The sequence below is a fragment of the Variovorax boronicumulans genome (assembly GCF_009811375.1).
In the GTDB taxonomy this organism is placed as follows: domain Bacteria; phylum Pseudomonadota; class Gammaproteobacteria; order Burkholderiales; family Burkholderiaceae_C; genus Variovorax; species Variovorax boronicumulans.
On record NZ_BKDH01000004.1, the window covers coordinates 110,774 to 165,268 of the forward strand.

Here is a 54,495-nt window from a genome sequence, read left to right on the forward strand (position 1 = left end):
TGCCCTCGGCCCCCGCGCCCCGCCCGCCGGCCCCGCCCGCCGAGGCGCCCGCACCGTCGGAAGCCCCGCAGATCGTGCGCGAGCTGCCGGTGCCGGCCAACGGCACGCTGCTGATCGACAAGCCGCTGCGCTCGGGCCAGCAGATCTACGCACGTGGCGGCGACGTGGTGGTGACGGCCATCGTGAGCTTCGGCGCCGAAGTCATCGCCGACGGCAACGTGCATGTGTACGCGCCGCTGCGCGGCAAGGCCATTGCCGGCGCGCGCGGGAACACCGAGGCGCGGATTTTCTCGACCTGCATGGAAGCGCAGCTGGTGGCCATTGCGGGCATCTACCGCACGAACGAAGTGCCGCTGCCCGAGCCCGTGCTGGGCAAGCCCGCCCAGGTGCGCCTGGACGGCAAAAAAATAGCGATCGACGCGATTCCCTGATGAAAAACCAGGAACGCGGCAGCGCTGAGCATCAATCGACAACTGAATCGAAACAAGAAGGAATGGCGATGGCCAAAATTGTGGTGGTGACCTCGGGCAAGGGCGGCGTCGGCAAGACGACCACGAGCGCCAGCTTCGCGTCGGGCCTTGCGCTCGCCGGCAAGAAGACGGCCGTGATCGACTTCGACGTGGGCCTGCGCAATCTCGACCTGATCATGGGCTGCGAACGCCGTGTGGTGTACGACCTGATCAACGTGATCCAGGGCGAGGCCAACCTGAGCCAGGCGCTCATCAAGGACAAGCAGTGCGACAACCTGTTCGTGCTGGCCGCCTCGCAGACGCGCGACAAGGAAGCCCTGTCGCAGGACGGCGTGGAGAAGGTGCTGACCGACCTGGCCGCCATGGACTTCGACTACATCGTCTGCGACTCCCCCGCGGGCATCGAGACCGGCGCCATGATGGCGATGCACTTCGCCGACGAGGCACTGATCGTAACCAACCCCGAGGTCTCTTCGGTGCGCGACTCGGACCGCATCCTGGGCATGCTCAGCAGCAAGACCAAGCGCGCCAAGGACGGCGGCGAGCCGATCAAGGAGCACCTGCTGATCACCCGCTACAACCCGAACCGGGTGGCCGGCGGCCAGATGCTCTCGCTGGAAGACATCCAGGACATCCTGCGCATCAAGCTGATCGGCGTGATCCCCGAGTCGGAAAGCGTGCTGCACGCCTCCAACCAGGGCGTGCCTGCCATCCACGACAAGGACACCGACGTGGCCCAGGCGTACAGCGACGTGGTCGCGCGCTTCCTTGGCGAAGACAAGCCGATGCGCTTCGTCGAAGCCGAGAAGCCGGGCTTCTTCAAACGGATTTTCGGGAGCAAGTAGGCATGTCGTTTCTTTCGTTCCTGCTTGGTGAGAAGAAGAAGACTGCGAGCGTCGCCAAGGAGCGCCTGCAGATCATCCTCGCTCACGAGCGCTCCAGCCTCAGCGGCAAGAAGCGCCCCGATTACCTGCCCGAGCTCCAGCGCGAGCTGGTGGCGGTGATTTCCAAGTACGTGTCGATCAACGCCGACGACATCAAGGTGCACCTGGAAACCCAGGACAACCTCGAAGTGCTGGACATCAAGATCGAACTGCCCGATCCGGTTCCGGCGCGCTGAGCGCCAGAACCTCGATCAACCGGCTCACGCCGGTTGATCCGGGGGCGCAGCGGGCAGCGCCTCCAGCCGCTGCGTCCACGCGCGGGCCTTGTCCTCGTCGCAGAGCGGACTTTCGCGGTCGCCGTAGAACTGCGCCGCCAGAGATTCCACGCAGGCGCGCTGGCTCTCCAGGTTCTCTTCGCAGTCATCGAGCGCGGCACCGGTGAGCAGCCAGCGCTCGGCGGCTGCGGCGTCTTCCGGCGCGCCCTGGCCCTGCATGCGCATCCAGCCCAGCTCGTAGCAGGCCCAGCCCTGCTGGCGCTGGGTGCCGTCTTCCGCCACCTTCTGCAGCGCGTAGAGGGCTTCGGCATACAAGGCCTTCACTTGCGCTTCCCCCTGGCCCTGTTCGGCCAGCGCCCCTGCGTGCAGGCACAGCGTGCGACCGAGCTGCATCGTGGCGCTGACGTCGCCGGCTTCGTGGCCACGGCGGAAGTAGCCGATCGCGCGGGCCAGGTCGGGCTCTCCCGGTTCGCCGAGCTTGTACGCCAGGCCGAGGTTGTAGAGCGCCATCGTGTTGTTCTGCTCGGCGGCCCGTTCGTAGTGCCGCATGCCGCCTTCCAGGTCGCGCTCGCCCCCCTCGCCTTCCGTCAGCATGTAGCCGAGATGGGCGTGCGTGGCGGCGTCGTCCTCGACGCCGTGGGCGATGGCGTGCAGCAGCCACGCGCGCGCCAGGGCGGGTTCGGCGCCGAGGCCCGCCGTGTCCCAGCGCAGCATCTTCGAGAGCTCGCACATCGCCACGGGCAGACCGTCGGGTGACGCGGTGGCGGGGGCATCGCCCGGCTCGCGCACGCCGGCGGCGCGCGCCATCCAGCGCAGGGCTTCGCGCGGGTCGGCCTCGATGCCCTCGCCGTCGCGCAGATGGCAGGCCAGCTCGTAGGCGGCCCGCAGGTCGCCGGCGGCATGGCGCGCGGCCATGTGCTCGGCGTGCGCCTGCTCGCGGCCATCGGCATGCAGCCAGACGTACAGGCCGGAGTCGTTGCGCACGGCCTTCACCGGCTCGCCCGCGCCCCAGCGCTTGCGCAGCTCGGAGCGGACTGCCCCGGCCAACCAACCATCGCTGACCGACAACGCGGCGGTGATCCACGGATAGGCCTGCGGGTGCAGCACGGCGCCATCGGCGCGCAGCACGCCCACGGCGAGTTGCCCCTTCTCGACCTTCGCGCTGCGCGGCACCGGATCGGCGACCAGCCAGCCGATGTCCTGCGTGCCCCAGGCCAGCGGCTGGAGCGTGCGGTGCCGGCACGGCACCAGCTCGCGGCCTGCGGCCACGTCGTAGATGCCGCGCAGCCACGGCGCATTCTTCGCCGTGCGCCCGCCCTTGGACGCCACGCGCACCAGGTCGCGCCGGACCATGGCGTGCCCGCGCTCCTCGCCGGTCAGCGGCTCCAGGGTCTCGAAGCGGCCGTAGTCGAAGGGCACGAGCACGCGGCCCTGCCCGTCGAGCAAGCCGCACAGGCCGTCGGCGCGTTCCACGGCGAAGCGCTTCGGCCGGGCTGGAGTGCCGCGCTCGTTCGCCGGATCGGTGTCCTCGGTCGTCAGGATCTCGATGGGGTATTCCTCGAGCAGGTCGACCTGTTCGTAGACTGGCTCGATCGCGACGCGGCCTTGCGCATCCAGCAGCCCGCTCTTGCCGTCGCGCTTGGCGTCGAAACCCTCCCAGTCGTGGCGCCACTGAAGGCTTTCGAAATGCGGCGGCACCGCCCATTCGCCGTCCGCGCCCACCAGCCCCCAGCCGCCCTCGTCGCCGCGCGCGGGCGCGAGACCAAAGGGCGTGAAGTCTTCGGCTTCTTCGAACCGGGGCGAAATCGTCCATTGGCCCTGCAGGTCGATGTACCCGATGCGCTCGCCCACGCGGGCGCGCACCCGGCCTTCGACAAAGCTCCAGACCTCGTCGACCGAGGGCTGGAGCAACCAGCTGCCGTCGGTACGCAGCAGGCCGACGTGGTCGCCGACCAGCGCTGTCGCAACGTCGCCCTCGAAGGCCCAGACCTCGTCGAGCTGCGGTTCGAGCAGCACGCGCGGCGCCTCGGCGTCGGCGAGCAGCAGGCCGGAGCGCTCGCCCTGCGAGATCCAGAGCAGGCGCGGATCGTCGGCGCCGGCGTAGCGGATGTCGTCCCACGCAGGCTCGACCACGGTCGTGCGCTGGCTGCGCCCGTCGTCGTACACCACGCGCATCACGCCCCAGCGGCCGTCGACCTCGAAGCGCCAGAGGTCCTCGCCCAGGTGGTTGTCGTAGTCGGGGCGTTCGCCGTCGTCTTCATCTTCTTCGGGTTCGAAATCGGCAAATCGCTCGTCGCGCGGCGCCTCGTAGCCGTCGAAATACGGATGCGACAGGCTGCCGAAGCCGAACTGCCAGGCCCAGGCCTCCCAGTCTGCGAAGCGCTTGATGCCCAGCGCCGCGTCGACACCCGGGTGGTTGCCGCTGTCGATGCAGCGGCGCACCTCGGCCCACAGTTCATTGCACTCGCGGCGGTTGCGTTCGATGAAGCCCTCGCCTTCCGTGTCTCCGCCCAGCCAGGACAGTTCGTCGAGGTTGGCGGAAAAGCGCGGCGCGCTGTCGTCCGGCGTCTCGTCGATCAGTTCGGCCAGGTGCAGCGCCACGGCCTCGAACTGCAGCGCTATCTGCGGCAGCGTGTGCAGCATCGGGTGCCGCTCGACAAAGGCGTGCAGCTGCCGGATGCGCGCGAGCGCGGCATGCGCGTCGCTGGCGAGGTTGTCAGTGCCGGCATCGCCGAAGACGCGCTGGTGGTCGATGGCGTCGCCGGCCGCGCCATCGGCCAGCAGGAGCTGCCAGAGCACGGGGAAGTTGTTGTTGGCTTCGGCGATTTCATCAGCCGATGCTTCTTCGGTGTCGGGAAGACTGTGTTCGAGATAGAGCCAGGAACGATTGCCCATGTGTGGTCGGTGCGTGTGTCGTCCATGGCGAAGGCCATGGGTGGCGCCCAGTTTAGGGGCGCCGTTTCACGCGCACGTGACCACCGGCCGCTACGCCAGGAACTGCGTGACCTGCGCGAGCACGGCCTGTTCCTTGAGGATGCGGCGATGGCCCCAGCCCTGCGTGGGAAAGAGCCGCGCGCCGGCGATCGCATCGCGAAACGCCTCGGCGTCGGCGAAGCGGTTCACGCGGTCGTCGCGGTCATGCACGATGAGCGTCGGCTGCGCGATGCGCGGGCCCACGGCGGCGGGCTCCAGCTGCTGCATCAGGATGCCTTCGCGCGCCTCGATCAGGCGCTGCATGCCGGCGCGCGTGCGCTCGCTGAGGCCGAACACCTGCGCGAAGTAGCGCGTGTACTCGCGCGGCGACGCGGGCGGTGCCAGCAGCACCAGCCGCTGCGCCGGCAGCCCGCGCCCCGCGGCATAGGCCAGCGCATTGGCCCCCAGCGAATGCGCGACCGCCGCGCGCAGCACGTGCCCGTCGGCGCCGAGCCGCGCCGCCACGTAGTCGATGGCGCGAGCGAACTGCGGCAGGTTGCTGGCCGTGCCCGCGCTGCGGCCGTGGGCCGGCATCTCCAGCAGCACGGGCCGCAGGCCTTGCTCTGCCACGGCCTGTGCCAGCGGCAGCATCTGGCCCGCGTGGCCGCCCCAGCCGTGCACCAGCAGCACGACCGGCGCCGACTCGGCGCCCGAGTCCTGCGCGGCGAGGTGGTAGATGCCCAGGTTGGCGTCTTCGAAAGACCAGGCCTCGCGGCGCCAGTCGGCACCGGGCTGCTGGCCGCGATACAGCCATTTGGGCGGCAGCGGCGTGCCGAACACGCGGTACGCCGCGCGCACGCCGAGCGCGGGCCACAGGCGCTGCGAGGCGCCGAGGCCGAAGCGCATCGCGCGCATCAGCGGGCTGGCGCTGTAGTAGCCCACGGGGGCGGTGGTGTGGGTAGTGGTGGTCATGGGGAAGGCTTTCTTTCAGAGGCTCAGTACCAGACCCAGTCCTGGTTGCTGCGCGGCAGGCTGCGCAGCGTGTCCTGCACGCCGCGCACACCGAGGAGCACCGCGTAGGCGGCGAGAAAGAGGGCAATGATCAGCATGGTGCTTCTCCTTTTTTATCGCACGGTGGTGCGAAATTAAGGCAAACGAAGAGGCGGTGGCCGTCGTCTGCGGGTGCGCCTCAGGCGCGGTAGCTGGAAAGAAGGCGCTGCCAGGTCTGGCCCGCGCGCTCGGCCGCATGCCCGTCGCGCAGGAAGCGCGCGTCGTGCAGCTGGTTCATCATGATTCCGTTGATCTCGCTCACGAGCTGGGCCGGGTCGGTGTCGGCCTGGAGCTCGCCGGTCTCGACCGCCTGCAGCACCGTGCGGCGCAGCGCGGCACGCCAGCGTGTGATCTCGTCGAAGAGCAGGTCGCGCAGTTCGCCTTCGCGGTCGTCGAACTCGAAGGCGCCGGCCACGTAGAGGCAGCCGTTCTGCGCTTCGACGTCGCGCGTGCGGGCGATCCAGCGCGCGACGATGTCGTTCAGGCGGGGCAGGCCCTTGGGCTTCTGCATGGCGGGCACGAACACCTCGGCCAGGAAGCCGCGGCCGTACTCCTCGATGACGGCCTTCTGCAGCGCCTCGCGCGACCCCACGCGCGAGAACACGCCGCTCTTGGACAGCCCCAGCCGGCTCGCCACGGCCTGCAGCGAAATGGCTTCCAGCCCCTCGGCCAGCGCGAGGTGCATCGCCGCGCCGACGATGGCGGCGCGGGTGAGTTCGCTTTTCTGGGTCTTGGCGTCCATGCGGCGGACTTTAGCACAGTCGTGCGAAACATCAACCTCCCCACGCAAAAGGGCCTCATAGATGTTTTGCTCATGTGGAACCAACAAACGCATCGTTCCCTGCATAAGCCCTTCTGCCGAGAATCGCCGGTCGGCCCCGACCCGGGGTCCGGACCTCTTTTCACCTCCTGCGCGCCCGATGAACTTTCAACAACTGCGCTCGGTACGCGAGGCCGTTCGTTGCGGCTTCAACCTGACCGAGGTCGCCCACACCCTTCACACCTCGCAGCCCGGCGTGAGCCGGCAGATTCGCGAACTCGAGGAAGAGCTCGGCATCGAGCTCTTCGTGCGCGCCGGCAAGCGGCTCACGGGCCTCACCGAGCCCGGCGGCCACGTGCTGCCGATCATCGAGCGCATGCTGATGGAAAGCAGCAACCTCAAGCACGCGGGCCAGGAGTTCGTGGCGCAGCAAAGCGGCCTGCTCTCGGTGGCGGCCACGCACTCGCAGGCGCGCTATGCGATGCCGGTGGCGGTGCAGGAATTCCGCGCGCAGTTTCCGAACGTGAAACTGCACCTGCACCAGGGCTCGCCCAAGCAGATCGCGCAGATGCTGCTCGACGGCGAGGCCGACGTGGGCATTGCCACCGAGGCGCTGGGCGACTACCCGCAGCTGGTCGCCCTGCCCTGCTACCGCTGGACGCACTCGGTGATCGTGCCGCCGGGGCATCCGCTGCTCGACGCGCCGCTCACGCTCGAAGCACTCACGCAGCATCCGCTGATCACCTACGACACCGGCTTCACGGGCCGCTCGCGCATCGACGAGGCGTTTGAACAGCGCGGCCTGCAGCCCAACATCGTGCTGGCCGCGATGGACGCCGACGTCATCAAGACCTATGTGCAGCTGGGCCTGGGCGTGGGCATCGTCGCCGGCGTGGCCTACGAGGCCGAGCGCGACACCCAGCTGCGCGCGCTCGATGCGGGGCGGCTGTTCGGCATCAACCTCACGAAGCTCGCGGTGCGGCGCGGCACCTACCTGCGCAAATATGTCTACGCGTTCATCGAGTCGTTTGCGCCGACATTGACACGCGCGATTGTCGAGAAGGCCTTGGGCGACGAGGTCAAGGTGTCTCACTACGAGATTTAGCTCAAGCGCAACGAAATCGACACTTCCGGCTCCAGGGTTGAAAAGAATGCGCGCAGCTTCACACAAGCGGCGTACATTCGGGTTAATTCCTTGGCTTCCGGAACGGATCAGCAATGGCATCGACTTCGCAGCAGCAGCAACTACAGGCCACCCGGGCCGCCCAAAAGGCGGCCGATGCAGCGGAGAAGCGCGAACGCCTGAAACGTGCCCTGCCCGCCACGGTCGAGCTGCTGCAAAGCCGCCAGGCCGATCGCATCGACGATCGCGACATCGACGCGTACGTCGATCTCAACTGGCTCGAATGGCATGGCGGCGGTTTGCGCCTCACCATCACCGGGCGCAACGTGTGCGCCCAATCGGCCGCCACCGCGGTGGCCTGACAAGCCCCTCCCCCAGTTCCCCAAAGAAAAACCGCCACAGTCTCCTGTGGCGGTTTTTGCATGTGCGTGACGTGAACGCGGTGCGAAGGCTTACTGACCCGCAATGATCTGCGCGATGAGGCCGGTGGCAATGGCCGCGAGCACGTAGTCCCCACCCACGCCCACCCACTGGTAGCCGCGCGGCGGCTGCTGCAGGCGGTAGGCGCGCCAGTCATTCACCACGTAGTTGCGGCCCCGGTATTCGGTCGGCACGCGGCCACCACGGCGCCACTCGCTGTGCGGCTGCGGGAAGCCCCGGCGGTCGAACTGGCGGCCGTCGCGGAAGTCCTGGTCGCCGCGATAGCCGGCGTGAGGGCCGCGATGCCCGCGATGGTCGTCGCGCTGGTCATAGCGACCGCCGCCAGGACGGTGGTCATCGCGCTGCTCGTAGCGGCCGCCGCCCGGGCGGTGGTCGTCGCCCCGGCGATCTTGCGCCAGCGCGCTGCCTGCCGCCAGGGACATTGCGAGCGCCGCAACGGCGGCAGTGGTCAGGCGCTTGGTACGGAAGATCATCTGGAACTCCTTTGGTGTGTCTGTGATGACGCCTCCATTCTGTGCAGCGCGTGTGTCTGCTTCGGGTGCGTCAGGTCACCGTCAGATGAAATCCGGTAAGCGCAGGTATCTCCGCGGCGTGTTGTCCTGCACGCGCGTGACGTACTTCACGCGCGTGACGTACTTCACGCGGGCGCGTAGCGGTTCACCACCATGCCGCAGTCGTAAGCGGTCGATCCGAGCAGGCGCAGCGCATGGCCATGGCGCGTGTCGTGGAACACCGAGCGGCCCGCGCCGACGGCCGTGGGGTTCACGAAGAACTGGAACTCGTCGACCAGCCCTGCCGACGTGAGCGACGACGCAAAGCCGACACCGCCGATGCTGAGGATGTCCTGGCCCGGCTCGCGCTTGAGCGCATTCACCTCGTCGGCCATGGCACCGCGTGCGATGTCGGTGCGCTCCCAGCGCGAGGCCTGCAGCTTGTTCGTGAGCACGACCTTGCGCGCCTCGACGATCCGCTGGGCAAAGGCGTAGTCGGGGTTCGCCGGAAAGCGCGTCGCGGCGTGGCCCCAGTGATCGAGATAGCCCTCCTCGATGATCTTGCGGCTCAGCAGGAGCGTGTCGACACCCGCGAACACGGCGTTGAAGTCACGCCTGAGCGCCGCATCCCAGCGCCACCGGTCGCCCCATCCCCACAGCTGCCAGTCGAGGTCGCCGTTGGCCGGCGACACGAACCCGTCGACCGACATCTGCATTTGCACGATGAGCTTTCGCATCGGAGTCTCCTTCAGGTCGCTTGCGCAAACCGATCTTGAAATGCAAGCAGTTTCAGTATTCTCAAACCGATGCGAAAATGCAAGCAGTTTCTTGAACCCGCGGAATCCCGATGGCCATCCAGCAGAAGTCCCTGTGCCCGATCAACCTCGCGCTCGAAGTCGTCGGCGACCGCTGGAGCCTGCTGATCGTTCGCGACCTGATGTTTGCGGACAAGCGGCACTTCCGCGAGTTCCTGCAGTCCGAGGAAGGCATCTCCTCGAACATCCTCACCGAGCGGCTGAACACGCTGGTCGCGCACGGCGTGCTCAGCAAGACCGACGACCCCACGCACAAGCAGAAGGCGCTCTACAGCCTCACGCCCGTGGGCATCGACCTGCTGCCGGTGATCACGCAGCTCGGCATCTGGGGGCGCAAGCACCGGCCCGTGACGGCCGAGAGCGGCGCGCCCGCGGCCGCGCTGGAAAAGGGCGGGCCGGCGCTGCAGAAGAAGATGCGGGCCGCGCTGCGCAAGGCGCACCTGGGCGGCCGCTAGGGCTGCGCCCTACCCGCCCACCGTGCTGTTCGCCGCGTCGGCGCGCACGCGGCCCTGCGCTTCCAGCGCGTCCACCGGCGGCAGGTCGAGCTCGATCCACGCGCCGTGCGCACGTGCAAGGTCGAAGGTGCCAGTCGACTGCGGCCGGTCGGTGTGCAGCACCAGCGCGTAAGGGCCCTCGCCGCGCACGGCGAGGCGCTGCGCGAGCGCGTCGCCGCCCAGCTCCGCCACCGGCGCACGGTCGCGCGGCGACGACAGCACGAGCACACTGCTGCCCAAAGCGATCACCGCCACGCGCACCTGGCTGGCAGGCACGGCCACGGGTTCGCCGATGTGCGTGCTCGCGTCGTCGGAGACCGTGCCCAGCAAGGCGCGGTAGCGCGCCAGCGTGGCGTCGAGGTCGCGCACGGCAATGGCCAGGCTGGCCACGCCGAGCACGCCGTTGGGATGCACGCGCGCGGCGCCCTCGGGCACGCGCAGGGCGCGCCGCGTGAGGTCGCCGCACAGGAACGGCAGATCGGCCGACGGGGGGCGCGCGGTCTGCCAGCGCAGGTGTTCGCCGTCGGGGCGCACGCGCCCGCCGTCGAGCGGGCCTTCAAGCACGAGGCCGCGCGCCTTCGCATCGGCCACGGTGACGGCGGTGTCACGCGGCAGCAGGGCGAAATCGACGATGCCTTCGCCGTGCCGTTGCAGCAGCTGCCACCAGCGCTCGGCGGGCGCGGGTTCGCGCCACGCGATGAGTTCGAAGTAGCTGCCGTCGCTGAACACGACGAGTGCGTTGTGCGTGCTGCGACCCGGATGGTCGCCGCCGCGCAGCACGTGGAAGCCGAGCGCGGCGTAGTCGGCGATGGCGCGTTCGAGGTCGTGCACGGCGATCACGACGTGGTCGAGGGTCAGGGGCATGGTGAAGGTCTTCCTCGGCAAAGGGGTCGTCGTGGTCAGGAGGCAGTGCGGGCGGCGCCCTCGCCGCCCAGGTAGGCGTCGCGGATGCGCGCGTCGGCCAGCAGTGCGCGCGCCGGGCCCGAGAGCACGATGCGGCCCGTCTGCAGCACGTAGCCGTGGTGCGCGATCTGCAGCGCGAGGCTGGCGTTCTGCTCGACCATGAAGACCGAGACGCCCTGCGCGTTGATGCGCGCGATGAGCTCGAGCACCTTGTCGACGTACAGCGGCGACAGGCCCATGGTGGGCTCGTCCATGCACAGCAGCTGCGGCCGGCCCATGAGCGCGCGCGCCATGGCCACCATCTGCTGCTCGCCGCCCGAGAGCGTGCCGGCCAGGAAACCCAGGCGCTGCGCCACGCGCGGGAACAGCTCGAGCATGCGTTCCAGGTCGTCGGCCACGCCCGCGCGGTCGCGGCGCGCATAGGCGCCCATGAGCAGGTTCTCGCGCACGGTCATCGCGGGGAACAGGCGGCGCGCCTCGGGCACCGAGCCGATGCCCTTGCGGATGATCTGCGGCGTGCTCAGGCCCAGCGTCGATTCGCCGTTGAAGCTGACCTCGCCCGAGCGCGGCTTGAGCAGGCCGAGCACGATCTTCATCGTGGTCGACTTGCCGCTGGCGTTGCCGCCGAGCAGGCTGACGATCTGGCCCTTGCGCACTTCGATGTCGAGATCGAAGTGCGCCTGCACGGGGCCGTAGAAGCTGTTGACCTTCTGGAGCTGCAGCAGGGGCGCCACCGCACTCGCCGGTGCTTGCGTGACAACGCGTTCAGGCAGGTCGTCGCCTCTCCCCTCGCCCCAGAGGGAAGAAGGCGACAGGCCGGTGCGCGCGACGGTGGCGATCATGCGGGCACCGCTTCTTCCTGCGCTTCGCCGACCTGGCGATGGCCGAGGTAGGCCTCGATCACCGCGGGGTCGTTGCGCACGTCGTCGGGCAGGCCTTCGGCGATCTTGCGGCCGTCGTCGAGCACGGCCACGCGGTCGGACAGCTGCATGACGAGGTCCAGCTTGTGCTCGATCAGCAGGATGGTCTGGCCGCGCGCCTTGAGGCCGCGAATGATCTCCAGCATCTCGGCCGTCTCGCTCTCGTTCATGCCGGCCGTGGGCTCGTCGAGCAGCAGCAGGCGCGGCCGCAGCGCGAGCGCGCGCGCGATCTCCACGCGGCGGCGGTTGGCGTACGAGAGGCTGTAGGCCGGATGGTCGGTGCGCGGCGTGAGGCGTTCGCCGAAGAGCGCGATGATCTCGCGCGCTTCGTCGCGCAACGCTTCTTCCTCGCGCCGCACCGCCCCTGGCTGCACCAGCGCGAGCGCCAGCTCGGCCAGCGCCCCGAGGCCCGGCACGCCGCCCACGCGCGGTTTCACGGCGCGCAGCCGCGTGTGCGCGCCGACCAGCACGTTGTCGAGCACCGAGAGGTTCGCGAACACGCGCCCGTGCTGGAAGGTGCGCGCGAGGCCGCGCTGTGCGAGCTGCTGCGCGGGCAGGCCGGTGATGTCGTGGCCGTCGAAGCGCACCTGCCCGGCATCGGGCTTGTCGAGGCCGGTGACGAGGTTGAACAGCGTGGTCTTGCCGGCACCGTTCGGGCCGATCACGCTCAGCAGTTCGCCCTCGCCCACCTGCAGGTCGACGGCGTTGACGGCCGTGAGCCCGCCGAAGCGGCGCACGAGGCCGCGGACCTCAAGCAGCGACGGCATCGGCGACCTTCGCCTTCGAGTTCACGAGCTTCACCTCGGCGCGAATGGCCTGCGGGTTGCGCAGCAGATTGAGGATGGGGCAGTTGCGCTCCACCGCTTCGAACAGCGCGTCGATCTCTTCGCGGCTGGCGGGCGAATCGATGTGCACGGTGTAGCCGATCTCGTGCGGCCAGATGGGCGTCTGCTCGTGGCCCGGCTTGCCGCCGCGCGGGTCGATGACGCCGGTCACCTCGACCTCGAGGCTTTCGAGCGGCACCTGGCGCTCGGCCGCCTGGATCAGGAAGATGTGCGTCACGCAGGTGCCGAGCACGCCCAGCTGCAGCTCGGGCGAACTCGGGCCGAGGTTGTAGCCCGCGAAATCGGGCGGGCTGTCGCTGATGACCTGGTGCTCGCGGATGCGCAGCCGGCGCACGCCGCTGCGGCCTTCGGCGCGCACGCTGGCCTTGAGTTGCGAAGGTTGCGCAGTACCGGCCGCGACGGCGGCGTTGCGGGCCAGCACGGCGGCGCGTTTCTCGGCGAGGTAGTCGTTGAGGTGGCTCATGGGATGGGGTTCTTTCAGACGGTGCCGAGCAGGCCTTGGGGACGGAAGCGGATCAACAGAAGCAGTGCCACGCCGTAGATCAACATGCGGTACTCGGCCGTCACGCGGAACAGCTCGGGCAGGCTCACGAGCGCGACCGCACCCAGCAGCGCGCCGCTGATGTTCCCGAGCCCGCCGAGGATCACCATCGTGAGCGCGAGGATCGATATCTGCGAGCCGAAGGTCTCGTGGTTGATGTACGAGTACATGTGCGCGGTGAAGGCGCCGCTCACGCCGGCCGCGAAGCCGCCGAAGCCGAAGGCCAGCGCCTTGTAGCGGTCGGGGCTCACGCCGTAGGCGCGCGCGGCCACCTCGTCTTCGCGCACCGCGCGGAAGGTGCGGCCCAGGTGCGAGCGCAGCAGGCGCCACTGCAGCAGGGCCAGCAGCACCAGCGCACCGAACGAGGCCCAGTAGATCGCCTCGTTCGACGACGCATCGCGCCCGAACAGCGACAGCGGCGGAATGCCCGAGACGCCGATGGGCCCGCGCGTGAGGCTTTCCCAGTTGAGGATGGTGAGCGCCACGATCTCGCCGATGCCCAGCGTGGCGATCGACACGTAGTGCCCGCGCAGACGGAAGGCCGGGAAGATCAGCGCCGTGCCGATCAGCGAGGTGAGCACGCCCGCGACCACGATGCCCGTGCCCACGGGCAGGTGCAGGTCGAGCACCAGCAGCGACGAGGCGTACGCGCCGATGGCCAGCAGCCCCGCATGGCCCAGCGAGATCTGGCCGATGGTGCCGGCCACCAGCGTGAGGCTCAATGCGAGCGCACCGTAGAGCCACGCGTTGGTGAGCGTCTGCAGCACGTAGGGCGACGGATCGAACAGCGGCAGCAGCACGGCCGCGGCGAAGAGCGCGAGCAACAGGCGCGGCGGCACGCGCCATGGCTTGCTCGGCGCGATGAAGGTACCGGTGAGCGGCTCGGGCGGCAGCGCGCGCTGGCGACCGAACAGGCCGTTGGGCTTCCACACCAGGATGACCAGCAGCAGCGCGAAGGCAAACAGGTTGCGGTACGGCGTGCCGAGGATCGCCACGCCATAGCTTTCGATGAGTCCCAGCATCAGGCTGCCGACGATGGCGCCCGGCACGTTGCCCACGCCGCCGACCACCGTCGCCACCACGCCCTTGAGCGTGGCCTGGAAGCTCATCGCCGGGCTGATGTTGTTGTAGTACATGCCCACCAGCAGGCCCGAGAGCCCGCCCAATGCGGCAGCGATGGCGAACACGGTCTGGTTCACGCGGTTCACGTCCACGCCCATCTGCTGCGCGGCGTCGCGGTCCTGCGCGGTGGCGCGCACGGCCCAGCCCAGCTTCGTGAAACGCAGGAAGCCGAACAGCACGGCCGCGCTCGCGATGCCGATGCCCGCGATCAAGAGGTCGAGCGCGCCGATGGTGCCGGTGCCGATCTGCAGGCGCCAGTCAGGCAGCTGCGTGGGCAGCGCGCGCGGGTCGGGGCTGAACACCAGCTGCACGAGGATGTCGAGCACGAAGCTGATGCCGATGGTGGCCAGCAGCGGCGCGATGCGCGCGGCGCCCTGCAATGGCCGCAGGCCCACGCGCTCGATGAGCATGCCGAGCGCACCACTGCCGAGCACCACCAGCGCGATGGTGATGGGCAGCGGCGTGTGCAGGTAGGTGATGCTGGCCCAGCCGATGTACGCGCCCACGGTGTAGACCGAGCCGTGCGCGAAGTTGATGAGGTGCGAGACGCCGAAGATCAGCGCGAGCCCGACCGCCAGCAACGCATAGATGTTGCCGATGATCAGGCCGTTGACCGTGTGGTCGAAGAAGGAGGTGAAGCTCATCTACTTGGCCGATGCCAGCGCCGCCGCCTTCTCGTCGATCTGCGCCCACTTGCCGTCCTTCACGACCAGATTGACGCTCTTCACCCCGATCACGCGGCGCGTCTGCGCATCGAAGGTGGCCTTGCCGAAGATGACGCTGGGCACGTCCTTGATCTTGTAGAACGCGTCGCGCACGGCCTTGCGGTCGGCCTTCGGGCCGGCCTGGCGCAGCGCGGCGGCGGCGTACACCACGGCGTCGTAGGCGTAGGCGTTGAAGGCGTCGGGCTCCTTGCTGTACTTCGCGCGGAAGCTCTTCACGAACGCCTGCACTTCGGCGCGCGGCTCGTCGGGATAGAAGGCGGTGTTGGTGTGGATGCCGTTCACGGCCGCGCCGCCGAGCTCGATGAACTTGGGCGAGTAGACCGAGCCCACGGCGGCGATGGGCTGCTTCAGGCCCACGCTGCGCACCTGGCCCGCGATGAGCGCGCCGTCGGGGTAGTACGAGATGAGCACCACGCCGTCGGGGTTGGCGTCGCGCACGCGCACCAGGGTCGAGCGGAAGTCTTTCTCGTCGGGCTGGTAGCCCTCGGCAATGGCGAGCTGCGCGCCGCGCTCCTGCGCGGCCTTCACGAGCACGTCCTTGCTGGTGCGGCCCCAGTCGGTGTTCAGGAAGAGCACGGCGATGCGCTTGAAGCCCAGCGTCTTCACGGCCAGATCGGCCAGCAGCGGCTGTGCGTCGGCCTGGCTGATCGAGGGGCTCCAGATGTAGTCGCCGCCCTTGGTGAAGTCGGGGTGCGAGTTGGTGAAGCCCAGCTGTACGAGGCCCGCGCGCTGGTAGATGGGCGAGGCGGCCATCGAGGCGGGGCTGGAGAAGTCGCCCAGTTCGATGAGCACGCGCTTGTCGTTCACGAGTTTTTGCGCAATGGCGACGGACTGGCGCGGGTCGCTCTGGCTGTCCTCGAAGTTGTAGGCCAGCGGCCGGCCGTGGATGCCGCCCTGCGCGTTGATGTGCTCGAGCGCAAGGTCGAAGCCGGCCTTCCACTGCGCGCCGTACTGCGCGTTCTGTCCGGTGAGCGGACCGCTCACGCCGAACCACACGGGCTCGCCGCTGGCGGGTGCGGCCCAGGCCGCGAGCGGCGCGGTGAGCAAGGCGGCGGACAGTGCGACCGCATGGCGCAGGAAACGATGGCGGGTGAACAGCGGCGGCAGCATGGCGTCGGACCTCGGTGGCAGTGAAGGGATGAACGAATCGGCGTGGAGGCCGCGATTCTTCGCCGCTGTCCCGGTGCCGGGAAGGAACGAAAACGGAGAGGCTTATGCGCTTTCCGAGCAAGCGAAGGGGCAAGCGCCAACGGCCGCGCGGCCTCGTTTAAGCTGCGCGCCACATGAAGCGACGCCACCTCCTCCAGATGCTCGCCGGCGTGCCGGCCTCCGCCCTGCTGCTCTCCGCATGCGGCAAACGAAAGGCCTCAGCCAACGCGTTGAAGCCCGATGCCCGCGTGCTGGCGCTGGGCGACAGCCTGACCTTCGGCTACGGTGCGTCGCCCGAGACGGCATGGCCCGCGAAGCTGGGCGAGCTCACGGGCTGGCAGGTCGAGAACGCGGGGGTCAACGGCGACACCTCGGCGGGTGCGCTGGAGCGCCTGCCCGCGCTGCTGTCCGCCAACAGCTACGACGCGATCCTGATCGGCATCGGCGGCAACGACATGCTGCGCGGCGTGTCGCCTGCCAGCACGCGCGAGAACCTCGCGGCACTCATCGAGCAGGCGCGCGCGCACACGTCGCACGTGGCGGTGCTGGCCACGCCGGCGCCCGATGCGATGCGCGCGGTGGTCGGCTCGCTCAGCGACGCGCCGTTCTACGAAGAGGTCGCGAAGTCGGGGCAGGCGTTGCTGGTCGCCGGTGTGTATTCGGGCGTGCTGTCGGATGCAGCCCTGCGCTCGGACCGCATCCACGCGAACGCGAAGGGCTACGCCCAGGTGGCGCAGCAACTCGCCGAGCAGCTCAAGGCTGCGGGCTGGCGCTGAGGCCTGTGGCGCGGTCGTCGGCGCGCATCGGTGTGCGTGCGGTCGCGCCGCGCACCGGCAGGCTCTCGAGCACGCCGAACAGCAGTTCCATCGCGGTGAAGCCGAGGATGATCAGGCTGGCGCCCTGCGTCACGGCGTAGATCTGCCAGGTGGCGAACAGGAAGCGCGCCACGGCGTCGTAGCGGCCATAGCGCAGGCGCGGATCGCGGATGCGCAGCACGGCCCAGACGGTGACCACCGAGCCGAGCAGGTTGGCCATCAGCATGTGCACGGGGTCGAAGGCCGGAAAGCTGCCTGGCAGCTGCAGCGTCTGGATGGTCCACAGCAGCAGGGTGTGCACGGCGGCGAAGGTCCATGGCGTGGCGAAGCCGATGGTCACCACGAGGTCGTACCAGGCGCTGGCGCGGACGATGCGTTGGTAAGTGGGAAGCGCGATCATGAAGAAGAGCCCTGCGGGAGTGAAGAAGCCCCGGAAGCTAAAGCCTCGGGTACGCTCCAGGGTCAAGCACATTCTTCGGCGAAGGAACCACGACCATGCAGATCGGCCAGCTGGCTTCGGCGACGGGCTTGAGCCGCGACACGCTGCGCTTCTACGAAGAGCGCGGCCTGATCCGTGCAGAGCGCGGCAGCAACGGCTACCGCGTCTATGCGAAGGAAACCGTGCAGATGGTGGGCTACATCCGCACCGCGCAGAAGCTCGGCTTCAGCCTCCACGAGATCGGCGACAACCTGCCCGCGGTGTGGGAGTCGGCCGCGCCCGACCAGGCGATCGCGGCGCTGCTGGCCGACAAGGTCGCGGTCATCGACCAGAAGATCGCCGAGCTGAACGCGCTGCGGCAAGACCTGCTGGCACGCGTGCCCGCCGGCTGCCCGATGGCTCAGGCGGCCTGCGCGCGCAACAGGTCGACGTAGGCGCCCTGCACCAGTTGGTCTTCAGCGACGCCGAGCCGGGCCATGAGCGCATGGGCTTCGGCCACGCCGGCCTCAGCGGGCTCGCCGTCCTGCAGCACCACTTCGAGTTCGAGGAACTCACCGAGGCCTTCGACGCGGTCGAGGTGCACGCGCGTGCGGCCCACGAGGAACAGGCGGCGCTGCTTGCGCACGCGGCCGGCCTGGCCCCAGGCGAGTGTGAGCGATTCGCGCAGCGCGTCGGGTGTGGCGGTCGGCGTGATCAGGTAGAACGATTCCTTCGGGCCGGTGCTGTCGGCGCGGCGGTAGAAGATGAGTTCGGCGCGGTCGGGCGCGAAGGTGCGCAGCTTGAGGCGGTCGGCGCTGTGTTCGCAGCGGAAGAAGGTGTCGTCTTGCGCGATCTCGATGGGGCCCTGGTCGGTGAGCGTTGCGACGATTTCTGCGATGCGGTCCACGCTGTCGATGCGGGCCTTGATCTCTATGTTTCTTGCCATGTCTTCTCGTTTTCTTGAGGCTGGATTCGGGGCGCGTGCACAGGCCACCGGGTACTTCCCTCCGCGAATGTCCCCCGGCCTGCGGCCTCCTCCTTAATTTCGCTGCGGGAAGCACCCAGTGTCCTGCGCCCGCTGAGCGCTGTCGTTGTGCCGGTCGATCAACGGCTGCACCGCCCAACGCTCACGCCGATGGGGTGCCTTGCGCAGCGAAATTAAGGGGGAGCCCGAAGGGCGGAGGACATTCGCGGAGCAAGGTACCCCGTCGGCGGGAGCGTCGCTCTGAACGAACAGCAGCAGCAGTGAATCAGGGCGCGTTGCCCTGCGGCCCCACAGGCGGCGGCGCCGCGCGCCCGCTGGAGCCCGGTGCCAGCTTGCGTCCGAAGGACTCGCCCACGTTGCGCACGGGCCGGCTGGCTTTTTCCGACACGTTGCTCACGCCGCGCCGCGTGGCGGCATCGGCGCGGTTGACGCCGCGGCCGGCGGCGTTGGTGCCGCGTTGCACGCTGCCCACGACCTTGCCGCTGCGCGAGGGCGACTTGATCGTGTGGGCGCGTTCGGCCTGGGGCGGGTTGTCGGCGCTCTGCGCCTGCGCGGTGACGGGCAGGCAGAGCGCGGCAGCGATGACGGCGAGCGATGCGGTGGTGATGTGAAGCTTCTTCATGGCGTCGTCCCCTGGGAGTGGTCTTCGGATTCGGCGGCGGCCGCGCGGGCCATGCGCTCGCTCTTCCAGTACACGTCGTCGCCGCCGTTCATGCGGTTGAGCACGCGTGCGAGCACGAAGAGCAGATCGCTGAGCCGGTTGAGGTACTGGCGCGGCGCGTCGTTGAGTTCGGTGGTGGCGCCCAGCGACACCACGGCGCGCTCGGCACGCCGCGCCACGGTGCGGCACACATGCGCGAGCGAAGCGGCGCGCGTGCCGGCGGGCAGGATGAATTCGGCCAGGCGCGGCAAGGCGGCGTTGTGGTCGGCCAGTGCGTTGTCGATCTGCAGCAGCGCCTCGGGCTTGAGCAGCGTGAAACCCGGCATCGAGAGTTCGCCGCCGAGGTTGAAGAGCTGGTGCTGCACATCGACCAGCAGCTCGCGCACGGGCTCTGGCAGCGGTTCGCACAGCAGCACGCCGATGTGCGAGTTGAGTTCGTCCACGTCGCCCATCGCGTGCACGCGCAGGTGGTCCTTGGGCACGCGGGTGTTGTCGCCCAGGCCGGTGGTGCCGTCGTCGCCGGTGCGGGTGGCGATCTGGGAAAGTCGGTTGCCCATGGGCGCTCCTCGGTTCAGGTCGAAAGGCCGGCGGCGTCGATCTTGCCGGCCAGCCACTGCAGTCCGGCCAGATGCTGATGGTCGTGGCTGCACAGGTAATGGATGAGGCTGCGCATCGTGAGCGGGCCGTAGCCCTCGAACACGGCCGTGCGCGCGAGCTGCGCGTCGCTCAACTGCGAGATGATTTCCATCGTCTGCACGCGCACCAGGCGGAACTCGGCGAGCACCGCTGCAGGGTCGGCCGCGCCGTAGTGGCGCTCGATGGCCAGCGGCTCGCTGTCGATCGATGCGAGCGTCGGATGGGTCTCGGCGAGCGTGCGGCGAAAGCGCACGTGGTAGCCCTCGATCTCGATGTCGCGCACATGGCACAGCTGCTCGATGGCGGTGAAGGCCTCGCTGGGCACGCCCTCCCACGAAGGCGGCGCCCAGTGCCGGAAGGCCTGGGGAATGGCCGCGTAGTGGGCTTCGAGCTGCGAGGGAAAGGCCGCGAGGGCTGCAAGGGTCGTGGGGTTCATGTCTTTTACCGAAGCGCATTATGGTGCGCGCTCCGTAAAATGACCGATCCCCCTCAGCCCCTCCAGGAGACGCCCGATGAACGCCCCGACTTCCACCTCGCACCTGATGCCGGCGCTTCATCTGCGCGACGTTCCCGCGGCCCTGATCGACGGGCTGAAGGCGCGCTTCGGCGACAACTGTTCCACGGCGATGGCGGTGCGCACGCAGCACGGGCGCGACGAGTCGTCGTTCGACGCACCGCCGCCCGCGGCCGTGGTGTTCGCCGAAAGCACGCAAGATGTTGCCGATGCCGTGAAGCTCGCGAGCGAGCACAGCGTGCCGGTCATTCCCTTCGGCGTGGGCTCCTCGCTCGAAGGCCACCTGCTCGCCGTGCAAGGCGGCATCAGCATCGACGTGTCGCGCATGAACCAGGTGCTGTCGATCAACGCCGACGACCTCACGGTGACGGTGCAACCCGGCGTCACGCGCAAGCAGCTCAACGAAGAGATCAAGAGCACGGGCCTGTTCTTCCCTATCGACCCGGGCGCCGACGCCTCCATTGGCGGTATGACGGCCACGCGCGCCAGCGGCACGAACGCGGTGCGCTACGGCACGATGCGCGAGAACGTGCTGGCGCTCGAGGTGGTCACGGCCAGCGGCGACATCATCCGCACCGGCACGCGCGCCAAGAAGTCGTCGGCCGGCTACGACCTCACGCGCCTCATGGTGGGCAGCGAAGGCACGCTGGGCGTGGTCACCGAGGTCACGCTGCGCATCTACCCGCTGCCCGAGGCGGTGTCGGCGGCGATCTGCTCGTTCCCGAGCATCGAGGCCGCGGTGCGCACCACCATCGAGACGATCCAGCTGGGCGTGCCGATCGCGCGCGTGGAGCTGATCGACGTGAACACGGTGCGCATGGTGAACGCCTACGCCAAGCTCAACCTGCGCGAAGAGCCGATGCTGCTGATGGAATTCCACGGCTCGCCCGCGGGCGTGAAGGAGCAGGCCGAGACGGTGCAGGAACTCGCGAGCGGCCACGGCGGCAACGCCTTCGAATGGGCCAGCACGCCGGAAGAACGCACGCGCCTGTGGACCGCGCGGCACAACAGCTACTTCGCAGCCGTGCAGTCGCGCCCGGGCTGCCGCGTGATCTCGACCGACACCTGCGTGCCGATCTCACGCCTGGCCGACTGCCTGCTCGACTCGGTGGCCGAAGCCGATGCCAGCGGCATCCCCTACTTCCTCGTCGGCCACGTGGGCGACGGCAACTTCCACTTCGGCTACCTGCTCGACCCGAACATCCCCGAAGAGCGCGTGAAGGCCGAAGAACTGAACCACGCGCTGGTGAGCCGCGCGCTGGCGCTCGAAGGCACCTGCACGGGCGAGCACGGCGTTGGGCTGCACAAGATGGACTTCCTGGTGACCGAAGCCGGCGTGGGCGCGATCGACATGATGCGCACGATCAAGCGCGCGCTCGATCCGAAGAACATCATGAACCCGGGCAAGATCTTCAGCCTCTGATCCCTCGCGATCACGCATCAATGAAAAAGCCCGGCGGCTCGCAAGAGCGCCGGGCTTTTTCGTGGCCCGCAGGCCCGCGTCCTGTTCTTACCTGCGGCGACGTGCCGGTGCCGGCTCCGGCGGCACGTAGGTCTGCGAAGGCGCGGCGCCACCATCGACGCCCAAGCGGCCACCGCCGCCCAGGCCCTGGCCGCGCACCGTCTGCGCCTTGTAGTTGCGCAGCGAACGAACCATCTGGTTGAAGGCATCCATGAAGGCTGCCGCAATCACCTTGCCCTGCGCCGTGTTGGTGTAGCCGCCAAGGCCACCGGCGCCGCTGCGGCCGGCCAAGCCGCCGAAGGCGCCGAAGTCGGTCTTGGAGGCGCTGCCCTCGGCTGCCGCGACCTGCACGCCCGAGCGGTTGTCGATGAGCGTCAGCAAGGCGCTGGCTTCCTTGGTCTGCAGGCTGCCGCCGACGGCCGCGATGGCACGGCCACGGCCGCCGCCCACAAGGCCGCCGAGCGCGCCGCCGATGCCGCCGGCATCGCTGTTGCTGAACACGATCTCGGGCGACAGGCCGTAGTCGGAGGCCACCATCTGGCCGCGGCCGAAGTTGCTGCCGCCGCGCATCTCGCCCGACTGCTGCAGCGCGCGTTCACGCGTCATCGCGTTCATGCCGGCCGCGCCGCGCTCGACGACGATGAAGCAGTTCGACTGCTGTACCAGCAAACGCAACAGATTTGCAGTAGGCGGCAGGCGGTACTCGCCCGTGAGGATGGTGTACCAGCCGGCGTTGACGTTCTCGACCAGCGAGACGGTCCCGAGCGGCGATTCGCAGCGCTCGAGCTGGCTGCTCTCGCCCGAGGTGGCACCGCCGGCGGCGCTGCCCGTGGCCATGGTCTTGGCCGACTGGCTGCCCATCTGCATGTCGGTGGTGGCGCAGCCCGTGAGCAGCAGTGCGCCGACGGCGACTGCGGCGAGCGGGAACTTGGTGGCGAAGAACGGCATGGTCGACTCCCTCGTTTCGATGGTGGTGGTCTTGCAGGGCTGAAAGAAAAACCGCGATCGAGGATACGCGCAAAGGATTGCAGGAATCAATCAAACGAACGCTGGGGTCCGTCTTCGCAACGCAAGCCGAACTAGGCCGTTCGGCGGATGCGCTCGATGAGTCCGTTGAGTGCCTCGATGGAGCCGAAGTGGATCGCCAGCTCGCCGCTTTCGCCGCGCTTCGTGCGCTTCTTGATGCGCACCTCGACCTCGGCCGTCAGCAGGTCGGCCAGCTCTTCTTCCACGCGCTGCAGGTCGCGCGACTTCTCGCCGGCATTGCCGCGCCGCGAGGGCGTGAGCGTGAACTCGGCCGCGAGCTTCTTCACCAGCGCCTCGGCTTCGCGCACCGACATCTTCTTGGCGGCGATCTGGTTGGCCGCGGTGATCTGCGTGCCGCGGTCGAGCGACAGCAGCGCGCGTGCGTGGCCCATGTCGATGTCGCCGGCCATCAACATCAGCTGCGCGGGTTCGGCCAGGTTCAGCAGGCGCAGCAGGTTGCTGGCGGCGCTGCGCGAACGGCCCACAGCCTGGGCCGCCATTTCGTGAGTGAGCCCAAACTCGGTCACCAGGCGTTGCAGGCCTTGGGCCTCTTCCAGCGGGTTGAGGTCTTCGCGCTGGATGTTCTCGATGAGCGACATGGCCGCCGCGGCCTCGTTGGGCACGTCGCGCACCAGCACCGGCACGGTGTCCAGGCCGGCGAGCCGGGCGGCACGGAAGCGCCGCTCGCCCGCGATGATTTCGTACTCGGCGTTCTTGGCCGCGGCCGATTCGGCATCGAGCCGGCGCACCAGGATCGGCTGCATGATGCCCTGCACCTTGATGCTCTCGGCCAGCTCGTACAGCGCGCCCTCGTCCATGCGGGTGCGCGGCTGGTAGACGCCGGCCACCATCTGGTCGAGCTTCAGGGTGTTGGGGTTCTGCGGGGCGCCGCCCTCTTCCGTGGCGCGGTCGCTGCCATTGCCGAGCGGATCGGCGGAGGGTGCGGCCGTCGGGCCGAGCAGCGCTTCGAGGCCGCGGCCCAGGCCCTTGGGTTTCTTGGTCGCCATCAGTGCGTGTCTTTCGAGAGGTCGTTCAGGAGTTTCCGGCCTTCGGGCCAGTCGCCCAGGCCGGATTCGGCGTTCAGGTGGCCGCCGGTGCCGGCATCGATGAAGCGTGCGCCCCAGTCGCTGGCCAACTGCTTCGAACGCGAGGCTTCGCAGTACGGGTCGTCGTTGGCGGCGATGAGCACGGCCGGAAACGGCAGCGGCTGGCGCACGATGGGCGCCCAGCCGGGAATCAATTGGCGCAGGTCGTCGCGCTCCAGGTCGCCGGGCGCCACCAGCAGCGCGCCGCGCACCTTGTGCGTGTTGCGCGAATGGGCCGCCCAGGCGGCGGTGAGGATGCAGCCGAGGCTGTGCGCGGCCAGCACCACTTGGCCCGGCGCGGCCAGCACTTCTTCTTCGAGGCGGATCGACCAGTCGCCGCGCAGCGGGCGCATCCACTCGTGCTGGTCGACGCGGCGGTCGCCGTAGACCGACTCCCAGCGGGTCTGCCAATGGCCAGGGCCGCTGTTCTGCCATCCGGGCAGCAGCAGGATGCGGGGTTCACTCATGGCTGGTTGCTACGAACTTGATAGCGCCTGCCGCCCATCGGGCGAGCATCAGACGGGGTTTTGGTCGGTATCGGCGACGGAAGCAGAAGGCGCAGCGGCCAGCACATCGTCGGGAATCGGCAGGTCGGGCACCACGCGCGGCGGAGGCGTGACCGGCGGTGCCACCGCGCCCGAGGCAAAGGCGCTCGCGGGCGGCATCTTGGCGACCAGCTCTTCGGCGAAGGCGATGAAGGCCTGGCTGCCGCGGGCGGACGGGTCGAACACCACGCCCGGCAGGCCGTAGCTCGGCGCTTCGGCCAGGCGCACATTGCGCGGGATCACGGTGTCGAACACCTTGTCGCCGAAGTGAGACTTGAGCTGCTCGCTCACCTGCTGCTGCAGCGTGATGCGCGGATCGAACATCACGCGCAGCAGGCCGATGATCTGCAGGTTCTTGTTGAGGTTGGCGTGCACCTGCTTGATGGTGTTGACCAGGTCCGTGAGCCCTTCGAGCGCGAAGTACTCGCACTGCATCGGCACGATCACGCCGTGGGCCGCGCACAGGCCGTTGAGCGTCAGCAGGCTCAGGCTCGGCGGGCAGTCGATGAGCACGAAGTCGTACTCGGCGCCAACGGCGGCCAGCGCGGTGCGCAGGCGTTTTTCGCGGCGGTCGAGCGCCACCATTTCGACTTCGGCACCGGCCAGCTCACGGTTGGCACCCAGCACGTCGTAGCTGGCTTCGGCCTCCACGAGCTTGTCGGACTTCACCCGCGCCTCGGCCACCGAGGCCGATTCGAGCAGCACGTCGTACACCGTGAGCTCCAGCTGGCGCTTGTCGATGCCTGAACCCATGGTGGCGTTGCCCTGGGGATCGAGGTCGATCATCAGCACGCGCTGGCCCACCTTGGCCAGGCCGGCGGCGAGATTGACGGTGGTGGTGGTCTTGCCGACGCCGCCCTTCTGGTTGGCGATGCAGAAAATCTTGGCCATGTGTCGTCAGTGCGGGTCGTCGGGGTCGGTCAGCGCGAGATCGCGAGCTTGATGCCGAAGGCAATCAGGAAGGTGCCGGCCAGCTTTTCGAGCATGGCCGAGATGCGGGGATTGGCGCGGATGCGCTCGGCCAGGAAGTGCGTGAGCAGCGTCGAGGTCAGGCCGTACAGGAAGGTCAGCGCGGCGATGGTCACGGCCATGGCGCCGAAGGTGATGACACCCTGGTGGCGCGCCGGATCGACGAACAGCGGGAAGAAGGCCATGTAGAACACGATCGCCTTGGGGTTCAGCAAGGTGATCGTCAGCGCCTGGCGCAGGAAATGGCTCGGGCGGATGTTCAGGATCGGTGCCGCGCCGGGCTTGGCCAGGAGCATCTTGAGGCCGAGCCACGCCAGGTAGGCGGCGCCCAGCCACTGCACCGCCTTGAAGGCCGCCGGGTAGGCGGCCAGCACGGCCGACACGCCCGCCACCGCCGCCCACATCAGGACCTGGTCTCCCAGGATCACGCCGAAGGTCGCTGCCAGGCCGCCACGAATGCCGCCTTTGCTGGTCGAGGTGATCAGCGCCAGATTGCCCGGACCGGGAATCAGAAGGAACAGGACGATGGCGGCGACGAATGCGCCGTAGTCAGCGATGCCGAACATGGGATGTGCCTCGAAAAAGAGAGCCAGGGGGAGGCTTCGAGTCTAAGGCAGGCCAGCGCCGGGAAGATTGCTCCGGCACCGGCTTTTGCCGGCGCCGTCGCATCTTTTACGAAATCAGGCGGCCTCTTTGCGCGCCCAGACGATGCAGCGCTCGGCGTCCAGGCCCGGCACCGTCAGTTGTTCCACGTGAAACACTGCGACGCCCGCCGGCAAGACGGCCAGTTCGTCGCTCGGCACCTTGCCCTTCATGGCCAGCCAGACGCCGCCCGGTGCCAGCAAGTGCACCGAGCCGTTGAAGAAGTCGGGCAGCGACGCGAAGGCGCGCGAGCTGATCACCTCGTAGCTGCCGGCCAACGATTCGACCCGCGCATGCAGGCCGCGCAGGTTCGGCAGCTCCAGTTCGGCCGCCACCTGTTGCACGAAGGCGGCTTTCTTGGCGACGGCATCGAGGCAACTGACCTCGATGTCGGGCCGCATGATGGCGATCACCACGCCCGGCAGACCGCCGCCGGAGCCGACGTCGAGCAGCCTGCCCTTCCCTGCCCACTCGCGCTGCAGCGGTGCGACGGCCGCGAGGCTGTCGAGCAGGTGGTGCGTCATGACGCCGGCCGGGTCGCGCACGGCCGTCAGGTTGTAGACCTTGTTCCACTTGAGCATCAGCGTGCCGTAGGCCAGTAGCTGTTCGCCCTGCGTGTCGGACAGGGCCACGCCCAAGGCGGCTGCGCCTGCGCGCAGCGTGTCGAGGGGCGTCGCGCTCATGGTGCGGTGTGCGGCTCGGTGGCAGCAGCTTCGGTGGTTTCTGTGGCTGTGGCGGTATCGGCGGCGTCGCGGGCGAAGGCCTTGTGCCCGCCCTTGCGCAGGTGAATCATCAGCAGCGAGATCGCGGCGGGCGTGACGCCCGAGATGCGCGATGCCAGCCCCAGCGTTTCGGGCCGATGCTTGTCCAGCTTCTGGCGCACCTCGAAGCTCAGCGCCTTGACCTGGCCGTAGTCGAAATCGGCCGGCAGCTTCAGGTTCTCGAAGTGGGCGGCGCGCTCCACTTCGTCGTGCTGACGCTCGATGTAGCCGGAGTACTTGGCCGAGATCTCGATCTGCTCGATCTCGGAAGCGCTCAGCGCCGACGACGGGCCGTACTTGCCGCCGTCCAGCGACATCAGGGTTTCGTAGTTCACGTCGGGCCGGCGCAGCAGGTCGGCCAGGTTGTATTCGTGCTCGATGGCCTTGCCCAGCACCCGGGCCGACTCGGTCGCCGGCAGGTTGCGCGGGTTCACCCAGATCGACTTGAGCCGCTCTGTTTCACGTGAAACAGCGTCGCGCTTGCGGCTGAAAGCGTCCCAGCGCGCGTCGTCCACGAGGCCCAGCTTGCGCCCTGCTTCGGTCAGGCGCATGTCGGCGTTGTCCTCGCGCAGCTGCAGCCGGAACTCGGCGCGGCTGGTGAACATGCGGTACGGCTCCGTCACGCCCTTGGTGATCAGGTCGTCGACCAGCACGCCCAGGTAGGCCTCGTCGCGGCGCGGCAGCCAGGCGTCTTCGCCGCGGCATTGCAGCGCGGCGTTGATGCCGGCGAACAGGCCCTGGGCTGCGGCTTCTTCGTAGCCGGTGGTGCCGTTGATCTGTCCGGCAAAGAACAGGCCGCGGATCGCACGCGTCTCGAAGCTGCTCTTGAGTTCGCGCGGATCGAAGTAGTCGTACTCGATGGCATAGCCCGGGCGCAGGATGTGGGCGTTTTCCAGGCCCGGCATCGAGCGCACCAGCTGGTACTGGATGTCGAACGGCAGGCTGGTCGAGATCCCGTTCGGGTAGTACTCGTTGGTCGTCAGGCCTTCGGGCTCCAGGAAGATCTGATGGCTGTCCTTGTCGGCAAAGCGGTTGATCTTGTCTTCGACGCTCGGGCAGTAGCGCGGACCCACGCCGTCGATCTTGCCGGTGAACATCGGACTGCGATCGAAGCCCGAGCGGATGATGTCGTGCGTGCGCTGGTTGGTGTGCGTCACCCAGCACGGCATCTGCTGCGGGTGCATCTCGACCTTGCCCATGAAGCTGAACACCGGCATCGGCCCTGCCCCACCGGGCATGCCGTCGCCGGGTTGTTCGGTGCACTTCGAGAAGTCGATGCTGCGGCCGTCCAGGCGCGGCGGCGTGCCGGTCTTCAGGCGACCCTGCGGCAGCTTGAGTTCCTTCAGGCGCGCCGACAGGCTGATCGCCGGCGGGTCGCCCGCGCGGCCAGCCTGGTAGTTGTCGAGGCCGACGTGGATGCGACCGTCGAGGAACGTACCGGCGGTCAGCACCACGGTGCGCGCGCGGAAAGAAATGCCCACCTGCGTGACGGCGCCGACCACGCGATCGCCTTCGATCATCAGGTCATCGACGGCTTGCTGGAACAGGCTGAGGTTCGGCTGGTTTTCCAGGCGGTGGCGGATCGCGGCCTTGTACAGCACGCGGTCGGCCTGCGCCCGCGTGGCGCGCACGGCCGGGCCCTTGCTCGAGTTGAGGATGCGGAACTGGATGCCCGCCTCGTCCGTGGCAATGGCCATCGCGCCGCCGAGCGCGTCGACCTCCTTCACGAGGTGGCCCTTGCCGATGCCGCCGATCGACGGGTTGCAGCTCATCTGCCCCAGCGTCTCGATGTTGTGGGAGAGCAGCAGCGTCTTGGCGCCCATGCGTGCGGAAGCGAGCGCGGCTTCGGTGCCGGCATGGCCACCGCCGACGACGATCACATCGAATTCTTCGGGGTACAGCATTGGAAAAAGGGGGCGCACCACAGACGCGTGCGCGGCGCAAAAAAGGGCACTAATTTTAAGCGGCGATGCCCTGCCGCAACCCCTGTGTGGACAAGCTAGGGAGCCGCGCCAAAATCGGCCCGGAGCCTTGTCGACATTGCGCAGGATGCTATATATTTAATAGCAAACAACCCACATCGGGCGGTCGCTTGGGAGGGTCAGAGCACCGGTTCGGGCTTCTCGATGCCCCGCAGCTCGCCGCTGGGTGCCGGCGTGCGCGGCGCAATGGCCCGCTCGTCCTGCAATTCGCGCACGGCGAGCTTCTTGTCGGTCATGCGCACCGCGCCGAAGATCGTGGAGAAGGCCACATCCTTCGCGTCGCGCCCCGTGCCCACGCGCACCAGCCGGTCGACGGGCGCCATGCGCGTCGGATCGAACAGCACCCACTGCCCGCCGAGCCAGGCTTCGAACACGGCATGGAAGTCCTGCGGCGGCTCGTCGAACCACACGTAGCCCACCACCAGCCGCGCCGGAATGTTGAGCGCGCGGCAGAAGGTGATGCCCAGGTGCGCGAAGTCGCGGCACACGCCGGCGCGCTGCACGAACACTTCGCGCGCCGTGGTGGTCGAGTCGCTGCTGCCCGGCACGTAGACGATGCTGTCGTGGATCCACTCGGCAATCGCCTGCACGCGGCCGATGCCCGGCGGCAGGTCGCCGAAGAGCTGCTGCGCGCAGCGCGCCAGCAGGTCCGACTCGCAGTAGCGCGTGGGCAGCAGGTCGCCCAGCACCGCGTCGGGCAGCTGGCTCACCGGCACCTCGGGCAGGGTGGCCGGCACATGCACCACCGGGCGCCGCACCGTCGCGCGGTAGGCGATGGTCAGCGGGCCGGGCGCCGCGTCGAAACGCACGAAGCGGTTGCCGCTGTCGGGCTCGCAGCCCACCCGCAGCCGCGCGGGCGGCTCGATGGTGAGTGTCTCGGCCAGCACCGCCTGCGCACCCGTGCGCGCGGCCTCGATGTTCAGCCGCAGGTGCGCCGGGGCGTCCACCTCGTAGTCCAGGCGCAGATCGACGTGCGACAGGTGCATGGCATGGGGCAAGGCGGTCAATCGAGCGCCTTCTTCACCGCGCCCACGCCGAGTGCGGCCAGCACCACGAACAGCACCGCCAGCACGAGGAACAGGCCGAACAGCAGCTTGGCGATGCCCGCCGCGCCGGCCGCCACGCCGCCGAAGCCCAGCAGACCCGCCACGAGCGAGATGACCGCAAAAATGATCGCGTACTTGAGCATGGTGAACCACTCCTTGGTTGCTTTGCGGCGGGCATGCGCCGCCGTGTCCGGACTGTAGGAAGCCCCGCTGCGCCGCCCGATAGTCGCCACGCGCGAGCCGCCGTAGGACAAAAACGCGATGCGGCCAAACCCGCTAGCATCCCTTTCGGTCGCACAGATCTTTTCCTTCTATCCATTGGAGTTTTTTCGAATGAAGCTGTACTACTCGCCCGGCGCCTGCTCGCTCTCCCCCCACATCGCGCTGCACGAAGCGGGCATCGCCTTCGAGCCCGTGCTGGCCAGCACCAAGAGCCACAAGCTGCAGGACGGCACCGACTACTACGGCATCAACCCGCTGGGCTACGTGCCGATGCTCGAGCTCGACGACGGCACCCGCCTGCGTGAAGGCCCGGCCATCGTGCAATACATCGCCGACCTCGCCCCCACCAAGAACCTCGCGCCCGCCAACGGCACCATGCCGCGCTACCGCCTGCAGGAGTGGCTGACCTTCATCGGCACCGAGATGCACAAGGGTTTCAGCCCGCTGTTCAACCCGGCCATGCCCGAGGAAGCCAAGTCCATCTCCAAGGACAAGCTCAAGGCCCGCTTCCAGTGGCTCGACGGCGAACTCTCCGCCAAGCAGTACCTGATGGGCGAGCATTTCAGCGTGGCCGACGGCTACCTGTTCACCGTGACCAACTGGACCAAGCCCACCGGCGTGGACATCTCGGACTTCCCCAACGTGCTGGCCTGGCACGCCCGCGTGGCCGCCCGCCCCGCCGTTCAGGAAGCGATGAAGGCCGAAGGCCTGCTGAAGTAAGCCAAAGCGCGCAGAACGCGACGCCAGCGACGATCCGGGCCATCCCAGGGAAAACCCGGATCACCGCAGCCACAAGCCGCATGCCGCGGCTTTTTTTTCGGGCGACGCTACGGCATCCGTCACCAGGAAGCCGAGCCGCCCATGTCCGAATCCCCTCCCCCTTCTTCTTCCCCGTCCCCTGTCGAGCTGCGCGAAGAGATGCGCGGGCCCGTCATGTGGCTCACCATCGATCGCCAGGAACGCCGCAACGCCATCAACGCGGCCGTGCTCGAGGGCCTGTCCGATGCGCTGGCCCGCGCCAACCGCGACACCGCCGTGCGCGCCGTGGTCCTCACCGGCGCCGGCACGCGCGCCTTCTGCGCCGGCGCCGACCTGCAAAGCGGCACCTCGTTCAAGTTCGACTACGCCGCGCCCTACCAGGGCATGGCCAACCTCTTTCGCCAGGCGCGGCAATCGACCGTGCCGCTGATCGCGCGCGTCAACGGCGCGTGCATGGCGGGCGGCATGGGCCTCATGGCGATGTGCGACCTGGCCGTGGCCAGCCGCCAGGCCGTGTTCGGTCTGCCCGAGGTGAAGGTCGGCGTGTTTCCCGCGCAGGTGCTCAGCGTGCTCGGCGGCCTGCTGCCGCGCCGCGTGCTGGCCGAGATGTGCATCACCGGCGAACCGATCGACGCCGCGCAGGCGCTCGAGCTGAAGCTCATCAACCGCGTGAGCGACGACGTCGACGAGAGCGTCGACTGGCTGCTGGGCCGCCTGCTCGACAAATCGCCCGCCGCCATCCGCCGCGGCCTGTACACGATGAAGAAGATCGAGGCCATGGCTTTCGAGGAATCGATGGCCTTCACCGAAAGCCAGATCGGCCTGTTCGCGCTCACCGAAGACGCGGCCGAAGGCCAGCTCGCCTTCCGCGAGAAGCGCAAGCCGCAATGGAGCGGACGATGAACAGCAGCAACCACGACAGCAATCGCGTCGTCCGCATCGGCGGCGCCTCCGGCTTCTGGGGCGACAGCAGCGTGGGCGCGCCGCAGCTCGTGGCCAGCGGGCAGATCGACTACCTCGTGTTCGACTACCTCGCCGAACTCACCATGTCGATCCTCGCAGGCGCGCGGCTGAAGAAGCCCGAGCTGGGCTACGCGACCGACTTCGTCTCCGTCGCGATGAAGGCCGTGCTGAAAGACGTCGTGAAACAAGGCATCCGCGTCGTGAGCAACGCGGGCGGCGTCAACCCGCAAGGCTGCGCCGATGCGCTCGCGGCACTGGCCGCCGAGCAAGGCGTCTCGCTGAAGATCGCCGTGGTCAGCGGCGACGACGTGTCGCCGCTGCTGCCCGAACTGCGCGCCTCGCAACCGCCCGTGCGTGAACTGCAGAGCGGCGCGCCGCTGCCCGAGCGCGTGCTCAGCGCCAACGCCTACCTGGGCGCGCGCCCGGTCCAGGCCGCGCTCGACGCGGGCGCGCAGGTCGTCATCACCGGCCGCTGCGTCGACTCGGCCGTCACGCTCGGCGTGCTCATGCACGAATTCCAATGGCAGCCCGGCGACCACGACCTGCTTGCCGCGGGCAGCCTCGCGGGCCACATCATCGAGTGCGGCTGCCAGGCCACCGGCGGCCTGCACACCGACTGGGACACCGTGCCCGACTGGCCGAACATCGGCTATCCCATCGTCGAATGCAACGCCGACGGCAGCTTCGTCGTCACCAAGCCCGCGGGCACCGGCGGCAAGCTCACGCCCGCCGTGGTCGGCGAGCAGATGCTCTACGAAATCGGCGACCCCGCCGCCTACCTGCTGCCCGACGTGGTGGCCGACTTCACGCAGGTGCGCATCGAACAGGCGGGCGAACACCGCGTGCGCGTGCACGGCGCGCGCGGCCGCGCACCCACCGGCAGCTACAAGGTCTGCGCCACCTACGTCGACGGCTTCAAGACCGCGGCGCAGCTCACGATCGTCGGCTTCGACGCGGTGGCCAAGGCGCGGCGCACCGGCGAAGCGATCCTCGCGCGCACCGGCGCCCTCTTTGCGCAGCAGGGCCTCGGGCCCTACAGCGGCACGCAGCTCGAAGTGCTCGGCGCCGAGTCCTGCTACGGCCCGCATGCGCAGACACAGGCGCAGCAGATCCGCGAGGCCGTGCTGCGGCTCGCCGTGACGCATCCGCGCAAGGACGCGCTGGAGCTGTTCGCGCGCGAGGTCGCGCCGGCCGGCACCTCGTGGGCGCCCGGCACCACGGGCGCGGGCGGCGGGCGCGCCTCGGTGTCGCCATCGATCCGGCAGTACGCGTTCCTGCTCGACAAGGCGCGCGTGATCCCGCAGGTGCGCGTCGATGGGCAGGCCGTCGATGTGCCCGCGACGCACGCCACCAGCGACGACCCACCCGCTGTGCGCACCAACGATGAACTGCCCCTGGCCACGCCCGGCGACGACGCCATCGACGTCCCGCTGATCCGCCTCGCGTGGGCCCGCAGCGGCGACAAGGGCGACACCTCGAACATCGGCGTCATCGCGCGCCATCCCGAGTTGCTGCCGCTGCTGCGCGCGCAGCTCACCGAGGCCCGCGTGGCCGCATGGCTCGCGCACCTGGTGCAGGGCCGCGTCACGCGCCACGAGGTGCCCGGCATCCACGCCTTCAACTTCGTCTGCGAACAGGCGCTCGGCGGCGGCGGCATGGCCTCGCTGCGCAACGACCCGCTCGGCAAGGGCATGGGGCAGATCCTGCTGGCGCTGCCCGTGCGCGTGAGCCCGGCGCTGCTGGCGCGGCTGCTTCCTTAGCACCAATCGGGACAACCGTGCGACAGCAGGGTTGAGACGGGCGGCTTAGCCTTGCGCCTGTTTCAACTCTGCCCCCTCAATCCACGATGTCCACCCTTTTCGACCCCGTCCAGGCCGGCGACCTCCAGCTCGCCAACCGCATCGTGATGGCGCCGCTCACGCGCAACCGCTCGCCCAACGCGATCCCGCCCGACATCGCCGCCACCTACTACGCCCAGCGCGCCAGCGCCGGCCTGCTCATCACCGAAGCCACCGCCATCAGCCACCAGGGCCAGGGCTACGCCGACGTGCCCGGCCTCTACGGCACCGAGCAACTCGACGCCTGGAAGCGCGTGACCGACGCCGTGCACGCCGAGGGCGGCAAGATCGTCGTGCAGCTGTGGCACGTGGGCCGCGTCTCGCACACCGAACTGCAACCCGGTGGCGGCAAGCCCGTCGCGCCCTCGGCCATCACCGCCAAGACCAAGACCGTGCTCATCAAGGACGGCGTGCCCACCTTCGTCGAAACGTCGGAGCCGCGCGCGCTCGATGCGGCCGAACTGCCCGGCATCGTCCACGCCTATGCCGCGGCCGCACGCAACGCCGTCGAGACCGCGGGCTTCGACGGCGTCGAGCTGCACGGCGCCAACGGCTACCTGCTCGACCAGTTCCTGAAAGACGGCAGCAACAAGCGCACCGACGACTACGGCGGCTCCATCAAGAACCGCGCGCGCCTGCTGCTCGAGTCCACGCGCGCCGTGGTCGATGCCGTCGGCGGCGGCAAGACCGGCATCCGCCTGTCGCCCGTCACGCCCGCCAACGACGCGCACGACAGCGACCCGCAGCCGCTGTTCACCTACGTCGTGCAGCAGCTCGCGCCGCTGAACCTGGCCTACATCCACATCATCGAAGGCGCCACCGGCGGCCCGCGCGAAATCGCCGACCGCCCCTTCGACTACGAAGCCCTCAAGGCCGCCTACCGCGCCGCCGGCGGCAAGGCCGCCTGGATGGTCAACAACGGCTACGACCGCCCCCTGGCCGAAGAAGCCGTGAAGGAAGGCGACGACCTCGTGGCCTTCGGCAAGCCCTTCATCTCGAACCCCGACCTGGTGCGCCGCCTGCGCGAGCACGCGCCGCTGAACGAGCTGGACAAGGCGACGATGTATGGGGGTGGGGTGAAGGGGTATACGGACTATCCGGCGCTGGGCTGAGCCGGCCCTTCCAGCGTCAACTTCTTCGCGCTTGCTTCGCCCTTTTTGGCGAGCAGCGCGTGAGGTGACGATTGTTCGCAGTGTGCGCCGCGCAGTCCCTGCAGACTGCGCCGACCTCTCCTCCTTCTCTCAAGGAAGTCGTCGATGCCGCGCACGCTGTCTGTCTCTTCTGCTGCGATCCCTGTTGTTCTTGGTCAGGCTGCACTGGAGCCCGTGCGGCTGTCAGGGCATGAGGGGGTCAACAGCCTCTTTGCCTACGAACTCTTTCTCAAGACCCCGGATGCGCTGGCTCTGTCCGGCGTCTCTTCCGGCGCCGACTTCGACCTGGATGCCTTCATCGGCCAGGAGATCAGCTGCGAGATCGAACTCGATGGCTCTTCCCCCCGCCAGATCAATGCCCTGATCACCGACGCAGCCCTGTGGGGCGAGGAAGGGCGCCACGCCCAGTACAAGCTCACCCTGCGCCCCTGGCTGCACCTGGCCACCCTGCGCACCGACTGCAGGATCTTCCAGAACCTCAGCGTCGTCCAGATCCTGGACGAACTCCTGGGCGGCTACGCCTTCCCCGTGGACAAGCGCCTGATCGAGCACTACCCGGTGCGCGACTATCAGACCCAGTTCAACGAGAGCGACTTCGCTTTCTTCTGTCGCCTGTGCCAGGAATGGGGCATCAGCTACCACTTCGAGCACTCGGACGGCAAGCACCGCCTGGTGCTCTCGGATGCCATGGGGGCCTATGCGGCTGGCGATCCGCTGTACGAGCATGTGGAATACCACGCCCCCGGCTGGAAGATCGATACCGAGTACATCCACAGCTTCGTGCCTGCCCATCAACTCACGAGTGGGAAGTACGCGACTCGGGACTACGACTACACGCGCCCCAGGGCGGATCTGAGTGTTTCGAGAGCTGATCCGCGCCCCACGGGGCAGGCCGAGGGCGAGGTCTACCAGTGGCATGCATCAGGAGCGGGAGGCAGTCACTACGCCCAGCCTAATGCAGGAGCAGACACAAGCACCGATCCTCACGGCGAAGGCCGCCTGCTGTCCCTGCTGCGCATGCAGGCACTGCGCACCCACGGAACCCGCGCCCAGGCCAGTGGCAACCTCAGAGGCATGGTGCCAGGATGCACCTTCCAGCTGAAGAAGCACCCGAGGGAGTCGGCCAACGCCGAGTACCTGATCCTGGACACCCGCTTGCTCATCGAAGACGTCGCCGAAGACAGCCAGAACCGCGAAGCCGCTGCCGACCGCAAGCAGCAATGGCGCGTGCAGGTGGACTTCACGGCCCACCCGGTCACAGAGCCCCTGCGGCCCGAGCCGACCCAGTCCAAGCCTGCCATGGTCGGCCCGCAGGTGGCGCTGGTGGTGGGCCCCGAGGGCCAGAACCTGTGGACGGATGAGCTGGGGCGCATCAAGGTGCAGTTCCCTTGGGACCGGCAGGGACAGAAGAACCAGCACAGCAGCTGCTGGGTGCGGGTGAGCTCGCCCTGGGCGGGCAACCAGCTCGGGGGCATCCAGATTCCGCGCATCGGGCAGGAAGTCATCGTGAGCTTCATCGCGGGAGACGCGGACCTGCCGATTTGCATGGGCAGGGTGCACAACCAGGTGAACCTGCCGCCGTGGCAACTCCCCGGCCAGAACGCATTGAGCGGGTTCAGGAGCCGGGAGCTGACCGAGGGGGGGGCAACGGTGCGGCGGGCAGATCGAATCACCTGATCCTGGATGACACGGCCGAGAAAATCCAGGTGCAGCTCAAAAGTGATCACCAGAGTTCAAGCCTGAGCCTGGGGGCGATCACGCGCATCGAGGACAACGCGGGCAGGAAAGACCCCAGGGGGGAGGGCTTCGAGTTGCGCACTGACGCCCATGGCGTATTGAGAGCCCAGGACGGCATGCTCATCACCACTGAAGGCCGTCCCGATGCAGCTCGCCAAGCCAAGGACATGGGCGAAACCATCCAGCGCCTGACGAGCGCACGCGACCAGATCGAAGGCCTGGCCGAAGCGGCCCGCACAGCCGAGGCTCAGGACGACAACGACGACCAGTCCACCGTCGCCCATGCCATCAAGCAGCAGAACGAAGACCTCCGGGGCCACGGCAGCCCATCGACCGAAGGCCGCTTTCCCGAACTGGCCACACCGCATCTCGCGCTCGCCAGTCCTGCAGGCATCGCCGCCACCACCGCCACGCACCTGCCACCTGCATGCGCACACCGGCGCGCACATCCAGCTCACCAGTGCCGGCCACACCTCCTTGAGTGCCGCCCAGCGCATCCTCGCCAGCGTGGCGGAAGGCATGCGCATCTTCACGCTCAAGAGCGGCATCAAGGCCTTTGCATCGCAGGGCGACATCCGCATCGAAGCCCAAAGCGACGCCATCGAGGCCACGGCCTTGAAAGACATCGACATCGTGAGCACCGAAGACACGGTCTACATCACCGCCAAGAAGAAGGTCACGATCAACGGCGGCACCAGCTTCAGCGAATGGAGCGAAGGCGGCATCCGGCACGGCACGCTGGGCACATGGATCGAACATGCCGCGATGCATGGGACGCCGGGGCCGGACAAGAAGTCAGGCCCCACCGCACCGACCGTGTGCTGGGAGTGCATGCAACGCGCCATGCGCCGCGCGACCGCGGCTGCACCTCGGGAGTGACATGCCGAACCACACCGCGCAACAGTCATCCGACCTCACACACGCTGCACGAACCAGACTCGATGTGGCGCTGCATCGAGCCATGTCGACGCAGATCGAACACTGGCTCAGTGCCGAAAGCGCTGCGACCGCCACGCCCATGCACCGCTACGCACTCGTCAGTGCGGGGCAATGCGAAGAAGGCGTCGTCGCTCGCATGGTCGCGATGCAAGAGCTCGCCTGCGAACGCTTGTTCATGCAGACACCCGAAGCGGAGATGGCCGACATCGGCCCCTGGCTCATCGAGATCCCCGCCTCATCTTCCGAGTCGCTGCGCCATGCGCTTGCGCATCAGGCTGCGGCCGAAGCGCTCACCCTGATGGCCAGCCCGCTGCGCTTGCAGAAGCTTTCCGCGCATCTGCGCGGTTTCCTGTCCGGCACATTGCTCGATGGATCGTCCGTTCTGTTGCGCTACTTCGATCCCCGCATCGGCTTCGACATGTTCGCGCACTGGTCAGACCCCGTGCAGCGCAAATTCAGCCGTCCGCTCGCCTGGTGGGCAGGCTGGGACGGTGACCTTCGCATTCGGTACGTCAAGGGTGGCGCAGACACCGAGATCACGCCGTCGAACGAGGGAGTCGAACTTACTGCCGAATGGGTCCAGGCCATCGACAAGGCAGGGGAAGCGAATCTTGTCATCGCCCTGCTCTGCGAAGAACTGGAAACATCGAATCCCCCCGCGGCCGACCTGCTCGCACAGATGCATCCATTGCTTCGCCGAAAGATCGCACAAGCCGCGCTGGCATTCACCCGTCGTGTAGGCCTGGCGGGTTGGGACAACAAGGCACACGCATGCCGCCTTGCCTTGCTCAAGCACGCGCGCTTCCACACCCACCCCGGCTTCCTCGACGCTTTGTCGGTTGCACGCACTCCGCTGAATCTCCGTGATGTCTTGGCGCACACGCCATCGGCAGTGCAGCAAGGCTGGGCGTGCGACCGCGACGCGATGCTGGTTCGCCTCTGCGACGAACAGTCCAACGCCCTTCTGTCTGCCTTCAACACGACGGGCGGTGGCTTCATGTCCGACGCGAAGACCTTCTGATCCATGGCAAACGAACCCAAGACCGGCGCATCGGTGTGCGATTGCAGCGACCCGGCGCAGCAAGTGGCCGTGATCCTCTATCCCAGCCTCGGCACACCGATGCTGATCTCTTCCAGCCAGAAAAAGTGCAGCCTCTTCATCGCTACCGCGACGCTCGGTGTGGCCAACAGCGCTGGCCGACGAACCACGCATGACAAACGCGCGGAGGTCGTCTCCATGGATGGCGACGAAGAGCAGGCCGCCGCGGCCACCGTGGCGCGTCACCTGCGCCTCGTCGGCATGAAGGGCACCAAACCCGACGCCGACATCCGCGTAGGTGGACTGACCGGAGACGGCGCAGACTGCGCCAAGGCCAAGGGCGCCATCAAGGTCTGGCGCGTCGCCAAGTTCGAAGCCGGCGCGCTCATCTACAACCAGAAAGGCGAAATCTTCGCCACCCTCAGTCCGCAGGCTGCGAGCGCGTACACCGCCTCGGGCTTCGCGGGCGGGCACGTCTACGAAGTGGAGCTCGACATCGAAAAACTGGCCGTCCAGCCCGAGACCGACAGCTTCAAGAGCTTCGCCTGGATGGTCGAACCTACCCGCCAGCAAAAGGAAAGCTTTCCCACGCTGTGTGCTGTCAGCACGGTGCATTCTCAAGACCTGCTGGTCGAGTCCTTCCTTGCCGCCCAGGTCAACGACCTGCGGCACCGGCACCAGCCCACCAACACCGACGGCGCGCCCAAAGGGAAGGAAACCAACCTGATGGAATACGACGTCGCACAAACGGCACAAAAAGCCCGCACGCTGGCCCTCGACGACTCCCAGCGCTTGGCGGCGTGGCATCCCGTCATCCGACTGGCCAGTGACGGACCACTGAAGCTCGGGCACCTGAGCGACGTTCACATCAACGTGCGGCACAACGCGCTGGCCAAGTCACCGGCGCGCATCATCGAAGACAGCAGCAGCTTCGACGGCCCTGCAGTGGGCGCACGCGTGTGCAACAGCTTCAACGCGCTCAAGGAGCTCTTCGACAAGATCGGTGCCGGCAAGAAGCCCGACACGGCCCTGCTCTTCACCGGCGACCTGATCGATTTCAATCGCAACATCGATCCCCGGCAGGTCGGCGACGGCATCGGCGAGCAATGGAAAAAGTTCAACGTGTTGAACCACTTCAACACGCCAGGCCTGTACCCACGCGGGCAGGACGACATGCTCGCCTTCAGCCTCGTTCGCTACGCCTACAACGAACTCAAGCTGCCTGTGTTCATGACCAGCGGCAACCACGAGGCATACACGGTGCCCTACGGCATCAGCCCGCGCATCAACGACTGGGGCGCCGCCATGGGCGTGCTCGAAGACACCACCGACACACTCGACACCGATGGCTGGGGCAGGGAACGCGCCTTCGAGCCCACCACCACCGTCGCTACGCACGCAGGTACGCACCAAGCCCGCCGGATCGGAATCAAGGCCGAGATCGGTCGACGCGTCGTCAACAGCAACAAGAACCTCCATATCGGGGATCTGGCGGAAACCTACCGGGACTTCGACAAGGCCAGCCAATGGCACAACAACAAGGCCAACGAAGGCATCTCGGCCGACCACAACATGAGCATCTACGAGACCACGCTGGCATACGGCCCCACCTATGCACAGGCCCTGACCGGCAACAACTACAGGACCGAGAACTACGACTGGTTCTACGCCCTCTTCACGCCGCTCGAGGACGTGCTGATCGCGCTGGGCGTTGAACCCGACCGGCCCGGACCGGCCACCCAGGTGATCGCGGCGCTGGGCTGGGGGCAAGGGGAGAACTTCAAGAACCTCACGGTGAGTGGCCTGCTGATCACCTCGACCGACCGCCAGGGAACCGGCATCCTGCCCCGCGCAACCCAATCCTTCAGCAACAAGCAGCTGCAGTTGCTGGGGCAGGCCCAGAGCCACAAACGCGCAAGCCCGGGTGCCAGCCTCACGGTGGCGACGCACTTCACCATCATCAACTACGACGAACCGCTGCCCTACTCGGCCACGCCCGAACAGGCACGCTTTATTCCTTCGAGCAGTCCCTTGGGCGCCCCTCTTCGCGGGCAACCCGGATTCAATCACGTCAACACCGGCACGTGCGAAGTCAACCAGGACGTCTATTTCGAGCGCTTCGTGTGCGTCGACGGTGGCAGCACGGGCAAGGCAACACCCGAGACCGCGGTGGATTGGCACTTCAGTGGCCACAGCCATCGCAGCGGCGTTTACGACGTCGCGTGGTGCCAGCCGTCCAGTGGCGCGCGCATGGTCCAGGTCACCAGTGCTGTCGACCCCGGCATCCGCAAGGAGACCGTGAAAGCGCCGGCGCGCCAGCGCACGCGCTTCATCGTCAGCAGCAGCGGCGGTCCGATCGGCAAGCAGAACCTCGACCGAGAGCTCGACAGCTGGACCTTGCGTCCGCCCTCAGGCACGCTCCTGGACCCCGCGACGGGCATCATCACCCAGGTCATGACGCAACGCTCCAGCAAGAGCGCCGGCGCGCCGCTGAACGAGAAGCCGCGCCTCGCGGTGGCACTCGACTACATGGCCGTGATGAGCCGGCATCTAGACAAAGGCATTGACCCGCCCCTGGTCTTCGTGCCGACACCGCTGATACAGGCGGGGTGGAAGGTGCCGTTGACGCTGAGCGTAACCATGGCCAAGCTGGAGTGCATTGCAGGGATCAGGTTCTGGGTGTTTGAGCAAGTCGGCACGGGAACCAGGGCCATGAAAATCTGGCACACCTTGACCACCAGATACACCTCCGAAGGCCACAGCCCCTTCATCAAGCTCGAAGCCAAAGACCACGCCTTGCTGACGCGAATCCTGGACAACGGCGCAATCACCGAGCAAGCATTTTGTGAGGTGCTGTTGAAGCAACCCAAGGTCGGCAAGGACGATTGGAGCAAGGACATGGATTGCACGGACCCATGGATGTTTCCATTCGAAATCGGCGTATTCGGCACAGCCCTCAAGGGCGGCGGCGTGGACTACGGCGCCACGGGAACCTCGAAGTGGTTCTTCCGCAGGCCAGCGGAAGAGCGGGGGGAAGTTCCTGACTGGAAGTTTCTTGCGGAAAACTACAAAGGCAAAGGGTATGTGCCATCGAAGGAGGCCATCAATCCTGATGGCAATAAGTGAATCCGAAGGAAACCGATGGATCGCCGCTCCCTCTTGTTTACAACTGCCGCATTCGCATCGTTCCCGCCTCTTCTTTTTGGATACGCCATGGGTACTAAGAAAAATATCAAGTCATTTGGCAAAGCCTATGCCTACCTGCTCGAGCCAGCGCTCCGTCAACGAGAAGTGGGGACCTCGCAACTGGTGATCGACAGCGCAGAATTCAGCGGCGTCGCCTTTCAGCACGTCGCATGGCACAAAGTCAGGTTCGTGAATTGCGACTTCGTAGGTGCCTACGAAATCAAGCTCAGCGAGCTACGCGATTGTGTATTTGAGGACTGTCGATTCGCTGGAATCATCAACTGGGGCATTTCCAGATCGATTCGCTTTGTCCGTTGCCAAGCGGGAGGACAAAGCAACGTGATCGACCTTAGCGGGAGTTCCGATGTCCACTTTGAATCCTGCAGTTTCGTCGGTAAGGCTCAGAGTCCAAACAATTGGGGCGGCATTGGAAGCAGAGGCGATGCCACTTTCGTCGACTGCAAGGCAAAGTGGTTCGAGCTTGCCGGCTATAAGAAAATCGTGTTGGACAGATGTGAAGCACAAGACATCGGCATTTGGACAGACAGTCCGGCAAACAGCGGAGCGAGCTACGAATCGGCCGCAGTGACCATCCAGACCTCGAAGTTCCGTGGGGTTCTCGACATGGCAGCACGTGATCTTCAATCCCTCACTATCCGCGACACCGTACTCGAACACTTGAATCTGAACAACGCCGCAATCAAAAGCGATGTATTGATCGAAAGGGTAAAGGGCGGGTTCATCAATGCCGGCGTCACCGCGAAGAGCTTCTCGATCCGCAACAGCGAAGTCTTCGGCAACGGCAAGAACATTTCATTTGTCATGCCGATGGACAGCGCGCAGCAGGTCTTGCTCGAAAGTACAAACTTCGGCACGGGTCCGATGCAACGCGTCAATCTGGGACCAGGACGTCCGCTTCAAGACAGCGAATGGCAGGCCGCCCCAATCAACAGCTTGGCGGTCGTTCGCAACTGCACCTTGCCCATCGTCGATGCCTCCTGGCTGGAAACGCAGCGCCTTGTTTTCGAAGGCAACACCATCGGTAGTCTCGACATTTCCAATGGCCGCATCGGACAGTTGGAAGTCAATGGAAATTCCGTCGATCGCTCGGTAAATCTCGCCAAGACACAAGTCAAAGAAAGCAAGATTCAGGTATTCGCCAAGGATCAAGCCAAGTTCGACGGCTCCAATCTCAAGGCTCGTTGAGCGTATCGGGACAACGCCTCGCCATCGGGGATTTCATTCACTGCCGAAGAGAAACGGCTTGAACACCGGCCCGAACCTCGCCCGTCGCACTGAAGCGCTTCGCGCCGGATTGCCACCCCGTCCGCCCCCGCTTACCCTTGGCGCCTGTCCATCACGCGCCTCCGATCATCGCCATGCCCCGCATCACCGATCGCCTCACTGCGTTGGCCCTTGCCCTTCCACCTCCCGTGACGCCACCACCCGGCGTCATCCTCCCCTTTCAGTTCGTCCGCCTCGTCGGTCGGCGCGCCATCGTCTCGGGCCATGGTCCGCTGGATGCCGATGGCCGCATCGCTGCGCCGCTGGGCAAGCTCGGCGCAGAGCTGACAGTCGACCAGGGCTACGCCGCCGCGCGCCTCACCGGCCTCGCGATGCTCGGCAGCCTGCAGCGCGCGCTCGGCGACCTGGACCGCATCACCGCCTGGACGCGCGTGTTCGGCATGATGGCCTCGGCGCCCGGCTTTCAACAGCAGCCGGCGGTCATCAACGGGTTTTCCGATCTGATCCTCGAGCTCTTCGGTCCCGAGGTCGGCGCCCATGCGCGCAGCGCCGTGGGCATGGCGGAGCTGCCTTTCGGCATCCCGGTGGAGATCGAGGGCGAGGTCGAGTTCGACGCGTGAGCGACAACGCTGCGCCCTGGCATCTGCGTCGCGCCACCGCCGACGACGTGGCGACTGTCACTGCGTGCGCCGTCGAAGCCTTCCGCACCTACATCGCGCGCCTGGGCCTCACGCCGCGGCCGATGACGCGCGACTATGCGCAGGCCATCGCACATCTGCAGGTGTGGGTGGCCGAGCGACCGGAGCAACAGATCGGCGCCGCACTGCTGCTCGATGTCACAGACGAAGGCTTCCTGATTGATGTCATCGCCGTGCACCCCGACCACCAGGGCAGCGGCGCGGGCCGCGCGCTGCTCGAACTGGCCGAGCGCGAAGCACTGCGCCAGGGCCACGCGTCGATCTACCTGTTCACGAACGAGAAGATGACCGAGAACCTCGCGCTCTACCAGCGCATCGGCTATGTCGAGTACCGGCGCGAATCGCTCGACGGCCGCACACGCGTTTATCTGCGCAAGCCACTGACAAGCGCGTGAACTGTCAGGCGTCGTCCCCGAAGGTCACGCTCACGCGCAGACCGGTCGGCTCGGCGGCTTCGAGTCGCAGTTCTGCCCCCAGCAGCTCGGCATAGCGCGCCACGATCGACAGCCCCAGCCCCGCGCCCTGCCCCAGCTTCTGGCCCGCGGGGCCTTGTGCCCAGCGTTGCATGAGGTCACGCTGCGCTTCGAGCGGAATGCCGGGTCCGTCGTCGATCACGCTCAGCGTGCGACCCGCGAGTTCGACGGTGATGGTGCGTCCGCCGTAGCGCAGCGCGTTGTCGATCAGGTTGTCGAGGATGCCCTCCACCAGCGCTTCGTTCGCGAGCACCGTCACGCCGTCGTCGAGGCCGCGCGCGCCCAGGTCGACGCCGCGCGCATCGGCGCGCGCCAGGTGGCGCAGCACGGTCTGCTCGGCCAGCATGTCGAGCGACACGGGCGTGCGCTGCAGGTCGGTGCGCGCCTCGTCGGCCAGTGCGAGCGCAAGCAACTGGTCGATCAAATGGCTCGCACGCGCCTGCCGCTCGGACACGCGCGTGAGCTGTTCGCGCCACACCTCGGTGTCGTGCTGCGCGAGCCCGTACTCGGCCAGGGCGCGAATGCCCGCGAGGGGCGTGCGCAACTCGTGCGCCACGTTGCCCACGAACTCGCGCTGCGCGCGCACGCTGTGGCGCAGCCGGTCGAACAGCGCGTTGACGGCATCGCCCAGGCGCTGCAACTCTTTCGAGGTCTGCGCCACGGCCACCGGCGAGAGGTCGCGCACGTCGCGGGTGTCGAGTGCGCGCTGCAACTCGCCGAGCGGTCGCAGATCGCGCCGGATGCCGTGCCAGAGCCACACGGCCAGCAGCACGAGCAGCAGCACCTGCGGCGCCATGGCATAGAACAGCAGCCGCTGCACCAGGGCGGCGCGGCTCAGCGTGGTCTGGGCCACGATCACGCGGTAGGGCATGTGCAGGCCGGGCTCGGCGTCGTGGTCGAGCACCACAGCGCGCAGCACATTGCCGTCGTAGTCGATGTCGGAAAAACGGTAGCGCGAGCCTTCGTCGGGTAGCGGTGCCTTCAGGTCGGCCCTGCCCGAGATGGGCGTGCCGTCGAGCCGCTGCACCGAGAAGTAAACCTTGTCGGTCTGGTCGAACAGCACGGTCGCCACTTCGCGCGGCGTCAGCAGCAGCTCGATGCCGCGCTCGCCCGCCTGCACGTTGGCCGACAGCGCATAGGCGTCGTCGAGCATGCCGCGGTCGAAGGCCTGCTCGGAGAAGTAGTTGGCGATGACGAGTGCGATCACCGCACCGGCCATCCAGGTCAGCGCCAGCGGCACCAGCACGTTGCGCAGCACGCGCCGCGTGAGCGACGGTGCGACACGGGCAACGGGCGCGACCGGCGGGAGGGCCTCGCTCACGGGCGGCCTCACACCTCGGCTTCGAGCAGGTAGCCGATGCCGCGCAGCGTGCGGATGCCCGCGCCCGAGCCGAGCAGCTTCTTGCGCAGGCGCGAGATGAAGGCCTCGAGCGCGTTGTCGCCCAGCGATTCGTCAAAGCCCGAGAGCTTGTCCGACAGCGCCCGCTTGCTCACGGTGCGCCCCGGCGGGCTCATGAGTTCCCACAGCACCTCGAACTCGCGCGCCGGCAGGTCGAGCGGTGCGTTCGCGACCGCGAAGCGGCGCGCCTTGCGGTCGAGCTTGAGCTGGCCGAGCACCACGATGTCTTCGGTGCCCTTGGCGCGCCGCACCAGCGCGCGCAGCCGCGCCTCCACCTCGGCGAGGTCGAAGGGCTTGCCCAGGTAGTCGTCGGCGCCGGCGTCGAGCCCGGCGATGCGCTCTTCGGTGCGCCCGCGCGCCGTGAGCACGAGCACCGGCGTGCGGTCGCCGCGCGCACGCGCCTGTCGCAAGGCCGTGAGGCCGCTCGCGAGCCCGCTGGTGGGGCTGGCGGTGGCGGGCAGGTTGAGGTCGAGCAGCACGGCATCGAAGGGCTGCACGCGCCACAGGTGGTCGGCATCTTCGACGTTGGTCGACACGTCGACCCGGTGACCCGCGTCGGCGAGGCTGCGCAGCATCACGTCGCGCAGCACGGTGTCATCTTCCACAAGCAGGATTCGCATGGTGAGTGAATGAGTGGTGGGTGATTTGTGGGTCTGCCCTGGCGATGGACGCGTCAGCGGCCGGTCAGTCGCTCACCGCGATAAACGCGACATGAGCATACGACACACCTTCCGATGAGTGCACGCGATCCCTCCGATCCCTTGAGCCTGGTGTCCCCCGCCGTGCAGCGCACCGCGGTGGTTCTGCTGCATGGTTTATGCAGCACGCCTGACGAGCTGCTGACCGTGCAATCGACCCTGCAGCGCCACGGGTATGCGGTGCAGCCGCTGTGCATCTCCGGCTACTCGTTCGACGCCGCCGCGCCGCTGCAGCAGGCCGTGCCTTTCGAGCGCTGGCTCGACACCCTCGAGGCGCACGTGAAGGTGCTGCGGCGCACGCACGATCGCGTGATGCTGGTCGGCATCTCGGCCGGCGCCTCGCTGGCCCTGGGCGGCGCCATCCGCTGCGGGCGCGAGGTGGACGCGCTGGTGCTCATGTCGACCACGCTGCGCTTCGACGGCTGGGCCGTGCCGCGCACGCGCTTCCTGCTGCCGCTGGCCTTCTACACGCCGCTGGGCCGCCTCTGGCAGTACCGCGAGCGCCCGCCCTACGGCGTGAAGAACGAGCGCGTGCGCACCTGGATCGAGCGCGAGCTGCGGCATCGCCAGGTCTCGCGCGCCGGCAGCGCGGTGATCGGCGTGGGCCACCTGCGCGAACACGACCGGTTGATCCGCCACGTACGGCGACGCTTGAACGACGTGCAGTGCGAGCAGGTGCTGGCGCTGCATGCGCGCGAGGACGAGGTGGCCAGCCTGTCCAACCTCGACCTGCTCGTGCGCGGGCTGCGGTGCGCCTCGCTGCGCACCGTGGTCCTGAACAACAGCTACCACATGATCAGCATCGACAACGACCGCCAGCAGGTGGTGCGCGAGACCCTCGCCTTCGCCGAGACCGTGGCCCACGGCCCGGTGCCCGAACCCGTGTTCCGCGTCCGCGGACTTGCTCTTCACGCCTGAAAGAAAGGAACCTCCTCATGTCTTCCTCTCCCACCTTCAACAGCATCGCCACCATCCTCGAGACCGACTTCCGCGTCGCGCGCGCAAACATCTCGCCGGCCACCGCGCTGTCGGACCTCGGCCTCGATTCGCTGGCGCTCATGGAGTTCGTCTTCGCGGTGGAGGACGCCTTCCACCTGCGCATTCCCGAAGATCGGCTCGACCCGCGCGAAGCCGGCATCACGCTGCAGCGGCTGTGCGAGGTGATCGATGCCGAGGGCGAAGCCGCCGCCGCACGCGCCGAACCCATGGCAGCCGCCGCATGAGCAGCGGCGCCGCCCATGCCGTGCTGGCGGCCACCGCCACGGCCCACACCGCCGCCGCACCCGTGCACGTGAGCGGGCTCGGTTTCATCACGCCGCTCGGACGCAGCATCGCGGCCTTCGACGATGCACTGTTCGCCGGCCGCTCCGCGGTGCGCGCGCAGACCCTCGAGATCCCCGGCATGGACCCGATGGCCATCGCCGCCGCCACCTGCGACTTCGACGCCAGCAGCGTGCGCAGTGCCTCGCGCCTGCCGCTGGACCGTGGCACCGCGATGGCCCTGGCCGCTGCGCAGGATGCTGCGGCCGATGCCGGTCTGGACCTCGACGCCCTCGACCGCGACCGCCTCGGCATCTTCTGGGGCAGCGGCCTGGCCGGCGCCGGCACCTTCGACGCCACCACGCGCGCGCTCTACGGCGAACAGCGCCGCATGCGCCCCACCACCGTGCTCACCGTGATGCCCAACGCGGCGGTCGCCGAACTGGCGCTGCACTTCGGCGCGCGCGGCGCGGCGCTGGCCTATGCCTGCGCCTGCGCTTCATCGGCCGTGGCCATCGGCGAGGCCATGCGCGCCATCCGCGGCGGCTGGATCGACATCGCCATCGTCGGCGGCCACGACGCCATGCTCACGCCCGGCGTGATGGCCAGCTGGCACGCGATGCGCGTCATGGCGCCGCCGCCGGCCGATGCACCCGCCACCGCCTGCCGTCCGTTCTCGGGCGACCGCGCGGGCTTCGCCATCGGCGAGGGCGCGGCCGCGCTGGTACTCGAATCGGAGGCCCATGCGCGCGCCCGTGGCGCCGGCGCCCAGCCCTTCGTGCTCAGCGGCTACGCCAGCAACTGCGACGGCACGCACATCACCAACCCCGACCCAGCCGGCCAGGTGCGCGCGATGCGTGCCGCGCTGCGCGACGCCGGGCTCGTGCCCTCGGACATCGGTCACATCAACGCCCACGGCACGGCCACGAGCGCGGGCGATGCGGCCGAGGCCGCGTCGATCGGCGAGTTGTTCGGCCACGCCGCACCGGTCAGCGCGACCAAGGCGATCCACGGCCACGTGCTCGGCGGCGGCGGCGCCATCGAACTCGTGGCCGCACTGCGCGCATTGGCCCGCGAGACCCTGCCGCCCATCGCCCACCTGCGCACGCCGGACGCCGCGTTCGGCAACGTCGACTTCGTGCGCGGCGCGGCACGCGAGGCGCGGGGGCTGCGCCATGTGCTGTCGAATTCCTTCGCCTTCGGCGGCACCAACGCGGTGATCGTGGCGAGCCGGCGCTTCCCGGAGGGTTGAACTTCGGGGGAGAAAAAAGCGGGGCGGTTGTCAGCACCACCTTGCCATGGCTATGCTCGGCCGCATCCATCCTTGCGGACCTCATAGAAGAAGCGCGACATGCCCCTGCACCGCCCTGCCGCCCCCTCGGACTTCGACGCCGTCTTCGATCTCTACATGCATGAGCGGGTCGTGCCCTACCTGGGCTACGACCCGATGCCGCGCGACGACTTTCGCCCGATCTTCCAGGGCCTGCTCGACAGCGGTGGCTTCTTCATCTTCGAAGTCGATGGCCGGCTCGCCGGCTTCTACCGCGTCACGCGCTACCCAGGCCGTGCACAGCATGTGGCGAGCCTGGGCACGCTCGCGGTCGATCCGGATCTGCATGGCCGTGGCGTCGCGCAGACCATGGTGAGCGACGTGCTCGCGCGGCTGAAGGCCGAAGGCGTTCGCCGCGTCGAGCTGATGGCCGAGAGCGACAACGCCACAGCCCTGCGCTTCTATGCCCGGCTGGGCTTCGTGCAGGAAGGCACGCTGCGCCAGTTCTACCGCCGGGCCGGCGAAGCGGACTTCGTCGACGAGCACCTGATGGCGCTGCTGTTCGACTGATCCGCTGTCGGATCAATGTTGTTGGTGCTTGGGCTTCCAGCGCCGCAGCAACAGCGCATTGGCCATCACGCTCACGCTCGACAGCGCCATCGCCGCACCGGCCACCACCGGGCTCAGCAAACCGAAGGCTGCGAGCGGGATGCCGGCCACGTTGTAGGCGAAGGCCCAGAACAGGTTCTGCCGGATCTTCGCCACCGTGCGACCCGAGAGCTCGAGCGCTTCGGCCACGAGCGCGAGGTCGCCACGCATCAACGTGATGCCGGCCGCTTCCATCGCCACGTCGGTGCCGCCACCCGACGGCGCCATCGCGATGCCCACGTCGGCCGCGGCCAGCGCGGGCGCGTCGTTGGCGCCGTCGCCGACCATCGCGACCACATGGCCGTTCTTGCGCAATGCACTCACCTGCTCGGCCTTGTCGGCCGGCAGCACGTCGGCGCGCACGTCCTCGGCCGGAATGCCCAGGCGCGCGGCCATCGCCTGCGCCGCGCGCAGGTTGTCACCCGAGATCATCACCACGCGCAGGCCACGGCCACGCAGCGTGCGGATCGCTTCGGCAGCCTGCGGCTTCGGCTCGTCGGCGAAAGCCAGCAGCGCCTGCACATGCGCGGAGCCGGCATCGTCGAAGCGCAGCAGCGCGGAGACCGTCGCGCCTTGCGACTGCAGGCGTTCGATGTCGGCTTCAGCCGGCATCGCATCGAGTTCGCGGCACCAGCGCAGGCTGGCGATGGCCCAGGTCGCGCCGTTCACTTCGCCGCGCACGCCGCGCCCCGGCATCGCCTGCATCGCACCGAGCGGCGGCGCCTGCACGCCGCGTTCGGCAGCGGCAGACAACACGGCGCGTGCGAGCGGATGTTCGCTGCCGCCTTGCAGGCTGGCGGCCGTGGCGAGCAGGTCGTTCTCCTTCGCCAGCGCACCGGCCGCGGGCAGCAGCGCCGTGAGCACGGGGCGGCCCACCGTCAGCGTGCCGGTCTTGTCGAAGGCCACGGTGTCGACGCGGTGTGCAATTTCCAAAGCCCGTGCGTCCTTGATGAGGATGCCGTGCTTCGCGGCCACGCCCGTGCCCGCCATCACCGCCACCGGCGTCGCCAGGCCCAGCGCACAGGGACAGGCGATGACCAGCACCGCCACCGCATGGATCAGCGCGGTCTCGACGCCGGCTCCCGCGACCATCCAGCCCGCGAAGGTGACGAGCGCAATCACCAGCACCACCGGCACGAACACCGCCGCCACCTGGTCGACCATGCGCTGGATCGGCGCCTTCGCGGCCTGGGCGTCCTCGACCAGCCGGATGATGCGGGCCAGCACGCTCTCGGCGCCGACCGCGCGCACTTCGATCACCATGCGGCCGTCGCCGTTCACGGCGCCGCCGGTCAGCATGTCGCCGGGGTTCTTGGCCACGGGCAGCGGTTCGCCGGTGAGCATCGATTCGTCGACTTCGGACTGCCCTTCGAGCACGCGCGCATCGGCCGGCACGCGTTCGCCGGGGCGCACGGCGAGGCGGTCGCCGACCATCACGTCGGCCAGCGGCACGTCGCTTTCCTTGCCGCGTGCGTTGATCAGGTGCGCCACTTCGGGCCGCAGCTGCTGCAGCGCGCGGATCGCCGAGGTGGCCTGGCGCTTGGCGCGCGCCTCGAGCCACTTGCCCAGCAGCACCAGCGTGATCACCACCGCCGAGGCTTCGAAGTACAGGTGCGGCACCATGCCGTGCCCCGCATGCTCGCCGGTGGCGGCGCGCCACCACAGCCACAGCGACAGGCCGAAGGCCGCGCTGGTTCCCAGCGCCACCAGCAGGTCCATGTTGCCAGTGCGGGCCTTGGCCGCATGCCAGCCCGCGCGGTAGAAACGCGCGCCGAGCCAGAACTGCACCGGCGTCGCCAGCAGCAGCTGCACCCAGGGCGGCAGCATCCAGCTCTGGCCGACCAGGTCGCCGAGCATCGGCGCCATCAGCGGGATCGACAGCGCCAGGCCGATGGCCACGGGCATGAAGCCGTGCCAGGGCGACAGCGCGGCGGCCTCGTCCTGCGCGGTGCTTTCGGCGCGCGGCTCGTAGCCGGCGGCGCGCACGGCGCGGCGCAGCAGCAGGGCCATGTCCTCGCCGCCGGTGGCCACGATGCGGGCCGACTCGGTCGCGAGGTTGACGCTCACGTTCTGCACGCCGGGCACGTTCTTGAGCGCGCGCTCCACGCGCATCACGCACGAGGCGCAGGTCATGCCGCCGACCGAGAGGTCCAGCGTGGCGGCGGCCGCGGAAGGTTGAGGCTGAATGTGTTCCATGGTCCCGAGGCTAAAGCCTGACACCATGGCAAGGTCAAGCGCGGTGGCTTCAAAGCCCTTGGCTGGACGTTGACATCGTGAGAGGGTTGAAACTGGCGTTGTCCCCGATTCGGGTGTTCAATCCTTCCACCCTTCATTCATTCCGACAAGGAGCAACGACGATGAGCCAGAAATTCCAGGTCTCCGGCATGAGCTGCAACCACTGCGTGGAGGCGGTGCAGGACGCGGTGCAGACGGTCGACCCGCACGCACAGGTCACGGTCGATCTCGAAACCGGCCATGTGGACGTGTTGAGCCAGCAGCCGCGCCAGGACATCGTGGTCGCGATCGAGAACGCCGGCTACACCGTTCAATGATGACGGCGACCACGGCCCACGGCCGCCAGGTGGCCATCGGCGAGGCCGCGCGGCTGTCGGGTGTGTCGGCGCGCATGGTGCGCCACTACGAAGGCCTGGGCCTGCTGCCTGCGGTGGCGCGCACCGAGAGCGGCTACCGCCAGTACAACGACGCCGACATCCACACGCTGCGCTTCATCAAGCGCTCGCGCGACCTGGGGTTCTCGATGGAAGAAATCGCCGAGCTGGTCGGCCTGTGGCACAACCGCCGCCGCGCCAGCTCGAGCGTCAAGCGCATCGCGCAAAAGCACCTGGGTGAACTGGAACAGCGCATCGCCGACATGCAGTCGATGCGCAGCACGCTCGCGCACCTCGTGCATTGCTGCCACGGCGATGCGCGGCCCGATTGCCCGATCCTCGACGACCTGAGCCAAGTCTAAGTACTCCCCCAGGCTTCGCGCACTTCGTGTCGCTGCGCCAACCCCCTCGCCGGGGGCGATACCGGTGGCCCGGCAAAGCCGGTTCCACGGTATCCCTGGAAAAAGTCAGGCGTTCTTCACGAGCGACAGCACCTGGCTCGTGTCGAGGGTGCGCGCGCGTTCCTTGATCGCCGGCAGGTACTGCGTCTGCAGGCCCTGCCCTTCCTTCACCACGCTGGAGAACGCGTCCTTCAGCATCTGCGTGGAGAGCGTGCGCCCGCCCGCGTAGTAGCGCTTGGCCACGTGGCCCAGCGCATAGGTCGAGGCGAAGCTCATGCCCGAGCTCACGGCCTGCTTGCCGAGCCCGCCCAGCAAACCGCCGCCGACCTTGCCCAGCAGGCCGCCGAGCAGCTTGCGCCCGGCCTGCTCCAGGTACTGCGAGGTCAGGCCCACGCCCACGGTGGCCAGGAAATCCTTGATGTGGCCGGTGTCCAGCTGGTAGCCGTGCGCCTGCCCGATGCGGTAGACCAGCTTCATCTGCAGCGGAATGATCGCCATGGTCGACAGCGTCTCGGGCAGCAGCTCGAGCGCGCCGTTGAGGATGGCGGCGTTGAGGATCGCGCGGTCGAGCTCGGTGCTGTCGGGGGCCTGCGGCGCCGCAGGGGCTGCGGCCGTTGCCGCCGCTCCGGCCGTCACCGCGACCGCCGCCGGCACCGCGGCGGCAATGTCTTCCGCCCGCTGCGAGAACTGCGCCGCCGAGGCGTCCAGGCCGAGCGAACTGCGCACGTCCATCAAAAAGAGCCGCTCCGGCTCCGACTGCACGCCGTCGGCGTCGCACATGCACACCGCCATCTCGTACGCCAGCTGGCGCGACTCGGCACTTTTCAGCTCGCCGGCCACCGAGGCCAGCGACACCCGCTTCATGAGCACGTCCTGGTAGATCGTCGGCAGGTTCACGCCGTCGGCCTGCGACAGGCCCTCGGCGATGCGCTTGATCTCGGCGCGCTCGCGCTCGTGCTTCTCGCCGTCGACAAACGCCGCCAGCAGGCTCAGGGTGACGATCGCTTTTGTTTCAGAAGGTGTCATGTTCGAGTTTTTCGTCATGTGAAGGAGCGGATTGGGTCCGCGCGGCGCCCGAAGGTTCCTCCACGCGTTCTCCCCACAAAACTGGGGCAACTCTGTGGATAACCCCGGCACTGCTCTGTAGGGGCGTTGCAAGTCATTGATTTGCAAGGGAAATCTACAACCTGCTCAATTAACAGGCAATGAATTTCTCGCCCCGAAAACCGCCTTTCGCAGATTTGGCGAAGGCTGTCAAAGGACAACTCTGGGGAGAGTTTTTGCACAAGCCATCGGTTATCCACAGGGTCGGCGGGTTACCCCATGTTGTCCAAGTTGCGGGTACACCACGGAAGCGCGGGTGCGCACAGTGACGCGGGCATGACAAGTCGTTGTCACGTCAAGGAAAAAGCGACCTTTCCACAGACCGGTGCGACCCTTATCTACTACTACTAATTTGAATAAGAAGAATAAGAAGACAGGAAGAGGAAAAGCCGCGCCCGAAAAAAAAGCCGCGAAAGGCCGCGCCGGTCGCCGGCGCCTCGGGCGGAAAACCGGGCACGGGTCGTCCGTGGCCCTCGCTAACATCGCCGGATGAGCTTCAAACCCCGGATCCTGATTGCCGAAGACGAATCGGGCATCGCCGACACGCTCCAGTACGTTTTGAGCAGCGACGGTTTCCAGCCGATCTGGTGCGCCACGGCCGAAGAAGCCATCGCGCAGTTCGCGCAGGAGCGCCCCGCCCTCGCGATCCTGGACATCGGATTGCCCGACCTGAACGGCTTCGAGCTCTTCAAACGCCTTCAGGCGCTGAACCAGTCGATGGGCGGCCCGGAGGTACCGATGGTGTTTTTGACGGCCCGCAGCGACGAAATAGACCGCGTGGTGGGCCTCGAACTCGGTGCAGACGACTACATTGCCAAGCCGTTTTCCCCCCGGGAGCTGGTCGCCCGGGTGCGAACCATCCTGCGGCGCAGTGCCAGAAACGGCTCAGGAAGCCCGCCAGTCGCCGCAGCGCCGATTCATGGGGTACCCCATCAAAACGCGCCGGCGCCGCCTCCAACGGCGCCACAGACCCCTTCAACGCCCTTTTCGCTCGACAGTGAGCGCATGCAAATCCGTTACTACGGACGGCTGCTGGAACTCTCGCGCTACGAATACGGCCTGCTGAAACTCATGGTCCAGCGCCCGGGGCGCGTGTTCACGCGCGACGAACTGCTGCAACTCGTCTGGGACGACGCCAGCGACAGCTTCGACCGCACGGTCGACGCGCACATCAAGACGCTGCGCGCCAAGCTCAAGACCATCGCGCCGGAGGTGGAGCCGATCCGCACCTTGCGCGGCACCGGCTACGCGCTGCACGAAGATCTGCCCGCCAACAGGGAATGACGCGGCGCACGCGAATCTTCATCGGCATCCTGCTGATCTACACGGCGGGCATCGCCTTCCTGCTGTACCGCGTCGTTTCCGACATCGACCCGCGCTACCGCGAG

Annotated in this window: 57 protein-coding genes and 1 pseudogene (2 of these 58 only partly in view); 29 read left to right on the forward strand and 29 right to left on the reverse strand. The window is 67.8% G+C overall.

Features of this window, described 5'->3' with window-relative positions:
* The 3 genes from minC to minE all read left to right on the forward strand — a co-directional run.
* A protein-coding gene (minC, locus tag VHAB30_RS25555) for a septum site-determining protein MinC (RefSeq protein ID WP_070061420.1) crosses the window boundary here: on the forward strand, positions 1-431 show its 3' portion. Its footprint begins 346 nt before the window's first position; the window shows 431 of its 777 coding nt (coding positions 347-777); the start codon falls outside the window, past its left edge; the stop codon is at positions 429-431.
* A 68-nt stretch (positions 432-499) separates the two neighbouring features.
* Positions 500-1,315, forward strand: a complete 816-nt coding sequence (gene minD, locus VHAB30_RS25560) for a septum site-determining protein MinD (protein WP_062481817.1) — start codon at positions 500-502, stop codon at positions 1,313-1,315.
* A gap of 2 nt (positions 1,316-1,317) precedes the next feature.
* Entirely contained in the window at positions 1,318-1,590 is a 273-nt protein-coding gene (minE, locus tag VHAB30_RS25565; protein WP_056574726.1) for a cell division topological specificity factor MinE, read from the forward strand.
* 24 nt (positions 1,591-1,614) lie between these two features.
* Here the strand turns inward: minE and VHAB30_RS25570 are convergent, their stop codons facing one another.
* The 3 genes from VHAB30_RS25570 to VHAB30_RS25580 form a co-directional block, all read right to left on the reverse strand.
* A complete protein-coding gene (locus tag VHAB30_RS25570; protein ID WP_159279045.1) occupies positions 1,615-4,524 on the reverse strand; it encodes an SEL1-like repeat protein in 2,910 nt (969 codons plus the stop codon).
* 90 nt (positions 4,525-4,614) lie between these two features.
* Positions 4,615-5,514 carry an alpha/beta fold hydrolase gene (locus tag VHAB30_RS25575; RefSeq protein WP_159279046.1) on the reverse strand — a complete coding sequence of 300 codons (900 nt, stop codon included), beginning with the start codon at positions 5,512-5,514 and terminating at the stop codon, positions 4,615-4,617.
* Positions 5,515-5,731: 217 nt separating this feature from the next.
* Complete coding sequence (locus VHAB30_RS25580) at positions 5,732-6,334, reverse strand: TetR/AcrR family transcriptional regulator (protein WP_062473724.1); 603 nt, start codon at positions 6,332-6,334, stop codon at positions 5,732-5,734.
* A gap of 178 nt (positions 6,335-6,512) precedes the next feature.
* On the opposite strand from VHAB30_RS25580, the gene VHAB30_RS25585 reads away from it, so the two are divergent.
* Both VHAB30_RS25585 and VHAB30_RS25590 read left to right on the forward strand, forming a co-directional pair.
* The gene (locus VHAB30_RS25585) at positions 6,513-7,457 is read left to right on the forward strand and encodes a CysB family HTH-type transcriptional regulator (protein WP_062473726.1); all 945 of its coding nucleotides are present in this window, start codon (positions 6,513-6,515) and stop codon (positions 7,455-7,457) included.
* 113 nt (positions 7,458-7,570) lie between these two features.
* Positions 7,571-7,837, forward strand: a complete 267-nt coding sequence (locus VHAB30_RS25590) for a hypothetical protein (RefSeq protein WP_062473728.1) — start codon at positions 7,571-7,573, stop codon at positions 7,835-7,837.
* 90 nt (positions 7,838-7,927) lie between these two features.
* Here VHAB30_RS25590 and VHAB30_RS25595 read toward each other — a convergent pair whose 3' ends face one another.
* Both VHAB30_RS25595 and VHAB30_RS25600 read right to left on the reverse strand, forming a co-directional pair.
* Positions 7,928-8,389, reverse strand: coding sequence for an RcnB family protein (locus VHAB30_RS25595; protein ID WP_159279047.1), 462 nt, complete (start codon positions 8,387-8,389; stop codon positions 7,928-7,930).
* A 164-nt stretch (positions 8,390-8,553) separates the two neighbouring features.
* Entirely contained in the window at positions 8,554-9,144 is a 591-nt protein-coding gene (locus VHAB30_RS25600; protein WP_159279048.1) for a dihydrofolate reductase family protein, read from the reverse strand.
* Positions 9,145-9,254: 110 nt separating this feature from the next.
* Between VHAB30_RS25600 and VHAB30_RS25605 the strand changes: the two genes are divergently transcribed.
* Positions 9,255-9,677 carry a winged helix-turn-helix transcriptional regulator gene (locus tag VHAB30_RS25605; RefSeq protein WP_095743055.1) on the forward strand — a complete coding sequence of 141 codons (423 nt, stop codon included), beginning with the start codon at positions 9,255-9,257 and terminating at the stop codon, positions 9,675-9,677.
* A gap of 9 nt (positions 9,678-9,686) precedes the next feature.
* On the opposite strand, the gene VHAB30_RS25610 is transcribed toward VHAB30_RS25605, so the two are convergent.
* The 6 genes from VHAB30_RS25610 to VHAB30_RS25635 are packed head-to-tail and all read right to left on the reverse strand — an operon-like array spanning position 9,687 to position 15,882.
* Positions 9,687-10,580, reverse strand: coding sequence for a VOC family protein (locus VHAB30_RS25610; protein WP_159279049.1), 894 nt, complete (start codon positions 10,578-10,580; stop codon positions 9,687-9,689).
* Between the two features lie 35 nt (positions 10,581-10,615).
* Positions 10,616-11,461: an ABC transporter ATP-binding protein gene (locus tag VHAB30_RS25615; protein ID WP_159279050.1), complete on the reverse strand. Its 846-nt coding sequence runs from the start codon at positions 11,459-11,461 to the stop codon at positions 10,616-10,618.
* Complete coding sequence (locus tag VHAB30_RS25620; protein ID WP_159279051.1) at positions 11,458-12,306, reverse strand: ABC transporter ATP-binding protein; 849 nt, start codon at positions 12,304-12,306, stop codon at positions 11,458-11,460. Before VHAB30_RS25620 ends, VHAB30_RS25615 begins: the two co-directional genes overlap by 4 nt.
* Positions 12,290-12,847: an OsmC family protein gene (locus VHAB30_RS25625; protein WP_070061429.1), complete on the reverse strand. Its 558-nt coding sequence runs from the start codon at positions 12,845-12,847 to the stop codon at positions 12,290-12,292. Before VHAB30_RS25625 ends, VHAB30_RS25620 begins: the two co-directional genes overlap by 17 nt.
* A gap of 14 nt (positions 12,848-12,861) precedes the next feature.
* Positions 12,862-14,691 carry an ABC transporter permease gene (locus VHAB30_RS25630; protein ID WP_159279052.1) on the reverse strand — a complete coding sequence of 610 codons (1,830 nt, stop codon included), beginning with the start codon at positions 14,689-14,691 and terminating at the stop codon, positions 12,862-12,864.
* Positions 14,692-15,882 (reverse strand): ABC transporter substrate-binding protein, encoded by a 1,191-nt coding sequence (locus tag VHAB30_RS25635; protein WP_159279053.1) that lies wholly within the window; start codon positions 15,880-15,882, stop codon positions 14,692-14,694.
* Between the two features lie 173 nt (positions 15,883-16,055).
* On the opposite strand from VHAB30_RS25635, the gene VHAB30_RS25640 reads away from it, so the two are divergent.
* On the forward strand, positions 16,056-16,697 hold the full coding sequence (locus VHAB30_RS25640; RefSeq protein ID WP_139704716.1) for a GDSL-type esterase/lipase family protein: 642 nt from the start codon (positions 16,056-16,058) through the stop codon (positions 16,695-16,697).
* Here the strand turns inward: VHAB30_RS25640 and VHAB30_RS25645 are convergent.
* A complete protein-coding gene (locus VHAB30_RS25645) occupies positions 16,675-17,136 on the reverse strand; it encodes a hypothetical protein (RefSeq protein WP_139704714.1) in 462 nt (153 codons plus the stop codon). The two genes, VHAB30_RS25640 and VHAB30_RS25645, sit on opposite strands and share 23 nt — an antisense overlap.
* A gap of 95 nt (positions 17,137-17,231) precedes the next feature.
* Here VHAB30_RS25645 and VHAB30_RS25650 point away from each other — a divergent pair, with 95 nt between their 5' ends.
* The gene (locus VHAB30_RS25650) at positions 17,232-17,609 is read left to right on the forward strand and encodes a MerR family transcriptional regulator (protein ID WP_159279054.1); all 378 of its coding nucleotides are present in this window, start codon (positions 17,232-17,234) and stop codon (positions 17,607-17,609) included.
* On the opposite strand, the gene VHAB30_RS25655 is transcribed toward VHAB30_RS25650, so the two are convergent.
* The 4 genes from VHAB30_RS25655 to VHAB30_RS25670 all read right to left on the reverse strand — a co-directional run bounded on the left by VHAB30_RS25655 (position 17,576) and on the right by VHAB30_RS25670 (position 19,872).
* Positions 17,576-18,100 carry a class IV adenylate cyclase gene (locus VHAB30_RS25655; RefSeq protein WP_159279055.1) on the reverse strand — a complete coding sequence of 175 codons (525 nt, stop codon included), beginning with the start codon at positions 18,098-18,100 and terminating at the stop codon, positions 17,576-17,578. The genes VHAB30_RS25650 and VHAB30_RS25655 overlap by 34 nt on opposite strands.
* 304 nt (positions 18,101-18,404) lie before the next feature.
* A complete protein-coding gene (locus VHAB30_RS25660; protein ID WP_159279056.1) occupies positions 18,405-18,761 on the reverse strand; it encodes a hypothetical protein in 357 nt (118 codons plus the stop codon).
* The gene (locus VHAB30_RS25665) at positions 18,758-19,357 is read right to left on the reverse strand and encodes a cob(I)yrinic acid a,c-diamide adenosyltransferase (RefSeq protein ID WP_062473752.1); all 600 of its coding nucleotides are present in this window, start codon (positions 19,355-19,357) and stop codon (positions 18,758-18,760) included. The genes VHAB30_RS25660 and VHAB30_RS25665 overlap by 4 nt, the downstream gene beginning before the upstream one ends.
* Positions 19,358-19,371: 14 nt before the next feature.
* Positions 19,372-19,872: a DinB family protein gene (locus VHAB30_RS25670; RefSeq protein WP_159279057.1), complete on the reverse strand. Its 501-nt coding sequence runs from the start codon at positions 19,870-19,872 to the stop codon at positions 19,372-19,374.
* 76 nt (positions 19,873-19,948) lie between these two features.
* Here VHAB30_RS25670 and VHAB30_RS25675 point away from each other — a divergent pair, with 76 nt between their 5' ends.
* A complete protein-coding gene (locus VHAB30_RS25675; RefSeq protein WP_070061438.1) occupies positions 19,949-21,373 on the forward strand; it encodes an FAD-binding oxidoreductase in 1,425 nt (474 codons plus the stop codon).
* A gap of 87 nt (positions 21,374-21,460) precedes the next feature.
* Here VHAB30_RS25675 and VHAB30_RS25680 read toward each other — a convergent pair whose 3' ends face one another.
* The 9 genes from VHAB30_RS25680 to VHAB30_RS25720 form a co-directional block, all read right to left on the reverse strand.
* Complete coding sequence (locus VHAB30_RS25680) at positions 21,461-22,360, reverse strand: CsgG/HfaB family protein (protein ID WP_070061439.1); 900 nt, start codon at positions 22,358-22,360, stop codon at positions 21,461-21,463.
* A gap of 131 nt (positions 22,361-22,491) precedes the next feature.
* Positions 22,492-23,445, reverse strand: a complete 954-nt coding sequence (locus VHAB30_RS25685; RefSeq protein WP_095743042.1) for a ParB/RepB/Spo0J family partition protein — start codon at positions 23,443-23,445, stop codon at positions 22,492-22,494.
* A complete protein-coding gene (locus VHAB30_RS25690; RefSeq protein WP_159279058.1) occupies positions 23,445-23,990 on the reverse strand; it encodes an RBBP9/YdeN family alpha/beta hydrolase in 546 nt (181 codons plus the stop codon). The genes VHAB30_RS25685 and VHAB30_RS25690 overlap by 1 nt, the downstream gene beginning before the upstream one ends.
* A gap of 48 nt (positions 23,991-24,038) precedes the next feature.
* A complete protein-coding gene (locus tag VHAB30_RS25695; RefSeq protein WP_062473764.1) occupies positions 24,039-24,959 on the reverse strand; it encodes a ParA family protein in 921 nt (306 codons plus the stop codon).
* 29 nt (positions 24,960-24,988) lie between these two features.
* Complete coding sequence (locus VHAB30_RS25700; RefSeq protein ID WP_159279059.1) at positions 24,989-25,603, reverse strand: LysE family transporter; 615 nt, start codon at positions 25,601-25,603, stop codon at positions 24,989-24,991.
* 114 nt (positions 25,604-25,717) lie between these two features.
* Complete coding sequence (rsmG, locus tag VHAB30_RS25705; protein ID WP_159279060.1) at positions 25,718-26,362, reverse strand: 16S rRNA (guanine(527)-N(7))-methyltransferase RsmG; 645 nt, start codon at positions 26,360-26,362, stop codon at positions 25,718-25,720.
* The gene (gene mnmG / locus VHAB30_RS25710; protein WP_159279061.1) at positions 26,359-28,344 is read right to left on the reverse strand and encodes a tRNA uridine-5-carboxymethylaminomethyl(34) synthesis enzyme MnmG; all 1,986 of its coding nucleotides are present in this window, start codon (positions 28,342-28,344) and stop codon (positions 26,359-26,361) included. Before mnmG ends, rsmG begins: the two co-directional genes overlap by 4 nt.
* 197 nt (positions 28,345-28,541) lie before the next feature.
* The gene (locus VHAB30_RS25715; RefSeq protein WP_390904038.1) at positions 28,542-29,429 is read right to left on the reverse strand and encodes a transglutaminase-like domain-containing protein; all 888 of its coding nucleotides are present in this window, start codon (positions 29,427-29,429) and stop codon (positions 28,542-28,544) included.
* Entirely contained in the window at positions 29,426-29,611 is a 186-nt protein-coding gene (locus VHAB30_RS25720) for a DUF1328 family protein (RefSeq protein ID WP_013538518.1), read from the reverse strand. The genes VHAB30_RS25715 and VHAB30_RS25720 overlap by 4 nt, the downstream gene beginning before the upstream one ends.
* A 190-nt stretch (positions 29,612-29,801) precedes the next feature.
* Here VHAB30_RS25720 and gstA point away from each other — a divergent pair, with 190 nt between their 5' ends.
* From gstA to VHAB30_RS25770, 12 genes and pseudogenes are all read left to right on the forward strand, one after another.
* On the forward strand, positions 29,802-30,410 hold the full coding sequence (gene gstA / locus VHAB30_RS25725) for a glutathione transferase GstA (protein WP_062473773.1): 609 nt from the start codon (positions 29,802-29,804) through the stop codon (positions 30,408-30,410).
* Positions 30,411-30,551: 141 nt separating this feature from the next.
* Entirely contained in the window at positions 30,552-31,352 is an 801-nt protein-coding gene (locus tag VHAB30_RS25730; protein ID WP_174250286.1) for an enoyl-CoA hydratase/isomerase family protein, read from the forward strand.
* Positions 31,349-33,172, forward strand: coding sequence for an acyclic terpene utilization AtuA family protein (locus VHAB30_RS25735; RefSeq protein ID WP_159279062.1), 1,824 nt, complete (start codon positions 31,349-31,351; stop codon positions 33,170-33,172). The genes VHAB30_RS25730 and VHAB30_RS25735 overlap by 4 nt, the downstream gene beginning before the upstream one ends.
* 86 nt (positions 33,173-33,258) lie before the next feature.
* Positions 33,259-34,362 (forward strand): alkene reductase, encoded by a 1,104-nt coding sequence (locus tag VHAB30_RS25740; RefSeq protein ID WP_159279063.1) that lies wholly within the window; start codon positions 33,259-33,261, stop codon positions 34,360-34,362.
* A 144-nt stretch (positions 34,363-34,506) separates the two neighbouring features.
* Entirely contained in the window at positions 34,507-36,078 is a 1,572-nt protein-coding gene (locus VHAB30_RS31220) for a type VI secretion system Vgr family protein (RefSeq protein WP_235926919.1), read from the forward strand.
* Between the two features lie 29 nt (positions 36,079-36,107).
* Positions 36,108-36,311, forward strand: a pseudogene (locus VHAB30_RS31225) (type VI secretion system Vgr family protein); the annotation flags it as partial.
* A gap of 109 nt (positions 36,312-36,420) precedes the next feature.
* Complete coding sequence (locus VHAB30_RS31230; RefSeq protein WP_235926920.1) at positions 36,421-37,017, forward strand: DUF2345 domain-containing protein; 597 nt, start codon at positions 36,421-36,423, stop codon at positions 37,015-37,017.
* Between the two features lie 82 nt (positions 37,018-37,099).
* Complete coding sequence (locus VHAB30_RS25750) at positions 37,100-38,098, forward strand: DUF4123 domain-containing protein (protein ID WP_159279064.1); 999 nt, start codon at positions 37,100-37,102, stop codon at positions 38,096-38,098.
* Between the two features lie 3 nt (positions 38,099-38,101).
* Positions 38,102-41,242, forward strand: a complete 3,141-nt coding sequence (locus VHAB30_RS25755) for a metallophosphoesterase (protein WP_159279065.1) — start codon at positions 38,102-38,104, stop codon at positions 41,240-41,242.
* A gap of 15 nt (positions 41,243-41,257) precedes the next feature.
* Entirely contained in the window at positions 41,258-42,508 is a 1,251-nt protein-coding gene (locus VHAB30_RS25760; RefSeq protein WP_159279066.1) for a hypothetical protein, read from the forward strand.
* Between the two features lie 173 nt (positions 42,509-42,681).
* Complete coding sequence (locus tag VHAB30_RS25765; RefSeq protein ID WP_159279067.1) at positions 42,682-43,167, forward strand: RidA family protein; 486 nt, start codon at positions 42,682-42,684, stop codon at positions 43,165-43,167.
* Positions 43,164-43,640, forward strand: a complete 477-nt coding sequence (locus VHAB30_RS25770) for a GNAT family N-acetyltransferase (protein ID WP_159279068.1) — start codon at positions 43,164-43,166, stop codon at positions 43,638-43,640. The genes VHAB30_RS25765 and VHAB30_RS25770 overlap by 4 nt, the downstream gene beginning before the upstream one ends.
* A 4-nt stretch (positions 43,641-43,644) precedes the next feature.
* Here VHAB30_RS25770 and VHAB30_RS25775 read toward each other — a convergent pair whose 3' ends face one another.
* Positions 43,645-45,039 (reverse strand): sensor histidine kinase, encoded by a 1,395-nt coding sequence (locus VHAB30_RS25775; RefSeq protein WP_159279069.1) that lies wholly within the window; start codon positions 45,037-45,039, stop codon positions 43,645-43,647.
* Between the two features lie 8 nt (positions 45,040-45,047).
* On the reverse strand, positions 45,048-45,737 hold the full coding sequence (locus VHAB30_RS25780; RefSeq protein ID WP_056574813.1) for a response regulator transcription factor: 690 nt from the start codon (positions 45,735-45,737) through the stop codon (positions 45,048-45,050).
* A gap of 114 nt (positions 45,738-45,851) precedes the next feature.
* Here VHAB30_RS25780 and VHAB30_RS25785 point away from each other — a divergent pair, with 114 nt between their 5' ends.
* The 4 genes from VHAB30_RS25785 (at position 45,852) to VHAB30_RS25800 (ending at position 48,915) form a co-directional block, all read left to right on the forward strand.
* The gene (locus tag VHAB30_RS25785; protein ID WP_159279070.1) at positions 45,852-46,733 is read left to right on the forward strand and encodes an alpha/beta hydrolase; all 882 of its coding nucleotides are present in this window, start codon (positions 45,852-45,854) and stop codon (positions 46,731-46,733) included.
* Between the two features lie 17 nt (positions 46,734-46,750).
* A complete protein-coding gene (locus tag VHAB30_RS25790; RefSeq protein ID WP_062473796.1) occupies positions 46,751-47,038 on the forward strand; it encodes a phosphopantetheine-binding protein in 288 nt (95 codons plus the stop codon).
* On the forward strand, positions 47,035-48,327 hold the full coding sequence (locus tag VHAB30_RS25795) for a beta-ketoacyl-[acyl-carrier-protein] synthase family protein (RefSeq protein ID WP_159279071.1): 1,293 nt from the start codon (positions 47,035-47,037) through the stop codon (positions 48,325-48,327). The genes VHAB30_RS25790 and VHAB30_RS25795 overlap by 4 nt, the downstream gene beginning before the upstream one ends.
* Positions 48,328-48,426: 99 nt before the next feature.
* Positions 48,427-48,915, forward strand: coding sequence for a GNAT family N-acetyltransferase (locus VHAB30_RS25800; RefSeq protein WP_235926921.1), 489 nt, complete (start codon positions 48,427-48,429; stop codon positions 48,913-48,915).
* 12 nt (positions 48,916-48,927) lie between these two features.
* Here the strand turns inward: VHAB30_RS25800 and VHAB30_RS25805 are convergent, their stop codons facing one another.
* Positions 48,928-51,189 (reverse strand): heavy metal translocating P-type ATPase, encoded by a 2,262-nt coding sequence (locus tag VHAB30_RS25805; RefSeq protein ID WP_159279072.1) that lies wholly within the window; start codon positions 51,187-51,189, stop codon positions 48,928-48,930.
* Between the two features lie 161 nt (positions 51,190-51,350).
* Between VHAB30_RS25805 and VHAB30_RS25810 the strand changes: the two genes are divergently transcribed.
* Together VHAB30_RS25810 and cueR are read left to right on the forward strand one after the other, a co-directional pair.
* A complete protein-coding gene (locus VHAB30_RS25810; protein WP_062473802.1) occupies positions 51,351-51,545 on the forward strand; it encodes a heavy-metal-associated domain-containing protein in 195 nt (64 codons plus the stop codon).
* Complete coding sequence (gene cueR / locus VHAB30_RS25815) at positions 51,545-51,964, forward strand: Cu(I)-responsive transcriptional regulator (RefSeq protein WP_095948420.1); 420 nt, start codon at positions 51,545-51,547, stop codon at positions 51,962-51,964. The genes VHAB30_RS25810 and cueR overlap by 1 nt, the downstream gene beginning before the upstream one ends.
* A gap of 105 nt (positions 51,965-52,069) precedes the next feature.
* On the opposite strand, the gene VHAB30_RS25820 is transcribed toward cueR, so the two are convergent.
* Positions 52,070-53,029, reverse strand: a complete 960-nt coding sequence (locus VHAB30_RS25820) for a YcjF family protein (protein WP_159279073.1) — start codon at positions 53,027-53,029, stop codon at positions 52,070-52,072.
* A 567-nt stretch (positions 53,030-53,596) separates the two neighbouring features.
* Between VHAB30_RS25820 and creB the strand changes: the two genes are divergently transcribed.
* Both creB and creC read left to right on the forward strand, forming a co-directional pair.
* Entirely contained in the window at positions 53,597-54,391 is a 795-nt protein-coding gene (creB, locus tag VHAB30_RS25825) for a two-component system response regulator CreB (protein ID WP_159279074.1), read from the forward strand.
* Positions 54,388-54,495: the beginning of a two-component system sensor histidine kinase CreC gene (gene creC, locus VHAB30_RS25830; protein ID WP_062473809.1), read on the forward strand. 1,335 nt of this gene lie beyond the right edge of the window; 108 of the gene's 1,443 nt are visible here — the first part of the coding sequence; its start codon is at positions 54,388-54,390; the stop codon falls past the right edge of the window. The genes creB and creC overlap by 4 nt, the downstream gene beginning before the upstream one ends.

Bases quoted from the DNA above. Each gene is read 5' to 3' on its own strand.
- VHAB30_RS25695 (WP_062473764.1), bottom strand. From the start codon at position 24,959: ATGGCCAAGATTTTCTGCATCGCCAACCAGAAGGGCGGCGTCGGCAAG.
- VHAB30_RS25785 (WP_159279070.1), top strand. From the start codon at position 45,852: ATGAGTGCACGCGATCCCTCCGATCCCTTGAGCCTGGTGTCCCCCGCC.
- VHAB30_RS25735 (WP_159279062.1), top strand. From the start codon at position 31,349: ATGAACAGCAGCAACCACGACAGCAATCGCGTCGTCCGCATCGGCGGC.
- VHAB30_RS25805 (WP_159279072.1), bottom strand. From the start codon at position 51,189: ATGGAACACATTCAGCCTCAACCTTCCGCGGCCGCCGCCACGCTGGAC.
- VHAB30_RS25580 (WP_062473724.1), bottom strand. From the start codon at position 6,334: ATGGACGCCAAGACCCAGAAAAGCGAACTCACCCGCGCCGCCATCGTC.
- VHAB30_RS25780 (WP_056574813.1), bottom strand. From the start codon at position 45,737: ATGCGAATCCTGCTTGTGGAAGATGACACCGTGCTGCGCGACGTGATG.
- VHAB30_RS25665 (WP_062473752.1), bottom strand. From the start codon at position 19,357: ATGGGCAACCGACTTTCCCAGATCGCCACCCGCACCGGCGACGACGGC.
- VHAB30_RS25615 (WP_159279050.1), bottom strand. From the start codon at position 11,461: ATGATCGCCACCGTCGCGCGCACCGGCCTGTCGCCTTCTTCCCTCTGG.
- VHAB30_RS25795 (WP_159279071.1), top strand. From the start codon at position 47,035: ATGAGCAGCGGCGCCGCCCATGCCGTGCTGGCGGCCACCGCCACGGCC.
- VHAB30_RS25790 (WP_062473796.1), top strand. From the start codon at position 46,751: ATGTCTTCCTCTCCCACCTTCAACAGCATCGCCACCATCCTCGAGACC.
- VHAB30_RS25685 (WP_095743042.1), bottom strand. From the start codon at position 23,445: ATGGCGACCAAGAAACCCAAGGGCCTGGGCCGCGGCCTCGAAGCGCTG.
- VHAB30_RS25650 (WP_159279054.1), top strand. From the start codon at position 17,232: ATGCAGATCGGCCAGCTGGCTTCGGCGACGGGCTTGAGCCGCGACACG.
- VHAB30_RS25620 (WP_159279051.1), bottom strand. From the start codon at position 12,306: ATGCCGTCGCTGCTTGAGGTCCGCGGCCTCGTGCGCCGCTTCGGCGGG.
- VHAB30_RS25675 (WP_070061438.1), top strand. From the start codon at position 19,949: ATGAACGCCCCGACTTCCACCTCGCACCTGATGCCGGCGCTTCATCTG.
- VHAB30_RS25700 (WP_159279059.1), bottom strand. From the start codon at position 25,603: ATGTTCGGCATCGCTGACTACGGCGCATTCGTCGCCGCCATCGTCCTG.
- VHAB30_RS25750 (WP_159279064.1), top strand. From the start codon at position 37,100: ATGTCGACGCAGATCGAACACTGGCTCAGTGCCGAAAGCGCTGCGACC.
- rsmG (WP_159279060.1), bottom strand. From the start codon at position 26,362: ATGAGCGCGACGCCCCTCGACACGCTGCGCGCAGGCGCAGCCGCCTTG.
- VHAB30_RS25605 (WP_095743055.1), top strand. From the start codon at position 9,255: ATGGCCATCCAGCAGAAGTCCCTGTGCCCGATCAACCTCGCGCTCGAA.
- VHAB30_RS25590 (WP_062473728.1), top strand. From the start codon at position 7,571: ATGGCATCGACTTCGCAGCAGCAGCAACTACAGGCCACCCGGGCCGCC.
- VHAB30_RS25740 (WP_159279063.1), top strand. From the start codon at position 33,259: ATGTCCACCCTTTTCGACCCCGTCCAGGCCGGCGACCTCCAGCTCGCC.
- minD (WP_062481817.1), top strand. From the start codon at position 500: ATGGCCAAAATTGTGGTGGTGACCTCGGGCAAGGGCGGCGTCGGCAAG.
- VHAB30_RS25585 (WP_062473726.1), top strand. From the start codon at position 6,513: ATGAACTTTCAACAACTGCGCTCGGTACGCGAGGCCGTTCGTTGCGGC.
- VHAB30_RS25680 (WP_070061439.1), bottom strand. From the start codon at position 22,360: ATGCCGTTCTTCGCCACCAAGTTCCCGCTCGCCGCAGTCGCCGTCGGC.
- gstA (WP_062473773.1), top strand. From the start codon at position 29,802: ATGAAGCTGTACTACTCGCCCGGCGCCTGCTCGCTCTCCCCCCACATC.
- VHAB30_RS31220 (WP_235926919.1), top strand. From the start codon at position 34,507: ATGCCGCGCACGCTGTCTGTCTCTTCTGCTGCGATCCCTGTTGTTCTT.
- VHAB30_RS25730 (WP_174250286.1), top strand. From the start codon at position 30,552: ATGTCCGAATCCCCTCCCCCTTCTTCTTCCCCGTCCCCTGTCGAGCTG.
- cueR (WP_095948420.1), top strand. From the start codon at position 51,545: ATGACGGCGACCACGGCCCACGGCCGCCAGGTGGCCATCGGCGAGGCC.
- VHAB30_RS25720 (WP_013538518.1), bottom strand. From the start codon at position 29,611: ATGCTCAAGTACGCGATCATTTTTGCGGTCATCTCGCTCGTGGCGGGT.
- VHAB30_RS25660 (WP_159279056.1), bottom strand. From the start codon at position 18,761: ATGAAGAAGCTTCACATCACCACCGCATCGCTCGCCGTCATCGCTGCC.
- VHAB30_RS25595 (WP_159279047.1), bottom strand. From the start codon at position 8,389: ATGATCTTCCGTACCAAGCGCCTGACCACTGCCGCCGTTGCGGCGCTC.
- VHAB30_RS25575 (WP_159279046.1), bottom strand. From the start codon at position 5,514: ATGACCACCACTACCCACACCACCGCCCCCGTGGGCTACTACAGCGCC.
- creB (WP_159279074.1), top strand. From the start codon at position 53,597: ATGAGCTTCAAACCCCGGATCCTGATTGCCGAAGACGAATCGGGCATC.
- VHAB30_RS25610 (WP_159279049.1), bottom strand. From the start codon at position 10,580: ATGCCCCTGACCCTCGACCACGTCGTGATCGCCGTGCACGACCTCGAA.
- VHAB30_RS25570 (WP_159279045.1), bottom strand. From the start codon at position 4,524: ATGGGCAATCGTTCCTGGCTCTATCTCGAACACAGTCTTCCCGACACC.
- VHAB30_RS31230 (WP_235926920.1), top strand. From the start codon at position 36,421: ATGCCATCAAGCAGCAGAACGAAGACCTCCGGGGCCACGGCAGCCCAT.
- VHAB30_RS25630 (WP_159279052.1), bottom strand. From the start codon at position 14,691: ATGAGCTTCACCTCCTTCTTCGACCACACGGTCAACGGCCTGATCATC.
- VHAB30_RS25640 (WP_139704716.1), top strand. From the start codon at position 16,056: ATGAAGCGACGCCACCTCCTCCAGATGCTCGCCGGCGTGCCGGCCTCC.
- VHAB30_RS25625 (WP_070061429.1), bottom strand. From the start codon at position 12,847: ATGAGCCACCTCAACGACTACCTCGCCGAGAAACGCGCCGCCGTGCTG.
- VHAB30_RS25600 (WP_159279048.1), bottom strand. From the start codon at position 9,144: ATGCGAAAGCTCATCGTGCAAATGCAGATGTCGGTCGACGGGTTCGTG.
- VHAB30_RS25820 (WP_159279073.1), bottom strand. From the start codon at position 53,029: ATGACACCTTCTGAAACAAAAGCGATCGTCACCCTGAGCCTGCTGGCG.
- VHAB30_RS25810 (WP_062473802.1), top strand. From the start codon at position 51,351: ATGAGCCAGAAATTCCAGGTCTCCGGCATGAGCTGCAACCACTGCGTG.
- VHAB30_RS25765 (WP_159279067.1), top strand. From the start codon at position 42,682: ATGCCCCGCATCACCGATCGCCTCACTGCGTTGGCCCTTGCCCTTCCA.
- VHAB30_RS25760 (WP_159279066.1), top strand. From the start codon at position 41,258: ATGGATCGCCGCTCCCTCTTGTTTACAACTGCCGCATTCGCATCGTTC.
- VHAB30_RS25800 (WP_235926921.1), top strand. From the start codon at position 48,427: ATGCCCCTGCACCGCCCTGCCGCCCCCTCGGACTTCGACGCCGTCTTC.
- VHAB30_RS25670 (WP_159279057.1), bottom strand. From the start codon at position 19,872: ATGAACCCCACGACCCTTGCAGCCCTCGCGGCCTTTCCCTCGCAGCTC.
- VHAB30_RS25655 (WP_159279055.1), bottom strand. From the start codon at position 18,100: ATGGCAAGAAACATAGAGATCAAGGCCCGCATCGACAGCGTGGACCGC.
- VHAB30_RS25755 (WP_159279065.1), top strand. From the start codon at position 38,102: ATGGCAAACGAACCCAAGACCGGCGCATCGGTGTGCGATTGCAGCGAC.
- mnmG (WP_159279061.1), bottom strand. From the start codon at position 28,344: ATGCTGTACCCCGAAGAATTCGATGTGATCGTCGTCGGCGGTGGCCAT.
- minE (WP_056574726.1), top strand. From the start codon at position 1,318: ATGTCGTTTCTTTCGTTCCTGCTTGGTGAGAAGAAGAAGACTGCGAGC.
- VHAB30_RS25690 (WP_159279058.1), bottom strand. From the start codon at position 23,990: ATGAGTGAACCCCGCATCCTGCTGCTGCCCGGATGGCAGAACAGCGGC.
- VHAB30_RS25635 (WP_159279053.1), bottom strand. From the start codon at position 15,882: ATGCTGCCGCCGCTGTTCACCCGCCATCGTTTCCTGCGCCATGCGGTC.
- VHAB30_RS25645 (WP_139704714.1), bottom strand. From the start codon at position 17,136: ATGATCGCGCTTCCCACTTACCAACGCATCGTCCGCGCCAGCGCCTGG.